At 68.3% G+C, this 56,802-nt stretch carries 51 protein-coding genes and 1 pseudogene (2 of these 52 only partly in view); 25 read left to right on the top strand and 27 right to left on the bottom strand.

The features are described 5' to 3' along the window. Window positions 1-441, bottom strand: partial view of an acyl-CoA carboxylase subunit beta gene (locus HWV07_RS06555; RefSeq protein WP_178333533.1) — the beginning only. Its footprint begins 1,125 nt before the window's first position; only the first 441 of its 1,566 coding nucleotides appear in the window; its start codon is at window positions 439-441; its stop codon lies off the left edge, out of view. Between the two features lie 203 nt (window positions 442-644). Here HWV07_RS06555 and purH point away from each other — a divergent pair. Then, a pseudogene (gene purH, locus HWV07_RS06550) lies at window positions 645-2,218 on the top strand (bifunctional phosphoribosylaminoimidazolecarboxamide formyltransferase/IMP cyclohydrolase). Window positions 2,219-2,382: 164 nt separating this feature from the next. Here the strand turns inward: purH and HWV07_RS06545 are convergent. Beyond that, a complete protein-coding gene (locus HWV07_RS06545; protein WP_178333532.1) occupies window positions 2,383-2,688 on the bottom strand; it encodes a MazG nucleotide pyrophosphohydrolase domain-containing protein in 306 nt (101 codons plus the stop codon). A gap of 54 nt (window positions 2,689-2,742) precedes the next feature. Between HWV07_RS06545 and HWV07_RS06540 the strand changes: the two genes are divergently transcribed. Then, window positions 2,743-3,447, top strand: coding sequence for an acyl-CoA synthetase family protein (locus tag HWV07_RS06540; RefSeq protein ID WP_178333531.1), 705 nt, complete (start codon window positions 2,743-2,745; stop codon window positions 3,445-3,447). A gap of 353 nt (window positions 3,448-3,800) precedes the next feature. Here the strand turns inward: HWV07_RS06540 and HWV07_RS06535 are convergent, their stop codons facing one another. The 6 genes from HWV07_RS06535 to HWV07_RS06510 form a co-directional block, all read right to left on the bottom strand. Beyond that, a complete protein-coding gene (locus HWV07_RS06535; protein WP_178333530.1) occupies window positions 3,801-3,989 on the bottom strand; it encodes a hypothetical protein in 189 nt (62 codons plus the stop codon). A 501-nt stretch (window positions 3,990-4,490) separates the two neighbouring features. Further along, window positions 4,491-4,769, bottom strand: a complete 279-nt coding sequence (locus tag HWV07_RS06530) for a winged helix-turn-helix domain-containing protein (RefSeq protein ID WP_178333529.1) — start codon at window positions 4,767-4,769, stop codon at window positions 4,491-4,493. A gap of 523 nt (window positions 4,770-5,292) precedes the next feature. Continuing rightward, window positions 5,293-6,246 (bottom strand): glycosyltransferase family 2 protein, encoded by a 954-nt coding sequence (locus HWV07_RS06525; protein WP_178333528.1) that lies wholly within the window; start codon window positions 6,244-6,246, stop codon window positions 5,293-5,295. A 386-nt stretch (window positions 6,247-6,632) separates the two neighbouring features. Further along, window positions 6,633-6,812 (bottom strand): DUF7511 domain-containing protein, encoded by a 180-nt coding sequence (locus HWV07_RS06520; protein ID WP_246279844.1) that lies wholly within the window; start codon window positions 6,810-6,812, stop codon window positions 6,633-6,635. 366 nt (window positions 6,813-7,178) lie between these two features. Next, complete coding sequence (locus HWV07_RS06515; protein WP_178333526.1) at window positions 7,179-7,457, bottom strand: winged helix-turn-helix domain-containing protein; 279 nt, start codon at window positions 7,455-7,457, stop codon at window positions 7,179-7,181. A gap of 43 nt (window positions 7,458-7,500) precedes the next feature. After that, a complete protein-coding gene (locus HWV07_RS06510; protein ID WP_178333525.1) occupies window positions 7,501-8,019 on the bottom strand; it encodes a DUF7344 domain-containing protein in 519 nt (172 codons plus the stop codon). Between the two features lie 410 nt (window positions 8,020-8,429). Here HWV07_RS06510 and HWV07_RS06505 point away from each other — a divergent pair, with 410 nt between their 5' ends. The 3 genes from HWV07_RS06505 to HWV07_RS06495 all read left to right on the top strand — a co-directional run bounded on the left by HWV07_RS06505 (window position 8,430) and on the right by HWV07_RS06495 (window position 11,192). After that, entirely contained in the window at window positions 8,430-8,999 is a 570-nt protein-coding gene (locus HWV07_RS06505; protein WP_178333524.1) for a metal-dependent hydrolase, read from the top strand. A 148-nt stretch (window positions 9,000-9,147) separates the two neighbouring features. Then, entirely contained in the window at window positions 9,148-10,245 is a 1,098-nt protein-coding gene (locus HWV07_RS06500) for a DegT/DnrJ/EryC1/StrS family aminotransferase (RefSeq protein WP_178333523.1), read from the top strand. Window positions 10,246-10,274: 29 nt separating this feature from the next. After that, the gene (locus HWV07_RS06495; RefSeq protein WP_178336004.1) at window positions 10,275-11,192 is read left to right on the top strand and encodes a Gfo/Idh/MocA family protein; all 918 of its coding nucleotides are present in this window, start codon (window positions 10,275-10,277) and stop codon (window positions 11,190-11,192) included. A 93-nt stretch (window positions 11,193-11,285) separates the two neighbouring features. On the opposite strand, the gene HWV07_RS06490 is transcribed toward HWV07_RS06495, so the two are convergent. The 5 genes from HWV07_RS06490 to HWV07_RS06470 all read right to left on the bottom strand — a co-directional run bounded on the left by HWV07_RS06490 (window position 11,286) and on the right by HWV07_RS06470 (window position 17,779). Beyond that, window positions 11,286-11,507, bottom strand: coding sequence for a hypothetical protein (locus HWV07_RS06490; protein ID WP_178333522.1), 222 nt, complete (start codon window positions 11,505-11,507; stop codon window positions 11,286-11,288). Window positions 11,508-11,580: 73 nt separating this feature from the next. After that, on the bottom strand, window positions 11,581-12,774 hold the full coding sequence (locus HWV07_RS06485) for a carboxylate--amine ligase (RefSeq protein WP_178333521.1): 1,194 nt from the start codon (window positions 12,772-12,774) through the stop codon (window positions 11,581-11,583). Between the two features lie 103 nt (window positions 12,775-12,877). Next, window positions 12,878-14,776 (bottom strand): PKD domain-containing protein, encoded by a 1,899-nt coding sequence (locus HWV07_RS06480; RefSeq protein ID WP_178333520.1) that lies wholly within the window; start codon window positions 14,774-14,776, stop codon window positions 12,878-12,880. Window positions 14,777-15,158: 382 nt separating this feature from the next. After that, window positions 15,159-16,157: a GNAT family N-acetyltransferase gene (locus tag HWV07_RS06475; protein WP_178333519.1), complete on the bottom strand. Its 999-nt coding sequence runs from the start codon at window positions 16,155-16,157 to the stop codon at window positions 15,159-15,161. Then, window positions 16,154-17,779, bottom strand: a complete 1,626-nt coding sequence (locus tag HWV07_RS06470; protein ID WP_246279842.1) for an alkaline phosphatase family protein — start codon at window positions 17,777-17,779, stop codon at window positions 16,154-16,156. Before HWV07_RS06470 ends, HWV07_RS06475 begins: the two co-directional genes overlap by 4 nt. Before the next feature lie 417 nt (window positions 17,780-18,196). Here HWV07_RS06470 and HWV07_RS06465 point away from each other — a divergent pair, with 417 nt between their 5' ends. The 11 genes from HWV07_RS06465 to HWV07_RS06415 all read left to right on the top strand — a co-directional run bounded on the left by HWV07_RS06465 (window position 18,197) and on the right by HWV07_RS06415 (window position 29,635). Then, window positions 18,197-18,781 carry an N-acetyltransferase gene (locus HWV07_RS06465; RefSeq protein WP_178333518.1) on the top strand — a complete coding sequence of 195 codons (585 nt, stop codon included), beginning with the start codon at window positions 18,197-18,199 and terminating at the stop codon, window positions 18,779-18,781. After that, entirely contained in the window at window positions 18,778-20,142 is a 1,365-nt protein-coding gene (locus HWV07_RS06460; RefSeq protein WP_178333517.1) for a nucleotide sugar dehydrogenase, read from the top strand. The genes HWV07_RS06465 and HWV07_RS06460 overlap by 4 nt, the downstream gene beginning before the upstream one ends. After that, window positions 20,135-20,989 (top strand): hypothetical protein, encoded by an 855-nt coding sequence (locus tag HWV07_RS06455; protein ID WP_178333516.1) that lies wholly within the window; start codon window positions 20,135-20,137, stop codon window positions 20,987-20,989. The genes HWV07_RS06460 and HWV07_RS06455 overlap by 8 nt, the downstream gene beginning before the upstream one ends. Window positions 20,990-20,992: 3 nt before the next feature. After that, window positions 20,993-22,030, top strand: a complete 1,038-nt coding sequence (locus HWV07_RS06450; protein ID WP_178333515.1) for a DUF354 domain-containing protein — start codon at window positions 20,993-20,995, stop codon at window positions 22,028-22,030. Beyond that, the gene (locus HWV07_RS06445; RefSeq protein WP_178333514.1) at window positions 22,023-22,961 is read left to right on the top strand and encodes a polysaccharide deacetylase family protein; all 939 of its coding nucleotides are present in this window, start codon (window positions 22,023-22,025) and stop codon (window positions 22,959-22,961) included. Before HWV07_RS06450 ends, HWV07_RS06445 begins: the two co-directional genes overlap by 8 nt. Before the next feature lie 10 nt (window positions 22,962-22,971). Next, a complete protein-coding gene (locus HWV07_RS06440) occupies window positions 22,972-24,090 on the top strand; it encodes a GNAT family N-acetyltransferase (RefSeq protein ID WP_178333513.1) in 1,119 nt (372 codons plus the stop codon). 72 nt (window positions 24,091-24,162) lie between these two features. Then, entirely contained in the window at window positions 24,163-25,179 is a 1,017-nt protein-coding gene (locus HWV07_RS06435; RefSeq protein ID WP_178333512.1) for a GNAT family N-acetyltransferase, read from the top strand. Window positions 25,180-25,184: 5 nt separating this feature from the next. Continuing rightward, window positions 25,185-26,123 (top strand): glycosyltransferase, encoded by a 939-nt coding sequence (locus tag HWV07_RS06430; RefSeq protein ID WP_178333511.1) that lies wholly within the window; start codon window positions 25,185-25,187, stop codon window positions 26,121-26,123. Between the two features lie 37 nt (window positions 26,124-26,160). Continuing rightward, window positions 26,161-26,901: a hypothetical protein gene (locus HWV07_RS06425; RefSeq protein WP_178333510.1), complete on the top strand. Its 741-nt coding sequence runs from the start codon at window positions 26,161-26,163 to the stop codon at window positions 26,899-26,901. A 70-nt stretch (window positions 26,902-26,971) separates the two neighbouring features. After that, window positions 26,972-27,919 (top strand): NAD-dependent epimerase/dehydratase family protein, encoded by a 948-nt coding sequence (locus tag HWV07_RS06420; RefSeq protein ID WP_178333509.1) that lies wholly within the window; start codon window positions 26,972-26,974, stop codon window positions 27,917-27,919. A 216-nt stretch (window positions 27,920-28,135) separates the two neighbouring features. Beyond that, complete coding sequence (locus HWV07_RS06415; protein ID WP_246279869.1) at window positions 28,136-29,635, top strand: oligosaccharide flippase family protein; 1,500 nt, start codon at window positions 28,136-28,138, stop codon at window positions 29,633-29,635. 18 nt (window positions 29,636-29,653) lie between these two features. Here the strand turns inward: HWV07_RS06415 and HWV07_RS06410 are convergent, their stop codons facing one another. From HWV07_RS06410 to HWV07_RS06400, 3 genes are all read right to left on the bottom strand, one after another. Then, a complete protein-coding gene (locus tag HWV07_RS06410; protein ID WP_178333507.1) occupies window positions 29,654-30,697 on the bottom strand; it encodes a glycosyltransferase family 2 protein in 1,044 nt (347 codons plus the stop codon). Window positions 30,698-30,820: 123 nt separating this feature from the next. After that, entirely contained in the window at window positions 30,821-33,337 is a 2,517-nt protein-coding gene (locus HWV07_RS06405) for a right-handed parallel beta-helix repeat-containing protein (protein WP_178333506.1), read from the bottom strand. Between the two features lie 437 nt (window positions 33,338-33,774). Continuing rightward, entirely contained in the window at window positions 33,775-34,833 is a 1,059-nt protein-coding gene (locus HWV07_RS06400) for a right-handed parallel beta-helix repeat-containing protein (protein WP_178333505.1), read from the bottom strand. A gap of 679 nt (window positions 34,834-35,512) precedes the next feature. Between HWV07_RS06400 and HWV07_RS06395 the strand changes: the two genes are divergently transcribed. The 4 genes from HWV07_RS06395 (at window position 35,513) to glmS (ending at window position 41,762) form a co-directional block, all read left to right on the top strand. Next, window positions 35,513-37,486: an ArnT family glycosyltransferase gene (locus HWV07_RS06395; RefSeq protein WP_178333504.1), complete on the top strand. Its 1,974-nt coding sequence runs from the start codon at window positions 35,513-35,515 to the stop codon at window positions 37,484-37,486. Then, a complete protein-coding gene (locus HWV07_RS06390) occupies window positions 37,483-38,451 on the top strand; it encodes a DUF1616 domain-containing protein (protein ID WP_178333503.1) in 969 nt (322 codons plus the stop codon). Before HWV07_RS06395 ends, HWV07_RS06390 begins: the two co-directional genes overlap by 4 nt. A 706-nt stretch (window positions 38,452-39,157) precedes the next feature. Next, window positions 39,158-39,730 carry a DUF7344 domain-containing protein gene (locus tag HWV07_RS06385; protein WP_178333502.1) on the top strand — a complete coding sequence of 191 codons (573 nt, stop codon included), beginning with the start codon at window positions 39,158-39,160 and terminating at the stop codon, window positions 39,728-39,730. Between the two features lie 220 nt (window positions 39,731-39,950). Then, window positions 39,951-41,762: a glutamine--fructose-6-phosphate transaminase (isomerizing) gene (glmS, locus tag HWV07_RS06380; protein ID WP_178333501.1), complete on the top strand. Its 1,812-nt coding sequence runs from the start codon at window positions 39,951-39,953 to the stop codon at window positions 41,760-41,762. Between the two features lie 21 nt (window positions 41,763-41,783). Here the strand turns inward: glmS and HWV07_RS06375 are convergent, their stop codons facing one another. Beyond that, window positions 41,784-42,149: a DUF5658 family protein gene (locus HWV07_RS06375; protein ID WP_178333500.1), complete on the bottom strand. Its 366-nt coding sequence runs from the start codon at window positions 42,147-42,149 to the stop codon at window positions 41,784-41,786. 138 nt (window positions 42,150-42,287) lie between these two features. On the opposite strand from HWV07_RS06375, the gene HWV07_RS06370 reads away from it, so the two are divergent. After that, on the top strand, window positions 42,288-42,470 hold the full coding sequence (locus tag HWV07_RS06370; protein WP_178333499.1) for a DUF7563 family protein: 183 nt from the start codon (window positions 42,288-42,290) through the stop codon (window positions 42,468-42,470). Between the two features lie 473 nt (window positions 42,471-42,943). After that, a complete protein-coding gene (locus HWV07_RS06365) occupies window positions 42,944-44,026 on the top strand; it encodes a DUF4397 domain-containing protein (protein ID WP_178333498.1) in 1,083 nt (360 codons plus the stop codon). 134 nt (window positions 44,027-44,160) lie between these two features. Here HWV07_RS06365 and HWV07_RS06360 read toward each other — a convergent pair whose 3' ends face one another. Further along, window positions 44,161-44,625 (bottom strand): HTH domain-containing protein, encoded by a 465-nt coding sequence (locus tag HWV07_RS06360; protein ID WP_178333497.1) that lies wholly within the window; start codon window positions 44,623-44,625, stop codon window positions 44,161-44,163. Window positions 44,626-44,851: 226 nt separating this feature from the next. After that, entirely contained in the window at window positions 44,852-45,646 is a 795-nt protein-coding gene (locus HWV07_RS06355; protein ID WP_178333496.1) for a sensor histidine kinase, read from the bottom strand. A gap of 332 nt (window positions 45,647-45,978) precedes the next feature. On the opposite strand from HWV07_RS06355, the gene HWV07_RS06350 reads away from it, so the two are divergent. Beyond that, the gene (locus tag HWV07_RS06350) at window positions 45,979-46,158 is read left to right on the top strand and encodes a hypothetical protein (protein WP_178333495.1); all 180 of its coding nucleotides are present in this window, start codon (window positions 45,979-45,981) and stop codon (window positions 46,156-46,158) included. A 24-nt stretch (window positions 46,159-46,182) separates the two neighbouring features. On the opposite strand, the gene HWV07_RS06345 is transcribed toward HWV07_RS06350, so the two are convergent. Beyond that, window positions 46,183-47,865, bottom strand: coding sequence for a Coenzyme F420 hydrogenase/dehydrogenase, beta subunit C-terminal domain (locus HWV07_RS06345; RefSeq protein ID WP_178333494.1), 1,683 nt, complete (start codon window positions 47,863-47,865; stop codon window positions 46,183-46,185). After that, entirely contained in the window at window positions 47,855-49,561 is a 1,707-nt protein-coding gene (locus tag HWV07_RS06340; protein ID WP_178333493.1) for a nitrite/sulfite reductase, read from the bottom strand. Before HWV07_RS06340 ends, HWV07_RS06345 begins: the two co-directional genes overlap by 11 nt. 592 nt (window positions 49,562-50,153) lie before the next feature. Here HWV07_RS06340 and HWV07_RS06335 point away from each other — a divergent pair. Next, window positions 50,154-51,107 (top strand): patatin-like phospholipase family protein, encoded by a 954-nt coding sequence (locus HWV07_RS06335; protein WP_178333492.1) that lies wholly within the window; start codon window positions 50,154-50,156, stop codon window positions 51,105-51,107. A gap of 12 nt (window positions 51,108-51,119) precedes the next feature. Here the strand turns inward: HWV07_RS06335 and HWV07_RS06330 are convergent, their stop codons facing one another. The 3 genes from HWV07_RS06330 to HWV07_RS06320 all read right to left on the bottom strand — a co-directional run bounded on the left by HWV07_RS06330 (window position 51,120) and on the right by HWV07_RS06320 (window position 53,639). Continuing rightward, window positions 51,120-52,304 (bottom strand): cystathionine gamma-synthase, encoded by a 1,185-nt coding sequence (locus HWV07_RS06330; RefSeq protein WP_178333491.1) that lies wholly within the window; start codon window positions 52,302-52,304, stop codon window positions 51,120-51,122. Then, a complete protein-coding gene (locus HWV07_RS06325; protein WP_178333490.1) occupies window positions 52,301-53,275 on the bottom strand; it encodes a PLP-dependent cysteine synthase family protein in 975 nt (324 codons plus the stop codon). Before HWV07_RS06325 ends, HWV07_RS06330 begins: the two co-directional genes overlap by 4 nt. Window positions 53,276-53,429: 154 nt before the next feature. After that, on the bottom strand, window positions 53,430-53,639 hold the full coding sequence (locus HWV07_RS06320; protein WP_178333489.1) for a TRAM domain-containing protein: 210 nt from the start codon (window positions 53,637-53,639) through the stop codon (window positions 53,430-53,432). Between the two features lie 147 nt (window positions 53,640-53,786). Between HWV07_RS06320 and HWV07_RS06315 the strand changes: the two genes are divergently transcribed. Continuing rightward, complete coding sequence (locus HWV07_RS06315) at window positions 53,787-54,200, top strand: Rieske (2Fe-2S) protein (protein WP_178333488.1); 414 nt, start codon at window positions 53,787-53,789, stop codon at window positions 54,198-54,200. Between the two features lie 17 nt (window positions 54,201-54,217). On the opposite strand, the gene HWV07_RS06310 is transcribed toward HWV07_RS06315, so the two are convergent. The 3 genes in view from HWV07_RS06310 to pabB are tightly spaced (each overlapping or abutting the next) and all read right to left on the bottom strand, a layout consistent with a single transcriptional unit that may run on beyond the window. Continuing rightward, window positions 54,218-55,087 (bottom strand): aminotransferase class IV, encoded by an 870-nt coding sequence (locus HWV07_RS06310; RefSeq protein WP_178333487.1) that lies wholly within the window; start codon window positions 55,085-55,087, stop codon window positions 54,218-54,220. Beyond that, window positions 55,072-55,650, bottom strand: coding sequence for an anthranilate synthase component II (locus tag HWV07_RS06305; RefSeq protein ID WP_178333486.1), 579 nt, complete (start codon window positions 55,648-55,650; stop codon window positions 55,072-55,074). The genes HWV07_RS06310 and HWV07_RS06305 overlap by 16 nt, the downstream gene beginning before the upstream one ends. After that, on the bottom strand, window positions 55,650-56,802 hold the 3' portion of the coding sequence (gene pabB / locus HWV07_RS06300) for an aminodeoxychorismate synthase, component I (RefSeq protein WP_178333485.1). 395 nt of this gene lie beyond the right edge of the window; 1,153 of the gene's 1,548 nt are visible here — the last part of the coding sequence; its start codon lies off the right edge, out of view; its stop codon occupies window positions 55,650-55,652. Before pabB ends, HWV07_RS06305 begins: the two co-directional genes overlap by 1 nt.

Genomic DNA, 56,802 nt, shown 5'->3' with positions numbered 1-56,802 from the left:
CGCGGTCGGGCGGGCGTCGAGGCCTTCCTGGATGCGGTGGCCGCCGCCGTCGTGCAGCAGGACGAGCGGGAAGCCGCGCTGGAGCGCCAGCTCCATGACGCGCTTCAGCTTCTGGCCGCCGGTGTGACCGATGGAGCCGCCCTTGACGGTGAAGTCCGTCGCCGCGACGGCGACCGGCCTGCCGTCGACGTCTCCCACGCCGGCCACGACGCCGTCGGCCGGTGCGTCATCCCGGTCCCAGTCGGCCGTCTCGGGGGTAGTCGGCGCCGGCGCCGCGAGCTGTCCGATCTCGTCGAAGTCCGTACAGAGGTGGTCGACCCGCTCGCGCGCGGTGAGCTTCCCCTGTTCGTGCTGCTTCTCGACCGCCTCGGAGCGGCCCTCGTCGGAGACCGACCGCTTGGCTTCCCTGACCTCCTCCACGAGGTCGTCGATATCCGTCATGTGCCACCACTCGTCCCGATAGTTGTTAACATTGTTCGTCAGGAATCGGATACGGCCTGGGTTCGTTAACTGGCGTAGAATAAACAGAAACGTGTATAGAATATCGGATTAGGATTCCTGTACTGAGGGATGTAGGCACATTCGTGCACATATACGGTCTCGCAACCGCAACTACTTTGCCGGCGCGGCGGCGCACCTCGCGTATGAACATCGCCGGTATGGCCTCGAACCGCGGCCGGAACCTGCTGCACCTCGCCGACGTCCAACCGGGCGGCGCGGAGTTCGCCGTCGTGCTCGCGAACGAGGAGGGCGCGCCGGTCCTCGAGGGCGCCGCCGAGCGCGGCATCCCGACCGAGGTCGTCCCCAAGGCCGACGACGAGACGCGCGAGGAACACGAACGCCGCGTCCTCCAGCGACTCGAGGGCTACGACGTCGACCTCGTCTGCCTAGACGGGTACATGCGCATCCTCTCACCGAGACGTTCCTGGGCGAGGCGCCGACGACGATCAACGTCCACCCGTCGCTCCTCCCCTCGTTCCCCGGGATGGACGCCCACGAACAGGTCCTCGAGGCGGGGGTCTCGGTCACGGGCTGTACCGTCCACGTCGTCGACGAGACCGTCGACGGCGGCCCCATCGTCACCCAGGAGCCGGTCCCGGTCTACGACGGCGACGACGCCACGGATCTCAAGGAGCGGGTCCTCTACGAGGCCGAGTTCGCGGCCTATCCGCGGGCGGTGAAGTGGTTCGCCGAGGACCGTGTCTCCGTCGAGGGCGGCGACGTCGCCGTCGACGGCGACGACGGTGGCCAGTTCCCAGCCCGCCGCCTCGCCTCTGACGACCGCGGCCGGGAGCTCCGCTACGGCGAGAACCCCCACCAGGACGCCGCGGTCTACCTCGACGGCGCCTGCGAGGAGGCCAGCGTCGTCCACACCGACCAGCTGAACGAGGGGGCGAAGGCGCTCTCCTACAACAACTACAACGACGCCGACGGCGCGCTGAACCTGATTAAGGAGTTCGACGAACCCGCGGCGGCGGTCATCAAGCACACCAACCCCGCGGGGTGTGCGACGGCCGACGACCTCGTCGACGCGTACGACCGCGCGCTCGCGACGGACCCGATGAGCGCCTTCGGCGGCATCGTCGCGCTCAACCGCGAGTGCGACGCCGCCACCGCCGAGGCCATCACCGACTCGTTCAAGGAGGTCGTCGTCGCGCCGGGCTACACCGACGCCGCCCTCGACGTCCTCTTCGAGAAGGACAACCTCCGCGTACTGGACGTGGGCGAACTCGACGACCCCTCCGAACCGCTCACCGAGTCGCACCTCGTCGGCGGCCGACTCGTCCAGGAGCGGGACCTCCAGGCGCTGACCGCCGACGACCTCGAGTTCCCCACGGAGCGCGAGCCCACCGACGAGCAGGTCGAGACGATGCTGTTCGCCTGGCAGACCATCAAGCACGTCAAGTCCAACGCCATCCTCTTCGCGAAGGGCACCGAGACCGTCGGCGTCGGGATGGGCCAGGTCTCACGCGTCGACGCGGTCAGACTCGCCGCGATGAAGGCCGACGAGCACGCGGAGGGGAAGGACGCCGACGGTGCCGTCATGGCCTCCGACGCCTTCTTCCCGTTCCCCGACGGCATCGAGGAGGCCGCCGACGCCGGCGTCGAGGCCGTCATCCAACCAGGGGGCTCGGTCAACGACGAGGACGTCGTCGAGGCCGCCGACGAACATGGCATCGCGATGGCGTTCACCGGACAGCGCGCCTTCAAGCACTGACGGCCGGGCGAGACCTTTTATCCGAAGACGCGGCCAGGCGGCCCGTGTTCTGGCCGGTCGCCGGTCGGCGCCTCGCGGGTGCGCGGTGCAGCGCCGACCGGGAACGTTCGCCCCGCCTGTTCGCCACAGGTCCGATCGCCGTCCACGACACTCGTACCGTCGGTCTACTCGCCGCTTCCGGCCTGGCCGGTCTCACCCAGCCGGTCCTCGTACTTCGCCAGAGATGTCAGCAAGGCCGCCTCGGCGTCGACGTCCAGTTCCTCACAGAGCGCCAGCAGCGCGAACAGCGCGTCGCCCAGTTCGTCCTCGGCGACCGCGACCGAGCCGGGGTCGTCGCCGTATCCTGTCGAGGTGCAGACCTCCTTGGCCACCTCGCCGAGTTCGGAGACCGCGTCCAGCAGTCGGTAGGCTGCCGGCGCCTCCAGGTCATTCGTTCGCACGAAGTCCGCGACGGTCGATTGTTCGTCCATGTCGGCCAGCGCGAGCCGCACCCCTATAAGCGTCCGTCGTGTGAAAGGCCGTCCATGGAGGTACTGGGGGACGTGATTGCCCGCGACCGCCGTTCCGACGCGCCGGCACTCGACGTGCTCTCGGCCGGTCGGTGCTACGACTACCGGCGGTTCTGTACGAGCGCCTGGAAGGTCGGGAACTTCCTCCGGCACCTCGGCGTCCGCGGCGGCGCGGGCGTCGACGTCGCCGACGATCCGCTCCCCGAACCGGTGCTGGCGTTCTACGGCGCCGCCCTCCTGGGCGGTGTCGTCCGGTTCGAACCCGGGTCCCCGGTGGCGGACGACGTTCGCGCTCTCGTTGTTCCCCAGGCCGAACTGGACAGTCACGACGTCGGGCCATCGACGAAGCGAGTCGTCTACGGCGAGGCGCCGGAGGACCCGTCCGTCTCGTACTTCGAACGCGACGTCTGGAGCGAGAACCCCACGGAGCCCCCGGACCTCGTTTCACCCGACGATCCGTTGCTCCGGACGGCGGAATCGACGTACAGTCACGGCGAGGTGCTCGATGCAGCGGCTGGAGCCGTCGACTTCCTGTCGCTAGCGGAGGGGACCCGAGTTGCGGTCGAGGGCTCGTTCACGGACCCTGACACCGTGGCGGCCGGCCTCGTTGCCCCGTTGCTCGCGAAGGGTACCGTGCAACTCGGCACTGGTGAGGATACGGAGCTGGTAGTCGGCGGTCCTCGAAGTGCACTCGAAGACGAGTGTCTACTGCGTGCGTGATCGGAATCTGCGGCCGAAACGACGCCGGTAGGGTCATCCTACCGGCGGATTTCGACTATCTCGACCGATGTTGGGCCAGTATAGCCAACCGACGGTAGGGGAGAATCGGATACCTGGAACACGACAAGACGGAGTGCGCCAGCGATGACTGGCCTCGAAACACTGACTCTGAAAATCTCGACGTGATCAGGGCGATCGTCTGGAGAGGGGAATTCGAAGGCAGGTCGCTCGAATGCTCCCGCACTAGATGCGGGGCTATCGGGTCGGGTGCAGCAGGAGAGACGCCGGTCGCGTTGCCTCGTGTGGCCGGGCTACTTACCGCGTCGAGTGTCGCCGACTGTGCGACAGCGGTGTCACCGTTCGTCGAGGAGGTCGCAGACGAGGTCGGCCTCGGAGACGATGAAGGTGGCTCGATCCTTGTCCTCGTCGCGGTTCGAGAGGAAGACGACGTGCTCGGCGCCGCAGCGGTTCGTTGTCACGACCTCCCACTCGTCGATGTCCTCGTGCGGTTCGTCGAGCCACTCCGGCGGGGTGCTGTCCATGATACTACACCACCCCGGTTGCGGCGTCGACGGTCCGTCCGACCGTCGTGGTCGTTAGTGATTGTGCTGTTGCGGGCATCCCCACTTCCCCGCTGGGTCGACGACCGACCCGCATCCGCGCCTGCCTATCGTGATGGCGTCTTGCCATAGCCGGATTAAGGACATATTACACACAAGAGTGTAATGGCTGATTACAGATATTCACGTGAGAATGGATATTTTTACATTCTATTTGGATGGGGATGGGTGTGGGATGGATGTGCCTAGTAGCGAGTCGCATCCCAGCTAGGTGCCGGAACGGTAGGTGCGCCATACCGAATCTAGCACTCAATATCCAAACGAAAGTGCTTCATCGGGACTGAAACCGACCGTTCCAGCGTGCCGTAACGCTGCCCGAGTCACGGTAAGGTCACCTTACAGGCGGATTTTAGGACGTGACTGAGGAAGAGATGCTATCGGCAGGTCGTGGGAGAAAGGTCGATCGACGGTCGCCGCAGGCGATCAGGTCGTCAGGTCCTGCGAGACGATCTCCTCCCAGACCATCTCGCCTTTCTCGGTGAGGGCGTAGAGTCGCCCCTTCTGCTGGTCCTCGGGGACGATGAGCTCGATGATTTCGCGATCCTCGAGGCGGCGGAGTGCACGGGAGATGTGCGTGATTCCGAGGCCCGATTCGTCGGCGATGGTCGTCGGCGTCGCCGGACCCGACGAGAGGTTCCGGAGGACCGCGACCCGGTATTTGGAGCTGATAACGTAGCCGATAGCATCCCAGTCTGTTGACATAGTGCGATTTGGTTGGAGTTGCGTCGTTTGCTCGATCGGTGCTAGCTGGTCGATGAATCCGCTCGTGGCCTGAACGAGCCGTCGCGTCGGTTCGAGGGGTGGGGAGCTGCCGCACTCCAGGGGACTGAACCGGGAAGCGATGCACTCATCCTGCGGCTGTAATTCCCGCTGGTCGACAGGTGAGTGTTCTGTCCCGTTGACTGCGCTTTGTTGGTCGTTTGGTTCATCATCCTGGGTCCCTCCAGTGGTTCGACCGACCATCGACCGTGGCGGATTCGTTCGATTGATGTCGTCGCGTCGCCTCGTTTCGTGTCCTAACCGACGACGGGAAGGGAGTTAAGAAGCCAGTGAGTAACTGGTGATGAGCGGGTTATAACCTGATTCCTGGCTAGCAGGGCTGTAATAGCTGAAATCAACGGAATAAGGGCCGAAAGAACCCACCTAAGTCCGCCATAATCGCCCAATTTCACCTTCTATCGCGACCATCGGAGGTCGGCAGGATTCGAGCGACTCTCGTACCCCCTCACTCGTCGCGGCCGTTCTTCTCCCGGTTGGTCACGGCGTCGGTCGCCATCCCGCCGAGGAGCCCCACGACGCCGAGAAGCGCGATACGGAGCCGTTCGGGCCGTCGACCCGCGGCGGCTCCCACGAAGCCGGCGACGGTTGCGACGGCGCCGCCCAGGAAGAGACCCGAGCGGAGCTGCTCGCCCGCGGTGTCGCGCTTGACGGCCAGCCGCCAGACGAACATCCTGAGCAGCATCGAGGAGACCCGCGGGATGTACTCGGGGTAGCTGATGGAGCTCTCCTCGTCGCCGTAGGTGAGCCGCATGGGGACGTCGAGGATCCGCATGTCGTTGGCGCTCAGGCGGACGATGAGGTCGTTGCAGTAGCCGTAGAACTCGTACATCTCATCGATATCGACGGCCTCGAGCGCCTCGTGGGAGATGGCGGTGTACCCGCTCTGGGGGTCGCTGACTGTCCAGTACCCGCTGGCGATCTTCGTCAGGAGGGTGAGGAGGTGGTTGCCGACGTAGCGGAACCGCGGCATCTCCTGGTGGTGTTCCTCACGGATGAGCCGGTTGCTCTTCGAGTAGTCGGCTCGGCCCTCGACGACCGGGTCGAGGATCCGATCCAGGTCGTCGGGGTCCATCTGGCCGTCGCCGCCCATCACGGCGGTGACGTCGATGCCGTCGTCGCGCGCCCGGAGGTAGCCGGTCTTGATGGCGCCGCCGACGCCGCGGTTCTCCTCGTGTTGGATGGGGACGACGAACTCCCCTTCGGCGCCGCCGTCGGTGACCGCTGCCTCCTGGGTTCGCTCCTTGGCTTCCTGGATCTCCTCCCAGGTGCCGTCGGTCGAGCAGTCGTCGACGACGTAGACGCGGTCGACGAACGACGGCATGGTCTCGATGACCTCCCCCACGAACCCCTCCTCGTTGTATGCGGGCACTACGACACCGATTGTGTTGCCTTCGTACATGGTGGACAGTCGAGCCGGAACGGTGGCCCGTTGGCTCAGGCCACCCACCTCGAGGGCATTGTTATTCGCTGGCTTCGTGGTCCCTCGCGAAACTCGGGGACGCCGGCGCGAATGACAGTCGGTAGCGGTCGACGAGTCCACGCTCGATCGACCGTTCGGTGGTTATCGGGACCGCCTCGTCGGCTCCAACAGGGATTCGTGATCAGAATGGGCTATCGGCGGACACAGCCCGTTTTACATCGGAGACGTACCCGCGCTCGCGATGGACGAATCGCGTCTCGTATCCGGTCACGTACGCGCGTAACGACGCTCTGAGGAGATAGCTCGTAGGAATCAGTTGCAAGTGGGCGAGTCGGTGCGTATCGAGGTTCTCCGACCCTTGGCCGTCAGATGACCGTCTCCAGGTCGACGAACGACCCCTCCTTCGCGGAGATCCAGGTCGTCATCCGTTCCGCCCCGGAGACGCCGTTCGGATAGATCGTGCACTCGTCGGGCCCGTCCTCGTACTCCACGACGGTCGCCCGCAAGTGCATCGTCGCCCCCCGCACACCGTGGTTGCCTGTCACACGCATCGTTCCAGGTTAGCAGGGGACAGATACCAGGATAGTTATTACCCCTATACCTCTGTCGAATAAACTCGCAAGCGGCGGAAAGAGGCGTTTACCGGTGGTCGAGAGGGTTCGGTCCGACGGCGGGTGATGCTGTTCGATACTATCCAGAACGAACCGATTCGGTGATAGTGGCTCTCTGGTGATTCCCCCTGACTCGCTCGACTGACGTCCCGGAGTTGCTGTGAACGTGCCGATGGACGTCTCGAAGACTGACCGACGGCGACCGCGGCCGTATCGAGCAGTGCGCCGAACGACCCGCTTACGGGCGGCCGGAGCTACGGCTGTCGAGCGAGGTGGACGCCGACGAGACGGGACGTCCCCTCAATCCACGAGCTCCCGGTTCCTGATCTCGTTCCAGAGCTGTTCGCCCCGTTCGGTGATCCCGTAGACGCGGCCCTTCCGACGGTCCTCGTCGACGAGCAGCTCGACGAGCGAGCGCTCTCGGAGCTGACTGAGGGCGTGGGACACCGACGCGATGCTGATGTCCTCGTCCTCGGATATCTTCGACGGCGTCGCGGGGCTCTCCACGAGCCGCCGCATCACCGCCACGCGGTACTTCGAGCTGATTATGAATCCGATCTCGTCCCAGTCGTCACTCATCGAATCCCTCCCGGATTGCCGGTTGTGCATGATTTCGGTTCATTCAGATTCCTATGGGTATCGACCCGTTACCTCGTGCTGACCAGTAGTGCAGTACGCTTACGACCACGAACAGCAGGATCACGACGATCCCGACGAGCAGGCTGTCCACTGCGTCGACGAACAGCGCCGCGACGTAGCCGAGCAGCCCGACGGCGGACAGCGCCAGGTAGTACCTGGGCCAGTCCTCGTCCGGCTGTGACGGCGACAGGTACGACGTGATCATCCGGGCGTCGCCGTTCAGCTCGACGATGCCCTCCTCGGAGTCGTAGTCGACGGCACCTGCCTTCGCGAGCTTCGGCACGTGCGTCTGGTACAGCGACACGTACGTCCGCTTGCGCTGCTGGGAGTCGACATCGTCGACCGGGATGTCGTTCTCCATGGCGGCGACGTGCGTCGCGAGTTCGCCGATGCTGACCGGCCCGGTGGCCTCCTGTAGGTACTGGAGGGCGAGCCTTCGGCGGGCGTTACTTAGCAGGTCGAATGCTGTGTCCTGCGAGAGCGTGCTTGAATTGTTCGACATTCGGTGTGTCCCGTCATCTCGTTTCCGACAGCCGTGCTACCAGAATCGACCACATGACTGTACTTTGTTACAAAGGCGTTATCGGGAGCCGGAGGGTTCCTATTGGGTTGCTTACGCTCAAGTAGTGGCGCGTAACTAGTGAGTGGTCCCCTGGCTGTTTCACGGGCGAGTACGGTGGTCGTTCGAGATTTAGGACGGTTATAACGAACGAATTGTCGGATGAGAAAGAACACGATGCGATCGTCATCGCCGCCGCCGTCATCCAGATTCGAGACGGGTACCGAGATGGAATCTCCGGTTGCTGACGGACCAAGCGGACTCTCCGGTGGAGGCGGTGGTCGCCGGTCCGTGCCCGGTGCCAGCGGGGTCTGCCGACAGCCTTACGCGTCGGACGACCTTCTCTTCGACTGATGCTTCCCTGGGAACACGCGGCCGTCGGGTACCTGCTGTACTCGCTGCTGGTCCACTTCGGCTGGCAACGGCGGCCCTCGGGGCTTCCGGTGATCGTCCTCGGAATCGCGACGGTGCTCCCGGACCTGATCGACAAACCGCTCGGCTGGTGGCTCGGCTGGTTGCCGAGCATCGGGCTCGGCCACTCACTGTTCTTCGCCGTGCCCGCGGTACTGTTGGTGTGGGCGCTCGCGGGCGGTCGGTACGCCCTGCCGCTCGGCGTCGGCCTCGGAACCCACCTGCTCGGCGACGTCTTCTACAAGGCCGTGGTCGCCGGCCGCTTCGAGTACGAGTTCATGTTCTGGCCCCTGGTCGATCAGCCGGCCTCCGAGCCGGCGGGGCTGTTCTCCCAGATCGAGTACTGGATCGCGGAGTACGCCCGCTTCCTCGCGAGTCCGGAAGGGATGACCTATCTCGGCTTCGAACTGGCGCTGCTCGGCGCCGCCCTGGTGGTCTGGATATACGACGGATTCCCGGGTCTCGCGCCCGGCTCCTTCCGGCGCGGCCCTCGTACAACGGGTGATTACTGACCGAAATCGGTCGGTACTCCACACAAGCGCTACATAACAAAGCCGCAAACCAGCCTCCACCCGACAACGATGCCGTGCCGACGGCACACGATATTATGACTCGAGCATACGAACTTGCACGAACCGGAGTGAGTGGGGGGCTCCACCGATGACCCGGATTTCCATCGCGGACCCCGACGTCGGGGCCGCCGAGATCGACCGCGTGGCCGACGTGATGGAGGAGGGCCCCATCGCCGACGGGCCGGCGGTCCGGGACTTCGAGTCCGAGTTCGCCGACTACTGCGGTGCCGACGAGGCCGTCGCGACGTCCAACGGGACGACCGCCCTCCACGCGGCCCTCGTCGCAGCCGGGATCGAACCCGGGGACCGGGTCCTGACGACGCCGTTCACCTTCATCGCCAGCGCGAACTCCATCCGGCTGGCCGGCGCCGAACCGGTCTTCGCCGACATCGACCCCGTCACCTACAACCTCGACCCCGCGGCAGTCGAGGAGCGACTCAGAGCGGACGCCGACGTCGACGCCATCCTGGCGGTTCACCTCTACGGGCTCCCGGCGCCGATGTCGGAGCTGGCCGACCTGGCCGAGACCCACGACGTCACGCTAATCGAGGACGCCGCCCAGGCCCACGGGGCGACCATCGACGACCGGCACGTGGGCACCTTCGGCGACGCGGCGACGTTCTCCTTCTACCCGACGAAGAACATGACCACCGCGGAGGGCGGCATGGTCACGACGAACGACGGGGAACTCGCCGACCGCGTCCGGTCGTTCATCAACCACGGGCGGACCCAGGAGGGTGGCACCTCCTACGCGCACGCCCGCGTGGGGCACAACTTCCGGATGACGAGCATCGCGGCCGCCATCGGGTCGGTCCAGCTCGAGAAGCTCCCCGACTACGTCGAGGCGCGGCGCCGGAACGCCGAACGGCTGACCGCGGCCGTCGAGGACGTTCCCGCCATCGACCCGCCGGTCGAACCCGAGGGCTACCGCCACAGCTACCACCAGTACACCGTCCGCTGTGAGGACCGCAGCGCCCTCGAGGCCCACCTCGACGACGCCGGCGTCGACACCGCCGTCTACTACCCGACGCCGGTCCACGAGCAGCCGCCGTACTCGGACCTCGAGGGGTCGTACCCCCACGCCGAGCGCGCGAGCGAGGAGGTCCTCTCCCTGCCCGTCCACCCCCAGCTCGAGGACTCGGAGGTCGACCGGATCGTCGAGGCGCTCGAGGTGTTCGAGCAGTGATAAACGCCGGCGTCATCGGCGTCGGGAGCATGGGCCAACACCACGCCCGCGTCTACCGCGAACTCCCAGGGGTCGACCTCGTCGGCGTCTACGACGTCGACCACGACCAGGCGATGGCGGTCGCGGAGGAACACGGGACGAAACCCCTCTCGCTGGACGGGCTCGTCGAGACCGCCGACGTGGTCTCCATCGTCGTCCCGACTGCCTTCCACAAGGAGATGGCCGAGCGGGCCATCGAGTCGGGGACCGACATCCTGATCGAGAAGCCGCTGGCCCCGACGTCGGAGGCCGCCCGCGAGATCGTCGACGCCGCCGACGAAGCCGACGTGACCTTACAGGTCGGCCACATCGAGCGGTTCAACCCGGCGGTCCAGGCCGTCTCGGAGTTCGCCGACGAACTCGACCCGATCGCCCTCGAGGCCCAGCGGCAGGGCCCGCCGGTGGACCGCGACGGCGACGACGACGTCGTGATGGACCTGATGGTCCACGACATCGACGTCGCCTGCGCGCTGCTCGACGGCGAGGTCACGGCCATCGAGGCGACCGGCACCGCCGGCGGCGACTACGTCACGGCGTCGCTGACGTTCGACGACCACGTCGTCGCGACGATGACCGCCAGCCGCGTCACCGCCAAGAAGCTGCGGAACATGGCGGTGACGGCCGACGACTGCCGCGTCGACGTCGACTACACCTCCCAGGACGTGACGATCACCCGCCGGACGGAACCCGAGTACGTCGCCGCCGACGACGGCCTCCGCTTCCGCAGCGAGACGCTCGTCGAGCAGCCCACCGTCAACAACGGCGAACCGCTGAAGGAAGAGCTCTCCTCGTTCGTCGAGAGCGTCCGGGAGGACACCGAGCCCGAAGTCACCGGCGAGGACGGCCGACGTGTCATCGAACTCGCCGAGCGGGTCCGACGCGAGCTCGACAACGAACTCGTCCACTGATCGGCTCTCCCGCTCGTCGTCCTACTGCGCTCCCACTCGCCAGGTCCGGGCTCGTCCAGTTTCTTCTGTCCGGTCGAGACGTCGGTCGGGTGGTTAGGGTCCGGTCGAGTCCCGGTTTCGGCTCCGACTCTGCTTGCGAGAGTAGATCCCCGCCCCGAATGAGGCTGCGCCGACCGCCCCGCCGAGGAGTCCGGTCAGCCAAACGCCGACCAGTTCCGCGAGGGCGAGGATGTACCCGATACCTATCAGGAGCAACACGAGGTACTGCCGCTGCTCGATCCGGCGGAGCCGGCGGTGGAGGGCTGGCTCGCCCATAGCAGATCCCACCGGCCGACGGTCTGGAAAATCATTCGCCACGACGAGGTCTCACGTCGTCGCAGTCGCGCCCTCACGTCCGCTTCCTGACGAAGTGCCCGATGCCCTGCAGGAACGGCATGGGGTCGTCGAACTTGAGGACGTCGAAGTTGGGGGTCTGCAGGCAGGAGGAGGCGATGGTGCCGACCGTCCCCGCGACCGACGGCCGGTCGACGATGGGCGAGTCGTCGGAGACGACGCTCAGCAGGTGCTGGAACTCGCCGTACAGCAGGTGGGAGCCGACGCCGGTCTCGTAGCCGTCCTCGATCAGCTCGGCCTGGTCGGTCGCCAGGTACCAGTAGTCGAGGGGGAAGTCGGCGCCGGCCTCGACCGCCAGCGGCAGCGACTGCCAGAGCCGCGGGTTGATCTCCGTCAGGACGTACTCGCCCGTCTCGGCGTCCTTCATGTACTCGATGCAGGCGAGCCCGTGGTAGTCCATGTGGTCGAGCAGCTTGCGTCCGACCGCCTCGAGCTCCGGGTCGTCGATGGACTCGCGGTAGACGCCGCCGCCGCCTCGGTAGGAGTCGCCGCGGACCTGACGGTGCTGGAACGTCGTGAGCGCCTCCCCGTGGTCGTACAGCGCCCCGAAGAGGTACTCGTCTGAGGAGTCGACGAACTCCTGGACGATGGGGTCGTGCTGCATCGACTCCTGGATGGCCTCGACGTCGGGGCGGTCGCCGGCTTCGACGTGCTCGATCGACTTGACCGTCAGGACGTCCCGCGGCGACAGCGACGGCAGGTACTCGTCGACGAGCAGGTTGTACCGCGACTTGACGATCCGCTGTTCGCCCCAGTCGTCGACCTCCGAGAGGAGGCGCGTCTCCGGGGCGGGGACGCCCGCCGCCTCGGCGGTCTCGACGAGCTTCAGGCGGTCCTGGACCGTCCGGAGCGTCTCCATCGGCGGCGTGACGAGCGAGACGTAGGGCTCGAACTCGTCGGCGTACTTCGCGAACACGTAGGGATCCTGCGGGCGCAGCGGGAGGACGGTCTTCACGTCGGGCCGCGCCGCGATCCCGAGCAACGCGTCCCGGTAGGCCACCAGGTCTTCGTGCGGCGACGGGATGCGGACGAACTCCTCGCAGAACCGCGAGGCGGCGGCCGGTACGTCGGTGTACTCCGAGGCGACGACCGGATTTACCCCCTCGGCCGCCAGCGAGCGGACGCTCGTGTAACTCCCCGCGTCGAACCCCGTCGGTATCAGTGCGGACTGCTCCTCGGCATCGTCCATAGGTCGTGGTCTCAATCTCGACGGATTAGTATTCCCGGGCTACCGCGCGGAACCGTCGGAAGGGACCGGGATGGCCGGCCCTATCTCGGTGTTGGCGGTCTCGTCACTCGCTCCGGCGTCGGACCAGCAGGACGGCACCCGCGGCCGCGAGCAGCGCCGTCACGGGCCCGAACCCGGCGCCGTCCCCGACGACGCCCGGGTCGTCGTCGGTCTCGCTCGTCTCGCTATCGGTCTCGTTCGCGCCGGTGTCGGTCCCGTTCGCGGTTTCGGAGGGGGTGTCGGTCTCGGTGGCCGACCGCTCCGGGTCGCCGTCGGTCCCCTCCGGAGTTCCGACCGAGACAGCCGGTTCGTCGGTCGTCTGGTCGGTGTCTCCGTCGCTCCCCTTCGAGTCCTCGTCGGACGTCCCGGAGTCGCTTCCGGATCCGTCCGAATCGTCCGACTCCTGGGAGTCGTCCGAGGTTCCGGAGTCACCGCCGCCGGGGTCTCCCGCTCCCCGGTCTTGCTCGGGTTCCTCGACGATCACGGTGACCGTCTCGGACGCCGTCCCACCGTCTGCGCCGTCGACGGTGAGCGTGACCTCGTATTCGCCGGGCGAGTCGAAGGTGTGGGTCTCGGTGGGGCTTCCGTCCTCGACGGTGGTGCCGTCGCCGAAGTCCCAACCGTAGCTGTCGACGTCGCCCTCGGAGTCGCTGGCGTCGAAGGTGACCTCGTCCCCGGGTTCGACTGTCTGCTCGCTCGCTGTGACCGACGCCTCGAGGGGGGCGTCACCGTCACCGCCCGAGTCAGCCACCACTTCGATGGTCGTCGTGGCTTCGTCCTGACCGTACTCGTCGGTCACCGTGACCCCGAGTTCGTAGGTCCCCGGCTCCTCGAAGACGATTTCGCGGGTCGCCTCCTCGGTGGTGCCCTCGTGGGAACCTTCGACGGTCCAGCCGTACTCGGGACTTCCGTTCGACGCCGAGTCGCTGGCGTCCAGTGTCACCGAGTCGCCCGTGGCGGCGGTGTCCGGGGCGCTGAGCCAGGCGGTCGGCCCTGCAGGCCCCGGATCGGTCACGTTGACCGTCCGGGTGGCCTGGCTGTACCCGCCGGAGCTATCGTAGGCGGTGACCTGGACCTCGTAGTTGCGGGGCGTGTCGTACGTGTGGGTCTCGGTGGGGCTTCCGTCCTCGATCGTGGTGCCGTCGCCGAAGTCCCACTCGTAGCGGTCGACGTCGCCCTCGGAGTCGCTGGCGTCGAAGGTGATCTCGTCACCGGTAGTGGCGTTCTCCGGTGCGCTCAGAGAGGCGTTGGGTTTCGCGGGGTCGTCGGGGCCACAGGTGCCCGCGCGGATCGTCACCTGTTGCTCCATGCTTCCGAGCGCTTCCTTGTCGGTCGGGTCCGCCGAGCGGACGACCTTCCAGTCGTGGACCCAGCCAGAGTACTCCGGGCTGCCGCCGTACCGTTCGTTGGCCCGGTCGTTGAACGCCGGCTCTATCCGGACTGGCGCGTCGTCGGCGAGGCCGCGGTAGGCGCCGCCGTCGGTCCGGCCCTGGCCCCACAGCCAGGTGATCTCGCTGGAATTCTCGCTGTGGACGTATTCGTCGTCCTGATCCGCGTACTCGTCGTAGTCGTCGTCCTCGACGGCCCAGCTGTCGCCGGGGTCGATGCCGGTGACCGTGAACGTCGCGGAGCTCCCGCGGGTGTCCCTCTCGTCGCCGTCCTGCGTCAGGCGTTCGTGGACGACGACGAGGCTCGTCCCCTCGGCGCCCTCGTAGATCATGAGCACGCTGGTGTTGTGCTCCTGGTACTCGATGGTGCCGTGGGAGCTGTAGTCGTTCGCGGTCGGTTCGGTGTACGGGCTCCGGTAGTCGTAGAACTCCTCGACGGTCTGGTCGCGGTTCGTGATCGGGTCGACCTCGACGCACTGGTCGCCCTGTTCGACGACGTACGTGTCACTCTCCTGGGCCGCGGCCGTCGGCGCGAAGGCCACCAGCCCAACGGACAGAAGGGACAGTACGACCACGCACGCAACCACGCGCGGGCGAGGGGTTGTAACTGTCATCTCTCGGCCCCCCGCCTGGGCGGCGCTGTCGAGGGCACTGCGGACCACCGTCTCGCGTCACCGCTGGTGCGAGACGTCAGGGCGGATCGGTTGGAAGGCATCACCCGTTGCACGTCGACAGATACACTTTGTTATAGGTACGGCTACCAGACGCCGCGACAGTGAAAACGCCGAAAACGGCGCAAATACATCTGAAAGGACGTTTCCGACCGGTATCGTCTCGATAGCACGAGCTCTGTGGCGGGGTAGTAGTACTCTACTAGTCGATAGGGGGAGTTGATTCTAGATGTTTACCAGATGGGGGATGTGGGCGGTTATCGCTACCACCTCGGCAGGCCGCCGCTCATCGGAGGCGCTTGTAGACGTGCTTCAGCGTGTCCGTCGCCACCGACCCCTGTTCGAGTGTGTAGTGGGTCCGGACCCGGGGATTGAACTTCGCCTTGTAGCCGCAGAGCCGCTTGTCGTTCGCCCCGACGAGGTCCACCCGTTCGAGGCCGCGGTCCTTCGCCCGCTTGATGACCTCCCAGTCGATCAGGTCGGTCGCGGGCAGGTCGTCGTCGAGGTCGGCGACCGTCTGCCAGCCGTACAGCGTCTCGTCGTCCTCCAGGGTGATCTTCCCGCCGACGAAGCGCCCGTCGCGCTCGCAGACGTACGCCCGAGCTGTCCCGTCCGGGAGCGACCGGTAGAGGTCGCGGGCGAAGGCCTTCGTCACGTTGTAGGAGACGTCCTGCTCCTCGTGGCGGTGCTGGACACGGCTGACGATCTGCTCGACGTCCGCGGCGTCGCCCTCGTAGAGGTCGTACTCGAAGTCCTCGGACTTCCGGACGTTCTTCCGGACGTCGCTGCTGAACGACATGAACAGGTCGTCCTGGTCGGGAGAGAGGTCCACCTCGTAGGTGTACCGCGGCGTCGGGTCGAAGCCGTTCCAGATGAACGGCCGCGGGTCCTCGTAGCCGGTGCCGGACCGGACGTGGGAGTAGTGGGGTTCGATCTCGGACTCGACCTCCTCGACGACCGACTCGACGAACCGCCTGTGGCGTCGCTCGGCCTTCCGCTGCTTGGGGCTCGACCCGTTCAGTTGCGCGGGCCCGAGGTACGACACCTCCAGGTCCGGCGGCGGCGAGAACGCGACCCGCAGCGGCCACCGCTCCATCGCGTACACGGGGAACAGACCGACCGGTTCCTGGCCCTTGTACCCGACGTAGGGGTACAGCGTCGTCCCCGAGTGGTCGGCGATGACCTCCAGTGCCTCGTAGCGATGGAACGGCGTCGTCTGGTCGGAGCGGTCGACCAGCCGGTTCCACTCCTCGGAATCCAGCATCAGGGACGCGTCGATACTCATCGCTCCAGGTACCCCAGGTCCTCCAGCCGGTCCTCGACGGCTTCGTCCTCGGTCGTGACGTCGTCGCCCTCGTACTCGGGGTACGGCTCGGAGCCGACGTCGTCGACGACGGGCAACACCAGCCCGTCCATCCGGTCGGCCGCCGGAAGCCCGAAGGTTGCGAGGACGGTCGGTGCGACGTCGAAGATGTGTGCGCCCGCGAGGCTGGCGTCGTCGTCGACGTCCCCGGCGGCCGCGACGACGCCGTCGAGCTTGTGGTTCCACGGCTCGGACGGCGGGCCGAACTGCTCGTCGCGCAGCGACGCCGAGAGGTACTGGTCGAACTCGGACGGGACGACGACGATGTCGGGGGCTTCCTCGAGGTACGGTCCGTCGAAGACGTCCTCGCGACGGACGACGGACTCGAAGACGGGCTCGCCGTCGGGCGTGCGGACGGCCGACAGCGCGTCGACGAGTTCGGCGCGCACCGACTCGTACTCCGATTCGGGGACGACGCCCGCGGGCTCGCGGCCCTCGAGGTTGATGCGGACGCCCAGTTCGATCCTGTCGCGGACGTACGCGCGCGACTCCGCGAAGTCGACCTGTTCGCTGGCCGCGCGGATGGCGTCGGTCGGCGCGACCCGCACCGCGAGGTCCTCGAGGCCGAGGGCCTTCACGACCGTCTCGATGCGCTGGCTCGTGACGCCGACCTTCGCGGCCATCGACATCGTCCGCTCCAGCGCCGACGGGTCGGGCTGGCCGCCCTCCTCGCCGTCCTGCAGCCGGTTGCGAGCGATGCTCGACCACGAGGGCATGCCGCCCTCGCCGGCCGTCGTCGCGACGTCGCCGCGGTCACGCAGGAAGCTGTTCGCGCGGAACTCGTGGCCGTCGTAGGGGCCGATGCCGTGGTCGCTGACCAGCAGGACGACGTCGGGGTCGCAGGCCTCGAGGGTCGCCGCGATCTCCCGGTCGGCCGCCGCGTAGACCGCGTCGACGACCGCGTCGTTCTCCGGGTGCTCGTGGAAGGCGGTGTCGGTCTGCTGGAACTGGAGGAAGCCGAAGTCGGGGTCGAACTCGTCGGCGAGGTAGCGGAAGGCCTCGCCGCGCATCTCGACGAGCTCCTCGTAACCCTCGGCGATCTCCTCGTCGGTGTTCCGGTCGTCCGCGTCGTCGTAGACGCGGTACTCGCCGATCTCCGCCTCCAGTTCGTCGAGGAGCCCCTCGGGGTGGCAGGCCGGCTCCTCGGGGGCGACGTACCCGGGGACCAGCGCGCCGTCGAACTCCGAGGGCGGGTGGGTCACGGGCGTGTTGACGACCACGCTCGTGTAGCCGTGGTCGCTCAGGAGTTCCCAGACGGTGTGCTCTCTGACGTCGGTGTAGTTGACGACGTCCCAGTCGTAGCCTTCGAACCGGAGGAAGCCGAAGACGCCGTGCTTACCGGGATTGACGCCGGTGTAGATCGACGGCCAGGCGCTGGGGGTCCAGGGCGGGATCTGCGACTCGAGGTCCCCCGACACCCCCGAATGCAGGAGGTCCGTGATGGCGGGGACGACGTCCTCGCCGCGGTCGGCGAGCACGTCGAGCGACGCTCCGTCGATCCCGACGACGAGCGTCCGCATCCCCTCGAAATCTGTGGCGGGCATGTAGCGGACGGTCGGTGGTTCTACCCTTTGTTATGATTAACATTTTCGCCGGCCCTACTGTTTCATACTACCGGCGGTGCGAGGGAATGCAATTCGTAGGAGGACGATAACCGACGAATCCCCACCGGTACGGTGAGCCCACCGATCGGAGTCGGCGAGGGCCGTACCCGGTCAGTCCCCGGACGACCGACGAACGGCCCTCGAGGTGTCCTCCCCGCGTGTACCGGTAGGGGGTTCCAAACCCGACTTTGCGGGCGGTCAAGCCTCGTCTCCGTGTCACACACCGGGACGGCTACGAGCGACGAAGGCGCGAGTAAAGAGTTGCATAACAAAGCCGGGCCGACGGGAGTGCCCGCACATGAGAGAGATTTCGAACCGACTCCAGCCGCCCACGGGCCGGGGCCAGGGGTGGTCGCCGTGAGCAGTCGGGCGGACCTCGGCGACGACTGCACGATCCACGAGGGGGCGGTGGTCTCCCCGCCGGAGGTCTCCGGCGAACCGCCCCGGATCGGCGACGGCGCGACCGTCCGTTCCGGGACCATCATCTACCCGGACGTCACCGTGGGCGAGGGGCTGACCACGGGCCACGACGCGCTCGTCCGCGAGCAGACCGAGATCGGCGACGACTGCATCGTCGGGACCAAGACGGTCATCGACGGCCACACCGTCGTGGGCGACCGCGTCAGCATGCAGACCGGGGTCTACGTCCCCTCCTACACCGAGATCGGCAGCGACGTCTTCCTCGGACCGAACGCCGTCCTGACGAACGACCCCTACCCGGTCCGGACCGACGAGGACCTCGAGGGCCCCACCATCGAGGACCACGTCTCCGTCGGCGCCAACGCGACGATCAACCCGGGCGTCACGATCGGCGAGGGCTCGTTCGTCGCCGCCGGTGCGGTCGTCACCGACGACGTCCCGCCCGGACGCCTCGCCGTCGGCGTCCCGGCCGAGTCGCGACCGCTTCCCGACCAACTCGACGGGGAGAACGATATCCGATGAGCGAGACAGTCGAGAGCGGCGGGCTCTACGGGACGGCCGACGACGCCGACGAGATCGGCGAGCGGTTCGCGAGCGGGGACGTCCCAGTCGCGGTCTACGGCCTCGGGAAGATGGGCCTGCCCATCGCGTCGGTGTTCGCCGACGTCTCCGGCAACGTCACGGGCGCGGACATCGACCCCGACGTCGTCGAGTCAGTCAACGCCGGCGAGAGCCACGTCGAGGGCGAACCCGGACTCCCGGAACTCGTCTCCGAGACCGTCGAATCCGGTGCCTTCGAGGCGGTGACCGACCCGCGGGCGGCGGCCGCCGACGCGACCCTCCACGTCATCATCGTCCCGACGCTGCTGACCGACGAGAACAACCCGGACCTCGCGGTGGTCCGGGCCGTCGTCGACGACATCGCCGCCGGCCTCGACCGCGGCGACCTCGTGGTCGTGGAGTCGACGGTCCCGCCGGGGACCTGCCGCGACGTCGTCGAACCGCGGCTGGCCGAGGAGAGCGGCCTCGAGGCCGACGAGTTCGGCCTCGCCTTCTGTCCGGAACGCACCTCGAGCGGCCGGGCCCTCCAGGACATCCGCGGTGCGTACCCGAAGATCGTCGGCGGCATCGACCGGGAGAGCGGCCGCGTCGCCGCCGCCATCTACGACCGGGTGACCGACAACGACGTCATCACCGTCTCGGACGCCACCACGGCGGAGGCCACGAAGGTCTTCGGCGGCGTCTACCGCGACGTCAACATCGGGCTCGCCAACGAGTTCGCGAACTACGCCGACGGCCTCGACATCGACGTCCGAGAGGCCATCGACGCATCCAACACGAACCCCCACAGCAACATCCTCCGGCCGGGGCCGGGCGTCGGCGGCCACTGCATCCCCGTCTACCCGTACTTCCTGCTGAACCGCTTCGACGTCCACAGTCCCATCATCCAGGCGGCGCGGGCGGTCAACGACGGGATGCCGACCCACGTCGTCGGCAAGCTCGAGGGCGCCCTCGAACAGCACGGGACGGCGCTGCGGGACGCGACCGTCCTCGTACTGGGGGTCACCTACCGCGCCGGCGTCGAGGAGACCCGCAACAGCCCCGCCGTCGCCATCCTCCAGCAGCTCTCGAACGCGGGCGCGGAGACGGTCGCCGTCGACCCGATGCTCGACGACGTCGACGGCGTCGCGGAGCTGGTCTCCCAGGACGCCGCCGCCGACCGGGACCTCGACGCGGTCGTCCTCGTGACGGCCCACGAGGCGTTCGACGACTACGACTGGGACGCCCACGACGACCTCGTCGTCGTCGACACCCGCGCCGCGCTGGACGACGTCCAGTTCGACCACGACCGACGCGTGGTCGGGAGGGCCGACGGTGATTGACCTCGAGTCCGTCCTGGACATGCGCAGCGACTTCACCTACCAGGCGTACGCGGACCTGCTCGACGCCGCACTCGACGCCGGCTACGAGTTCGTCACCGTCCGGGAGTACCTCGGCGGCGGGTCGCTGCCCGAGCAGTTCATCGTGCTCCGCCACGACGTCGACCGGAAACCGTGGAACGCCCTGCAGATGGCCCAGATCGAGTCGGTCCGGGACGTCCCGTCGACGTACTACGTCCGCGCCATCGACAAGACGTTCAAGCCGGACCTGCTGACGGAACTGGAGGCGCTCGGCCACGAGGTCGGCTACCACTACGAGTCGATGGACGTCGCCGACGGCGACGTCGAGGCGGCCCACGAGAACTTCGAGCGGAACCTCCAGCGCTTCCGGCGGCTCGCCGATATCGACACCGTCTGCATGCACGGGAACCCCCTGTCGGCCCACGACAACCGCGACATGTGGGTCGAGGGCGCCCCCGACTGTGAGGACTACGACCTCGAGGGCGAGGCCTACCTCTCGATGGACTTCGAGGACGTCACGTACTTCTCCGACACCGGGCGCACCTGGCGGGACGGCGCGCTCAAGGTCAAGGACCACACGATGGGGGAGGGCGACAAGACGATCCAGGTCGACAGCACCTGGGAGCTCATCGGCCTCCTCCGCGACGGCGAGATCGACCGCGCCTGCCTGCTCACCCACCCGAACCGGTGGGCGGGGTCGGCCGCCGAACTCACCGCCGAGCGGGCCAAGGACGGCGCCATCAACGCGTTCAAGTACGGTCTCCACTACGCGCCGATCGACCTGGCGGACGACGCCGGGGACGACTCGGCCGAACCGAACGTCGGCTGAACCATGCGGGTCCAGTTCGACATCGCACACCCGGCCCACGTCCACCTGTTCAGAAACGCCGTCACGTCGCTGGCAGCCGACGGCCACACGGTGGCGGTCACCTCACGGGAGAAGGAGATGACGACGGACCTGCTGGACGCCTACGACATCGAACACACCGTCCTCTCGACGCGCCGGACCGGGACGCTCGGGACCGTCGGCGAGTGGGGAGCCCGGGAGGTCCGGACGATCCGGTTCGCCCGGCGGTTCGACCCCGACGTCGTCGTGAGCCGCCTCGTCCCGACCGCCGTCCACGCCGCGAAGGCGGCCGGCGCCGCCAGCGTCGTCTTCGCCGACACCGAGAACGTCGAGACGGTCGCGCGGGTCACCACGCCGCTCGTCGACTACTTCTGCACGCCGGAGAGCTACCAGAAGGACTACGGGCGAGTCCACCGCCGCCACCCGGGCGTCCAGGAACTCGCCTACCTCCACCCCGACCGGTTCACGCCGGACCGGGACCTGCTCCGCGACCACGGCGTCGACCCCGACGAGCCGTACTTCGTCCTCCGCTTCGTCGCCCAGGACGCCCACCACGACGGCGAGCGGGCGGGACTGCGCGCGGGGACGAAGCGCGACCTCGTCGACGCCCTCTCGGAGCTCGGGACCGTCTACGTCTCCTCCGAGGGAGACCTCCCGCCCGGACTGGACGGCCACGAGATCCCGGTCCCGCCGGCGGACATCCACCACCTGCTTGCGGAGGCGGACGTCCTGGCGACCGACTCCGGGACGATGGCCATCGAGGCCGGGCTCCTCGGAACGCCCGCCGTCAGGTACGAGTCGCCGGCCAACGAGGGCGTCCTCGGCGCGCTCGTCGAGGTCCAGTCGCGGGGGCTGGTCGATCTCGCCACCGAGGACGCGGCACTGCGGGACCGCACCCTCGAACTCGCCGAGTCCGGCGACGCCGGAGCGGAGTGGACCGAGAAGCGCGACGCCTATCTCGAGGACGCGATAGACGTGACCCAGTACATGCTCGACGTGGTCGAGGAGGCCGCCCATGAGTGACGACGCCCACCTCCGGCCCGACGTCCTGGACGACCACAGCTTCGCGCTGTGTCTCTCCCACGACGTCGACCGGCCGTACAAGACCCACCAGGCGCTGTACTACGCCGTCCGGGACCGCGACCCCTGGCACCTCACGTCGCTGCTGCCCGGCCGGAACCCCTACTGGACCTACGAGGACGTGATGGACCTTGAGGACGACCTCGGCGTCCGGTCGGCCTTCTACTTCCTCGACGAGCAGCGGTTCTTCGACCGGCCGGTCCGGGAGTGGTTCAGCCCGGAGACGGTCCAGCTGTACGCCGGCCGGTACTCGCTGCGGGACCCGGCCGTCGTCGACCTGATCCACGAACTCGACGGCGGCGGGTGGGAGATTGGCCTCCACGGTTCCTACGAGTCCTACCGGGACGGCGACCGACTCGCCGCCGAGAAGCGCCGCCTCGAGGGGGTCCTGGGCCGCGAGGTCGTCGGCACCCGCCAGCACTACCTCAACCTCGACGTCCCGGAGACCTGGTACCTCCAGCGCGAGGCGGGCCTGGAGTACGACGCCTCGCTCGGCACCGCGACCGACCCCGGCTTCGAGCACGGCTACACCGTCCAGCGCCCCTTCGACGACGAGTTCGTCGTCTTCCCCGTGAACCTGATGGACGTCGCGCTCCCGAGCGAGGGGGACCTGGCGGGCGCCTGGGAGACCTGCGAGGCCCTCCTGGAGGAGGCCCGCGAGAACGACGCCGTGATGTCCGTCGACTGGCACCCGCGGTCGTTCAGCGAGCGGGACTTCCCGAACTACCGGACGCTGTACTGCCGGCTCGTGGAGCGCGCCCTCGAGATGGGCGCCTGGGTCGGCCCGCCCGGCGAACTGTACGAGACGCTCGACCACCCCGCGACCGACGATCCGACGGTCGAGGCTGGGGCGGTCGACGGCGGACGGGGGTGAGGGATCGACCATGGCTACCGAGACGACCGACCCGGACGACGACGAACTGCTCGCCCTCCTGAACCGCGCGTTCGACGGCTGGGGGTCCGCGGCGTACTTCGACTGGAAGTACGGCGACTTCCCGGGGTACGACCCGGCGACCGACAACTTCGTCGTCACGAACGACGACGGCGAGGTCGTGGCCGCCCGCCGAGTCTTCCAGCGGGAGCTCCGGACGCCATCGGGGACGGCGACGGTCCACGTCCACGGCGGCACCGCCGTCGACGAACCCTACCGCGGCCGCGGCCACTACTCGGAGCTGCTCGAGCGGTCGATGGCCCACAGCCGCGAGCACGCCGACCACGTCGTCACGTTCAACCGGGCCGGCAAGATCACGACGGAGCACCACGAGAAGAACGGCTGGCGGAAGGTGACGCTGCCAGTCCACACGCGGGTGCTCTCGCCGTCGCGCGTCCTCGCCCACTACGTGCTGGACCGCGACCTCGCGAGGACGGCCGCGGACTACGTCGCCCCGCTGGACCGGCGGTTGACCCGGTCGGACGCCGTCTCGAAGCTCATGGCGAGGGCGGCCGACGTCGTGTACGGCAGCGGTGACGTGGATCAACCCGGCGGTGACGAGAGTACCGCCGGAGCCTCGACGCCGGGGTCCGAAGGACGGTTCGAAGTCTCGGTCGTCGACGGGCGCAGCCTCCCCGACGACCTCGTCGAGGAGCTCGCGGCACACCTGCGGGACGATATCGACGTGCCGTACCACTTCCGGCGGTCGGCCGAGACCATCCGCCACGCCGGGCGCTACCCGGACGCCAGCGTCTACGTCGCCCGCGACGCCGACGGCGACCTCCGGGACTTCCTCGTGGCGGGCGCCCTCCGGAAGGACGGCTTCACGGAGTACCGGGTCGTCGAGCAGACGTGGTCGGACCCGGCGGCGGCGACACGCCTCTTCGAACGACTCGAGACCGACGCTCGCCGGGCCGGCGCCGACGTGATCGTCGCCTGCTCGGAGCGCCGCCCCGGTTCGAACTGGGTCAGCCTCGGCACCGAGTACATGATGTGGCCGCCCGACTTCGCCGACCGCGACCTCCCGGAATCGCCGGCGAGCTGGCGGTTAACCGCCTACGACGTCCTCTAATCGACCCCTAACGGCCGGTGCGGTTCCGCAGGAGGGAGATAACGAATAGGACAGGTCGACTCCGACCGCCAGATGCAACTCGAACGACTGTCGCTCTCCGAGTGGGGGGATTCCCTCCCGGATCGGGGTTTCGAGCCGTTCCACGCGCCGGAGGCCCTCGACGTCCTCGACGACCACGTCGCCGGCGATCTCCTCTTGCTGGGCGCCTTCAAGGGCGACCGGCCGGTCGCGCTCCTGCCGATCTTCGAGCAGACGAAGTCCGTCGGCCGGGCGCTCGTCTCGCCGCCGCCCGGGCGGTCGGTCTCGCGGCTCGGCCCGGTCCTGATGCCGGCGAGCCCCAAGCGGAGCAAACACGAGAAGCTCAACCGCGAGTTCGCGGAGCTCGTCCTCGAGGAACTGGACGCAGAGGACTCGACGACGCTGCTGCGGATGACCGGCAACACCGAGTTCAGCGACCCGCGGCCCTACGTCTGGGCGGACTACGACGTCGAGACGCTGTGGACCTACCGCCTCGACGTCGGCGACCAGTCGCCCGACTCGCTGCTGAAGGACGCCAGCAAGAGCCTGCGGCGGGAGATCGGCGACGCCCGGGACCTCGACGTCACCGTCCAGCGGGAGGAAGACGACCTCGACGGCGCCCGCAGCGTCTACGAGGAGACCCGGAAGCGCTACGCCGAACAGGGCCGCACGCTCTCGCTCTCCTGGGACTACGTGAGCGACATGGTCGAGGCGATGCTCGAGAACGACCGGGCCCGGGTCTACGTCGCCCGCGACGCCGAGGGCCGGTTCCTCACCGGCATCACCGCCATGTACTCCAACGACGCCGCCTACTTCTGGCAGGGTGGCGTCCGCAGCATCCACGAGGGCGTCGCCATCAACAGCCTCGTCCACTGGAACATCGTCGAGGACATCGCCGAGGACCCGCCGCGTGACTCGGTGGACACCTACGACCTGCTGGGCGCCAACACCGAGCGGCTCTGCAAGTACAAGGCCAAGTTCGGCTCCGAGCTGACGCCGTACTACCGCGTCGAGACCGGGGGCGTCAAGATGGCCGCGGCGAAGAAGGCCTACGAACTGGTCGCAAGGTGAGATCCATGCGGGTACTCAGCATCGTGACGAACGGCGAGGCGCGGTTCTACAAGCAGCAGGTCCGCGGCCTCCGCGAACGCGGCGTCGAGGTCGACTCCGTGGAGATCCCCGGGAACCGCCCGGAGCACACCGACAACCCCGAGCGGCGCTCGCCGGCGAACTACGTCCGGTTCTACGCCGACGTGTTCCGCCGGTCGTTCGACGACTACGACCTCCTCCACGCCAGCTACGGGCTGACGGCGCCGCCGGCGGTCCTCCAGCCGAACCTCCCGGTCGTGCTGACGCTGTGGGGCAGCGACATGCTGGGCCACATCGCGCCCCTGAGCTGGCTCTGTGCGCGCGGCGCCGACGAGGTGATCGTCCAGTCGACGGAGATGGCCGAGAAGCTCGGCCGGTCATGTACGATCCTCCCGCACGGCATCGACACCGAACGGTTCGAGCCGATGGACCGAACGGAGTCCCGCGAGGCGATAGGCTGGGACCAGGACCGCTACCAGGTCCTGTTCCCCTACTCGCCCGACCGCGACGTCAAGGACTACCCGCGCGCCGAACGGATCGTCGAGGCGGCCGACGAGCGCCTCGAGAGGCCGGTCGAACTCCAGACGATCACCGGCGTGCCCCACGAACGGATGCCGCTGTACATGAACGCGGCCGACGCGCTCCTGCTGACGTCGAAGCGGGAGGGCGGCCCCAACGCGGTCCAGGAGGCCATGGCCTGCAACCTGCCGGTGGTGGCCACCGACGTGGGCAACGCGGAGATGCACCTCCGGGACGTCGAGCCCTCGGTCGTCTCCGACCACGACGAGGAACTCGTGGACGGGCTCGTCGACGTGCTCTCGGGCGGCGAGCGATCCAACGGACGACGCATCATCGAGCAGTACGACCTGGAGTCGCAGGTCGACGAACTCCACCGGATCTACCAGCGGGCGGTGGACGATAGTTAATCTATAACGAAGTCCGCCGACGGACTCGAAGACCGGCATGGAGGGGTCACCGTCCGACGCTTCGTCAGCGGTCGACGCAGACAGGGCAGTCCGGTTCGACACGTCGAGCTACGAGCGGCTGCTCCGGCGGGTGCGGGACGCTGGACGGGGGTTCGTCACCTTCGACGACCGGGAGCAGGGGGTCACGCTCCACCACGACGTGGTGCTCTCCCTGGATCGCGCCCTCGCGATGGCACGGCTCGAGGCGACGCTCCGCATCGAGGCGACGTACTGCGTCCCCCTGGACGCGCCGGTCCACACCACGGCCTCGGTGACGTTCGCCCAGACTGTCCGGACGCTCTCGCAGCTCGGCCACGACGTCGGCCTGCAGTTCCAGCCGCACCTCCACTGGGACGATCTCCCGGGCGACGCGGCCATCCGCCGACGGATCCACGACCGCAGGGAGGTCCTGTCTCGGTTGCTGGACCGGCCGGTCGAGGTCGTCTCCTTCCAGCAGCCGACAGAGCGGCTCCGGACCCTCGAGCTCGACGGGGCGGTCAACGCCGCCTCCCCGCCCGAGGGGGTCTCCGAGTACCGCTGCGTCACCGATCGCGACTGGAAGGAACGCGACCCGTTCCGCGAGGGCGTCCCGGAGCGGTTCCGTCTGCTGGTTCGGCCCGGGCTGTGGCACCCGGTCGAGCGGAGCGAATCCGAGATACGATCCGACTACCGCCAGGCCGCCTACGAGCGGGTCGACGAGTACTTCGAGTCGGTCGCCTCGTCGCCGTCGGTCGATTAATCGGGGGTTTTTGGAGACGGTAAGTGGTAGGAATGCTATTACAAAGGCTCCAATCACGCTCTTTTGGGGTATGGAGATCGACACCGATCGGATGCCGACGGACCGGACGGTACTCGTCACCGGCGGTGCGGGATTCGTCGGCAGCCGACTCGCCGAAGCACTCACCTCGCGGAACGAGGTGCGCGTCCTCGACAACTTCTCGACCGGCTCGCGGGCCAACGTGCCGCCGGACGCCGACGTCCTCGAGGGGAACGTCCGCGACGGGTCGACCGTCGTCGACGCGATGGACGGCGTCGACCTCGTCTACCACCTGGCCGGCCTCGTCGGGGTCCCGGGGTCCCTCGGGTCGCCGGGCGCGAGCAGCGACGTCAACGTCGGCGGCACCGTCCAGGTCCTGGAGGCCGCCCGACGGTACGACGTCCGGGTCGTCACGGCCTCGAGCGCCGCGATCTACGGCGACGCGACCGACGAGGCGATATCGGAGGACGCGGAGAAGGAGCCGACGTCGCCCTTCGGGGCCGACAAGCTCGCGGCCGACAACTACGCCCGGATCTACGCCGACGCCTACGACCTGCAGGTGGTCCCCCTCCGGTACTTCAACGTCTACGGCTCCGGGCAGAACCCCGAGTACAGCGGCGTCGTCGACGCCTTCCTGAGCCGGGCCATGGCGGACGAACCGCTCGTCGTCCACGGCGACGGCGAGCAGACGCGGGACTTCGTCCACGTCGACGACGTCGTCCGTGCGAACCTCGCGGCCGGAACGACCGACCACACCGGCGTCGCCTACAACGTCGGCTCGGGCCGGAGCGTGAGCGTCCGGGAGCTGGCGGAGGTGGTGGTCGACCTCGTCGACGCGGACGCGCCCATCGAGCACGGGCCCGCCCGACCCGGGGACATCCGCCACAGCGAGGCCCGGATCGACCGCGCGAAGCGGCACCTCGGGTTCGAACCCCGGATCGACCTCCGGGAGGGACTCGAGACGATGGTCGCCGACCGCGTCCCCGTCCCCCGGGCCTAAGGGACCACTAACTACGTCCGCCAGCGCGTACGTCCCACCCGTGTCACGGTCCTGCCGTCCGGGGTTCGATGCGGCCGGGGGTGCCGCGTGGTTCGGTGACGTGCGTCCAGCCGAGGCGAGGCGACGTCGGTCGCCGCACCGATCGGCCGGTCAGGAGCCTCTGCTGCCGTCGGCGTTCGAACGTCCACTACGCGGCGGGTGGTCGGCGTGAGCGGCATGGACAACGTCTTCCAGCGGTTCTTCTCCATCTTCGGCGCGAAGGTGATAACGACGATCACGGCCATCGTCTCCACGCCGCTCATCGTCCGGTTCCTGGGCGCCGAGGACTACGGGAACTACGCGGTCCTCCTCTCGATCTTCAGCCTCTACATGATCCCCGTCAGCTCCGGGGTCACGGAGGGGATCCAGAAGTTCGTCGCGGAGCAGCGGGAGACGGAGAACTGGCGAGGGGGCGTCATCCGGTTCTACCTCGGGTTCGCCACCGCCATCGGACTCGTCGGAGTTGGGGTCCTGCTCGTGGTCAACGCCCTGGGGATCCCCCGCCGGATCTTCGGCGAGGGGTTCACGCTGTACTTCAATCTGCTGGCGACGATGGTGCTGGTGACGCAGTTCAGTTCGATGTCGATGCGCACCGTCCTCGGGTTCGGCCTCGAGCCGATCTCCGAGTCCCTGAAGGTCACGAAGAAGCTCGTCCTCGTCGGGCTCGGGCTCGGCCTCGTCGCCGCCGGCTTCGGCGTGACGGGGATGCTCCTCGGCCACATCGTCTCGAGCCTGCTCGTCGCCGTCGCCGCCGGCATCGTGGTCGTCCGGAAGGTGTCGCTGTCGGCGATCCTGAAGGGGACGCCGTCCTCGTTCCCCTACCGCGAGGTCCTCTCGTTCAACGGCCTCAACATCGTCCTCGTGACGCTGGTGATGTCGCTGTTCCACGTCGACGTCATCATGCTCCGGACGCTCGTCGACAGCGAGACGACCGGCTACTACAAGGCGGCCCTGCAGCTGGCGGAGTACGTCTGGTTCGTCCCCATCGTCCTCCAGACGCTGCTGCTCCACTCGACGTCGAACCTCTGGAGCGAGGACCGGACCGAGCAGATCACCGAGATCGCGACCCGGGTGACGCGGTACACGCTGTTGCTGGTGGCGGTGATGGCCATCGGCCTCGCCGCGCTCGCCGACTCGTTCGTCCCGCTGTACTACGGCGACGAGTTCTCCGTGTCGGTCGTCCCCCTGCTCCTGCTGCTCCCGGGTACCGTCGGCTTCGCCATCGCGCGCCCGCTCCAGGCGATCAGCCAGGGCTCCGGACAGCTCCGGACGCTCATCGTCGCCACCGCCGTTGCGGCCGGGTCGAACCTGGTCCTGAACGGACTGCTCATCCCGCTGTTCGGCATGCGAGGGGCGGCCGCCGCGACCAGCGCGAGCTACGGGTCGATGTTCCTGCTGTTCGTCTGGGCGGCCTGGCGCATCGGCTACGACCCGCTGGCCGACTTCCGGGCGCCGCGGATCGTCGCGACGGTGGCCGTCTCCGCGCCGGTCATCTTCGCTGCCGATCACCTCATCGCCGGCGACATCGTCTCGCTGGCCGTGGTCCCGATCCTCGGCGGGGTCACCTACCTGGGGGTCGCGCTGGCCACCGGGGCACTGAGCTACGACGAGACGATCGACCTGCTGTCCAAGGTCCCCGGCCCCGTGGGCCGGGTCGCCCGGGCGCGACGGTCGTAGCGAGGCTCGGCCGCAGGTTCAGAACTGCAGGTCCGACGGAATCCCCTGGTGGACGCCGGCCTCCCTCACCCGCTCGACACGCTCCAGAGGGAACTGTTCCGGGGACGTCGGCCGCTCCAGCAGCCCGAGGACCAGCCCGACCAGCAACGTGAGCTTGTAGAGGACGTAGCCGGCGGCGTCGACGACGCCGTCGCGCTCCGAGGCGATCTTCCGGAACCCGAGCGCCGAGCCGAGGAGCCACGGCAGCACGCCGACGCCGGTCGCCAGCGAGAGGACGCCGAGACCCAGCCAGCCGCCGATGACGAGCCGGAAGCGCATCCGGTAGACGTGTTTGGCCACCAGCTGCGGCGAGGAGAGCGACCGCCTGATGGCCTGGCCGTTGCCGCGGGAGTAGCCGTTCCGCCAGCGGCGGAGCGTCTCCGTGATGACGTCGGAGCCCGGGTGGCGGGCGGAGACCGTCGGAACCCGCAGCAGACGGTAGCCCGCGGCGTTCAGCTCGAGACCGAGCTGGACGTCCTCGAGGGACTCGAGGTACGGGTCGAAGCCGCCGACGGCCGCGAGCGCGTCGGCGTCGTAGAGGGCGACGCCCCGGACCGACTCGCGCTCCACCAGGGTGGCGTTCTCGGGCACCTCGTCGAGGTGGCCGTCGACGGCGGCGACGTCCTCCTCGCGGAGGTGGGCGACCGCCTCCGGGAGCCAGTCGGCGGCGACCTCCATGTCGCCGTCGACGAAGAGGAGCGCGTCGCCGTCGGCGTGGTGGGTCCCCACGTATCGGCCAGCGGCGGGCGTACACAGGTCCTCATCGGGGATCTGCAGCACCGTGACAGGGTAGTCGGCCGCCAGTTCGACCGTCGCGTCCGTGGAGTTCGAGTCGACCAGGATCACCTCGTAGGTCCCGACCGCGTCCGTCGACGCGCACGCCCGGAAGACGGACTCCAGGCACGCTTCGACGTGGTCTTCCTCGTTGTAGGTCGGGACGACGACCGAGAGCGACACCTCGTCGGCATCGCGATCCGTGGCCGCGTCCCCCTGCGTGAGCGGCGCTCCGGATGTACGCTCCATCTATCGGGACCGGGTGGCCTGCAGTGATTGTTATGTCCGTCCTATGACCGCCTGCCCGCGAGGTGTTGCGAAGAAGAGTTCGGGGCGATACCCGAGTGTGACCGGGACTGCTCCGGTGTCGCGTTACCGGGGGCAGCCGATGTCGCTGGCCGGCTCGCTGCTACCGAGGTGGTTGTTCGACCACTCCATGTTCTGCCAGTCGTCGACGTACGCCTGGACGATCGCCTCGTCGGTGAAGTTCGCGGGGTCGTCCCGCGGCGGGTTCGGGTTGTAGAACCAGTTGTCCTCGATGAGCGCGACGTCGCTCGGGACGCCGCGGATCACGACCGCGGGGAACTCCTTGGACCCGCCGTTGACGTGGCCGACGGCCTCGACCGTGTTCCGGTAGATGTGGATGCGGTCGCCGCCCGGCCGGTGCATGTCGAAGATGTGGCCGATCGTGTCCGGTCCGACGTGGTTGTAGCGGGCGGTGTACCCGCCGCCGCCCGAGCCGGCGATGGCGTGGCGGTTGTAGTTGAAGTAGTTCCACTCGATGACGGGGTGTCCGCCGCTCATCACGACGCCGTAGCCGAGGCCGGCCCGGGGCGTGTGGTGGATGTGGTTGTGGTGGATGTGCGGGGTGTTCGAGCTGGCGTTCACGCCGGCGTAGGCGAAGCCCCAGATCTCGCAGTTGTCCACCTCGACGTCGCTGCCGGTGACCCTGACGCCCGTGCCGGTGGGGTAGGAGTCGTCGCCGCGCGGGTCGAAGTAGCTGTAGTACTTGCCCTGGATGCGGAGGCCGGTCACCCGACCGCCCCGGCGGACGTTGATCATCTTGGTCTCCCGGTCGGTCCGGATGAGGCCGCCCGGCGCGTCGTCGATACCGCGGTTGGAGGCCAGCGTCACGCCGCTGGGCACCGTGAACGTCGACCCTCCGATGTCGATGGTGGCGTTGCCGGCGACGTAGACGATGTCACCGCTGGAGGCCGAGGACAGCGCGTTGCCGAGCTCGGACTTGGTGTCGACGACGTAGTCCGCCTGGCTCCGGCCGACGAGCGAGTCGTACCCTCGACCGCCGCCGACGGGACCGCCCTCGACGATGTCGCGGGTCTGCGGTTCGTCCTCGCCGACGAGCTCCCAGGCCGTGACCTGCTCGTCGTCGAGGTAGAGCGCGAACTCGCCCTCCTGGGGCCAGAACTCCTCGACGCCGCCCTTGAAGTCGAAGGCGTCGCCGTAGTCGTTGCCCGTGAGCCCGTCGACGGTGCAGCTACCGTCGTGGTTCTCGCTGATGGCGTCGTAGTTCGGTTCCGCGGAGTTGTCGCCGTTGTCGGTGACGGGCTCGACGGTGTCGGTCGTCTTGAAGGTGTAGTCGATCTCGGCGTTCTCCGGCGCGTAGATCTCGAGTCGTCGGGTCGGCTTCTCGCCCTGGAGGACGTCCTCCAGGCCGGTGTCGGAGCCGTTCCAGGTGAGCCGGAAGTCCGTCTCGGGGACGTAGTGGTCGCCGGTGTCGACGGCGTTCCACTCGACGAGCTTGCCGGCGACCGTGTAGGAGTCGGCGCCCTTGGGGCCGACCTGTCCTTTGACGCGGTAGAGGTCGCCGTCCTGGGTGATGTTGTCGTGGTCTTCGACGCTGTCGTGGGGGGTGACCTCGCCCTCGACGGCGAACTCGTAGTACATCGCCGGAGTCTCCTCGGTGGAGTGGACGCCGAGGACGTACGTCTTGCCGCCGATCAGCACGTCGTCGAGGCCCACCGCCTCACCGTCCCAGTAGAGGTCGAAGCGGGACTCCGAGACGTAGTCGTCGTTCGCGTCGACGGCGTTCCACTCGACGAGCTTCCCCGGGACCTCGTAGGAGTCGGTCCCCTTGGGGCCGACCTGTCCTTTGACGCGGTAGAGGTCGCCGTCCTGGGTGATGTTGTCGTGGTCTTCGACGCTGTCGTGGGGGATGACCTCACCCTCGACGGCGAACTCGTAGTACATCGCCGGGGTGTCGGCGTTCGACGCGATCTGGAAGACGCTGGGTTCGACCTGCTGTGGGGGTTCCTGCCCGGTCAGCTCCGTCAGCGTGACCTCCTCGCCGTTGAGGAACAGCGTGTACTCGCCCTCGACGGGCTGGAACTCCAGGGGCTCCCCCCAGAAGTCGTAGGCGTCGCCGTAGCCGTTCCCCGTGTAGCCCGACGCGGTCCAGCTACCGTCGTCGTTCTCGACGACGGAGTCGTTGTACGCCTCCGCGGCGTTGTCGCCGTCGCCGGTGACCTTCTCGACGCGGTCGGAGGCGGTGAAGGAGTACTCGACCTCGCTGGCGGAGACGATCTCGAGGCGGTCGGCCGCGACGTCGCCCTCGTCGCCGTACTCGATCGAGACCCCGGCGTCGCCCTTGACGTCGAGGTAGGTGAGGCTGCCGGCGAAGTGGTAGACGTCCGCGTCGCGGTGGACGGACCCTCTGACGCGGCCGTCGGTGACCGAGTCGTTCCGCTCCTGCGTGGCCGCTCCCTGTTCGGGGTCGACGCCCCCGGAGACCTCGAACTCGTAGGTGGACTTCCCGTTCGAGACGGTCCCGTCGAAGGTGATCTTGTTCGGGTAGTCCCCGGTTGCGGCCGCCCCACCGGCCGCGCCGGCACCTGCGCCGGCGACGATCCCTGCTCCCGTAAGCTGGATCATCCGACGCCTGCTCAGACGCCCCCCGTCACCAGCTGCTTGTTCCTCGCTCCCGTTATTGTTACCATTCCGTTCTGGCATGGCGCGGTATCGAGGACTTACCTTTAAACCGATTTTTACGGAATAACGAGATATTAGTAGATACACGTGTGGCGAAGATTGATATGTGTATTACTTACTTCTAGTTGATGTCATTTACGTGTGATTGGCTAGAGAGCAGCCGCCCGCGCGATATCGCCGATTTCGCCCGGGTTAAGGACTCATTACCGGGCGTATAGCGCGAGCAAGTGGTCTCGATAGGTGGTCATCTGACCCGGTGCGCGGGGGGACGCGCCCGTCGGTCGACGATGGAGTGTGCCGACGGTGTGGTGACCGAACGTGACGGCGAGAACGACAGAGTGGCTGTCGGACCGAAGCGAGAAGGGAGCCCGCTCGACCCCTCAGATAACGTAGCCCGGGATGACGTCGTCGGCTTCGACGGCGGCGTCCTCGCCGTAGAAGTTGTCCCGGAACGAGACGTTCCGCCACGCCGTCTCGGTCGGCTGGATGATCGCCTCCGCGGTCCAGGAGCCGGCGGGACTGCTGTGCGGCTCGTTCGGGTTGAAGAACCAGTTCTCGCGGACGTCGTAGGACTCGTCCGGGACGCCGCGGACCTGGATGGCCTGCAGCGGGCCGTGACGACCCCGGATGTCGTCGACCGCCTCGACGATGTTGTTGTGGACCGTCGAGCGGACGCCGCCGGGTCTGTGGACGTCGATGGCGATGCCGGCGGCGCCGCTGCCGAAGTGGTTGTACCGGACGGTGTAGCCGTGGTGGTCGCCCGACGAGGCCACCGAGTGACGGTTGTACTCGAAGTAGTTCCACTCGATGATCGGGTGGCCGTCCACGGTGACCACGCCGTACCCGAGTCCGTCGCGCGCGTTGTGGTGGACGTGATTGTGGTGGACGTGGGCGTCGCCGCGCGCGTAGATGGCCGCGTAGGCGAACCCCCAGACCTCGCAGTTGTCGATCACGACGTCCTCTCCGAGGGCGCGGAGGCCAGATCCCCGTGCGTACCAGCTGGGATCGAAGAACTCGTCGAAGGGACCCTCCAGTCGGAGGCCGGTCACCCGAGCGTCGTCCTCGACGTCGACGACGTCCGTCTCGGAATCGGTGTGCAGGTGGCCGCCGGCCGCGCCGTCGATGCCACGGTCCGAAGCCAGGGTGACGCCGTCGGGGACCGTGAAGGTGTGGTCGGCGAGGTCGATGCTCGCGTCGCCATCGACGTACACGACGTCGCCGCTGGTCGCCGACGCCAGTGCCTGGTCCAGTTCCTCACGGGTGTCGACCACGACGTCGGCCGCCTCCGGGGGAACGACCGCGTCGTAGCCGTCGCCGCCCCCGAGCGGCCCGCCGTCCGCCGTCGCCTCTTCAGCACTGTCCCCGGCGTGGTCGTCCGCCGAGGCGGTGCCGGAGGCAACTGCGCCGGCCGCGAGGGCCGTCCCCGAGAGCTGCAGCATCCGCCTCCGGCTGAACCGGCCGGCTGCCCCTTCGTTTACGGTCGCCGTTACGTCCTTACTGGTATCCTGCCGTACTGGCATGGGGCGGTATCTATACCTTACTCATAAACCGGTTTTCACGGCATGGGTGCCGATAGTGAGGGAAACCGACCGGGTAGCTCACTTTCCGTCGGGTTACGTGGTGGTTACTGTCGCGTTTTGCCGGGTGGCACTATCGTCCCCTTCGACGGCTGTACCGGCGTTTACCGCCGAGTAAGAACATCTTACCGGCGGAATCGGGAGCGAATCGTCAACCAGATGACTTCCCAGCCTGATCGCGCGCGGCCGCCGAACCCCATGCTGAGCCCGAGTGCTGGCCGCCCTCGTGCTCGGGCCCGACTCCCGCGCGGACGGAGTCCAGCATTGGCCGATCCGGAACCGAACAGGGAACTCCCCCGTTCGCGGGTGTGTCAACGCCTGACTCGGTAATCCGTCGGTTGCCGTCGCCAGGTGGACTTCCACTCCGGCCCCGGCCGGAAATAGGTCGGATATAACAATCACCGCCTTGGCTCTACGTCGGGGAAAGACAGTGGTGAGAATGTACGATGCTATCTGACGAACGTCCCCACGCTACTCTCGGGGCCCGCTCTGTATCCGCTCCTCCGACGAACCGTCTCGCGCTCGGACGGGGGCGCCCGCGATGAGCACCCAGAGCCGCCTCCAGCGGTTCCTCAGTACGGACAACATCGACCTCACGCTCGCGAAGCTCGGGATCGTCTTCTGTCTCCTGCTGTTGGGCCTCCGCCTGTTCGCCTCCCAGGTACTGCTCCTCGTCATCCCCCTGGCCGCGGGGACCGCGTGTACGATCTACGTCGCCACCCGCCGTCGGCGATCGAGGGCGCTGGCCTTCCCGGCCTTACCCGGCGGGGTCATCGGGTACTTCCCAGCGTTCGTCTTCCTCGGCCTGGCCGTGATCGTCGCCGGGATTCGGATCGCGGGCCACCGGACGGGGGTCGTCTACCTCCTGACCGGCCTCGTCGGCGCGCTCATCCTGGTACAGATACTGCTCGCCGAGGACGGCCGGATCGCCCCCGGGCAGGTGCTGTTCCAGATCCTCGTCGCGGCCGTCGTCATCCGGATGTCGGTGCTGTTCATGACGCCCGGCTACATCGGCGTCGACGGCTGGACGCACATCCCCAACCTCGTCGCGAGTATCGCCGAGTCCGGCACCATCGCCTCGATGGAGGGAACCAAGTACATCCTCGCCCCGTTCTACCACGCCATCGGCGCCGTCGGCGCGACGGTATTCGGGACCCCGCGGGCCGGAACCTACCTGACGGTCGGACTCCTGATCCCGCTCTCGTCGATGCTCGTCTACGGGACGGCGAAGCTGCTGATTCCCGCGCGGTGGGCGCTGCTCGCGACCGCCCTCTACGCGTTCTCCGACCAGTTCATCCGCTGGGGCATCCACGTCATCCCGACCGGCCTCGGGCTGGTCTTCTTCCTCGGGACGCTGTACTGTGTCACGAAGGTGTTCTTCACCGACGACCGCCGGATCGTCGCCCTCATGCTGCTGTTCAGCCTGGCGACGATCTTCACCCACCAGGTCTCGACGGCCATCGTCCTCGTGTTGCTGGGCATCGCGGCGTTCGTCTCCGCGTCCCTGAGCGTGACGGGCAACCGGCCCGCCGACGCCACCGCGAACAGCACCCCCGCGCTCGTGGGTACCTTCGGTATCAGCGTGGTCGTCACGCTCGTCACGTGGGCCGTCACGCCGTGGTCCGGCGGGAGCATCTTCCTGTGGCGGATGCTCGACTTCCTGTGGATGACGCTGACCGAGTCGGCCGGCTTCCTCAACCTCGCCGGGGGCTCCGGGGGCACACCGGAGGCCGGTCGGGCCGGCCAGACGACCGGGCTCATCGCGGAGCTCATCCCCTACATCGAGGAGTTCGGCTTCGCGCTGCTGCTGCTGATCACCGTCCTCGGCGGGCTGGTGATGCTCCGGAAGGACGAACCGACCGACATCGCGATGACCTACATCCTCACCGCGGGCGTGATGTTCGTCATCGTCTTCGGCCTCACCCTGTTCGGCATCCGGACGCTGCTGCCCGGCCGCTGGAACGCCTTCATGTACGCCCCGATGGCCATCATCGGCGCCGTCGGCCTCTACTACATCTCCCAGAACGCGTCCCGGAAGGTCATCCTGGCCGTCTTCGTCTTGCTGGCGTTCGGCTATCCGACGACGATGGTCATCACCGAGAAGGCCACGCTCGACAGTCCGGCCTTCGACGACGAGTACCCGCGGCTCTCCTACAGCGAAGCCGAGATCGCGGCCGTCGAGACGGCGGCGGTCATCCACCCGCCCGGGACGACCGAGGAGATACGGACCGACCACCCCTACCAGACGATATACGATCGCTACGGCGGGTTCAACTCCGAGCCGGCCGTGCTGAACGAGCAGGGGCCGATCAACGACGCCCCGACCGTCTACCGCGACTACCAGCGGACGGCACCCGCGGTAGTCCAGGAGGAGGGCGACCCGCCGACCAACAGGCGGACGAACTCGTTCTCCGGACCGTCGCAGATCTGCCCGGAGACCCGGAACCACGTCTACGGGAACAGCGACGTCAAGATATGCACCGCCTCGCCGGTGACCGGAGGTGGTGACGCATGAGGGGACGGTCCTCGCGCGGTCGCCGCGCCAGCAACGCCGGCTGGGCGCGGGACCTCGGGCTGGTCGTCGCGCTCGTCGCGATGACGAACCTGGTGCTGTTCGGCGTGGACGCGCCCGAGCCGGTCGTCTGGCTGCTAGGCGTCCCGTTCCTGCTGGTGCTGCCGGGGTACGCCATCGTCTCGGCGGTGTTCCCGGTCGACACCGGTCGGGTCCGCCGCTCCGAGGTGGCCCAGCCGTGGCACGAACCGGACCACCTCGTCCGGATCGCGCTCTCGCTGGTGGTGAGCGCGGTGGTGCTCGCTCTGGTCGGCGTCGTCCTGAGCATCGGGTCGGCCATCAGGCTCGGGCCCTCCGTCGTGGCCATCAGCGCGGTCACGCTGTTCGGCGTGGCGATCGCGGCCGTCAGGCGGCTCCGCGCCGACCCGGCGGAGCGGGCGATGCCGTTCGGCGACGAGAGCCGGTTCTGGGGGCGTCTCTCCAGCGGGTCGAACTTCCAGAACGGCGTCGCGATCTTCGCGCTGCTCCTGCTCGTCGCCACGCTCGCGGTCACGGCCGCGGCGCCCCCGCAGGGGGACTCCTACACCGAGTTCTACGTCCTCTCGGAGGACGGGAACGGTACCCTGACCGCACAGGAGTACCCCCAGACGTTCGTCTCCGGCGAGGGACAGACCCTCTACGTCGGCCTCGAGAACCGGGAGCACGAGCCGACGTCCTACGAGGTGGTAATGCAGGCGCAGGCCATCGGCGACGACGGGTCGGTGGTCATGCAACAGCAGGTCGACCGCTTCGAGGCCGACCTGGCGCACGGAGAGAACACCACCGTCGAACGGGAGGTCGCGCCGACGCTGGTCGGAGAGCGGATCCGACTGCAGCTCCTCCTGTACAAGGGGGGCGCCCCTAACGACCCGAGTTCGGGGACCGCCGACCAGACGCTCCAGATCTGGATCAACGTAGTCGAGGGGTGACCGGAGTACCACCCCTCGCTGCACTCGCGTAGGAAGCGTATTCTATCGCTTACGATTCCCCGACGTCGGTCGCCGTTCGTCCGTCGTTCAGCCCCCGGCGGGCGGGCTCCTTCTAGGTGAGACTTGCGAGCGGTGTTGAGACGGGCTGTCGACCGCGCCCTCCCGGGAGGCGGGGCGGAACGACGTCCGAGAACCACATATAAACCCTCTTCTGGCGAATCCGCGCGCGACGGATCGGTCCCCGGCCGAGGAATCGTTCGTGCGACCGTCGTAAGGGATGGCTTCGACCCCGAAAACCGCCAGCAGGCTAGCGAATCGACCCCCTGGACCCCCGCCTGCTTAACAGCGAAATAATGGGGCTAAGCAGCGTTCTATACGCGCGCCGAAACCGACTGTCCGGATAGCTGGTTCTGCTTGGCCGAGAAGACCGCTGGAGGTATCTGGACGGCTGATACGTGGTGCTTACCTGGATGGACGGACGAGGATTTTAATATACGAGGTAGGATACGTTCTCCCCACTCAACACGAGCCATGACCCGATTGAACAAACCCACGGTGGCGCCTGAATTTTCGGCGACCCGGCGGTCGGGGGCCACGTCGTGGACGGTGGGGCAGCGGTGGGTCGCTCAGGGAGACCGTAATCCCGCGGCTGCTCGCGAGTGTACCGCGTCGCAGGAATCACAGGTTCGGTAGGAACGAAGTAAACATGACATCAGTCCCAACACAGCAGCAGTCGACCCCGGAGGCGTCGCCCGACGCCGCCGACGAAGAGCCGCCGGCCGAGGAGGCGCCGCCGCAGTCGGTCCCCCTCGACGTCGTCTTCGGTATCCTGAAGAACGAACGACGGCGGCTCGTCCTCAAGTTCATGGCGGAGACGGACTCGGGGACGTCGCTCAGCGATCTCGCCGAACACATCGCCTCGATCGAGAACGACAAGCCCGCGAACGAGCTCGGCTCCCAGGAGCGCAAGCGCGTCTACGTCGGCCTCTACCAGTGTCACCTCCCCCGGATGGCCGACAGCGGCGCCATCGACTTCGACAAGAACCGCGGGACGGTCGAACCCGGACAGAACATCGACCAGTTCTACGAGTACCTCGAACAGTCGGAACCGAACCCCCGACCCTGGAGTACGTACTACCTCACCTTCTCTGCTGTCAGTATCGCGGCCATCGCGGCGTCACTGCTGTTCGTCTCGCAGTTGACGACCGCGCTCTTCGGGCTGTCTATCGTCGGATTCGCGGCGTTAGCGCTCGTCCACACCGTCCAGTCGGAGGACTGACCGGACCCGGTCCTAGGCCAGCCGATACCTGTCTTCTCCTCGACTGTTGTCAGACCTTCGGCTCGAATACCGGGGCATAACAAAGCCGTCAGAAGCGTCGACACCGGTATCAGCCGCCGACCACTCGGCGGGTTGGTGACACCATGAACCGACGCCACACACGCCGCACGATTCGCGTGGGACGGACAGCTACAGGGGCGCTCTGGGGGGAGCACTGACGATGTGCGGCATCACCGCACGCGTCGGCACCGACGACGCGCTCGAGGAACTCCTGACCAGCCTCTCGAACCTCGAGTACCGTGGGTACGACTCGGCGGGGGTCGCGCTGCTCGACGGCGACCTCGACGTCTGCAAGTGCGAGGGCGAGACCGACGACCTCCGGGCCGCGGTCGAATCGCGGCGGCCGTCGGGTCCGATCGGCCTGGGCCACACCCGCTGGAGCACCCACGGCCCGCCGACCGACGAGAACGCCCACCCTCACACGGGTTGCTCCGACCGCGTGGCCGTCGTCCACAACGGCATCATCGAGAACTACGAGTCCCTCCGGACCGAACTGCGGTCGCGCGGCCACGAGTTCACGAGCGACACCGACACCGAGGTCGTCCCGCACCTGATCGAGGAGCGACTGGACGCCGGGCGGGACCCGGAGGCGGCGTTCCGCGAGGTCGTCGACGTCCTGGAGGGGAGCTACGCGGTCGCCCTCGCCGTCGAGGACGACGACGTCGTGTACGCGACCCGAAACGGGTCGCCGCTCGTCGTCGGCATCGGCCAGGAGGCCAACTACCTCGCCAGCGACATCCCGGCGTTCCTGGAGTTCACCGACCGGGTCGTCTACCTCGAGGACGACGAGGTCGCCGTGGTCGGCCCCGACGACGTCCGGTTCACCGACGTCGACGGCCGCCCGATCGTCCGCGAGCCCCAGACGGTCGACTGGGCGGCCGGCGACGCCGAGAAGAGCGGCTACAACCACTACATGCTCAAGGAGATCAACGAGCAGCCCGTCGCACTCCGCCAGGCGGTCGAGGGGCGGACCGACCCCGGCGCCAGGGAGATCGACCTCGAGGACCTCCCGCCGGGGACCTTCGACGACGTCGAGCGGGTCCTGTTCGTAGCCTGCGGGACGTCCTACCACGCTGCGATGTACGCGACGTCGCTGTTACAGCGCCGCGGCGTGGCCGCCTCGACGTCGCTGGCCAGCGAGTTCGCCAACGAGCCGATGCCCCTCGACGAGTCGACGCTCGTCGTCGCCGTCACCCAGAGCGGCGAGACGGCCGACACCCTGGCCGCGCTCCGCGAGGCCGACCGGGCCGGCGCCCGCACGCTCGCGGTCACCAACGTCGTCGGGTCGACGGCGGCCCGCGAGGTCGACGACGTCTGCTACATCCGGGCCGGCCCCGAGATCGGCGTCGCCGCGACGAAGACGTTCTCCTCGCAGGTGGCGACGCTCGGCGTCCTGGCCGAGCGCCTCCGCGGCGACGTCGGCGACGGCGAGCCGCCGGACGAGGCGTTCCTCCGCGGGCTCGAACGGCTCCCGGACGCGGTCGACAGCATCCTCGAGGCCAATCGTACGGAGCGGATCGCCGACAGCTACGCCGGGATGGACTCGTACTTCTTCATCGGCCGGGGCATCGGCTATCCGGTCGCCCTGGAGGGGGCGCTGAAGTTCAAGGAGATCACCTACGAGCACGCTGAAGGGTTCGCCGCCGGCGAGCTGAAACACGGGCCGCTCGCCCTGGTCACCACCGAGACCGTGGTCGTCGCCGTGTTCACCGGCGAGAACGACGAGAAGACGCTCCACAACGTCCGGGAGGTCCAGAGCCGCGGCGCGCCCGTCGTGGCGGTCGCCCCGGAGTCGGCGACGGAGGTCCACCGCGCCGTCGACGACGTCGTGGAGATCCCCGACGCGCCAGAGGAGCTGTCCGGGCTGCTCTCGAACGTCGTCCTGCAGCTCCTGTCGTACCACGCGGCGGACCTCCGGGACCGCCCGATCGACAAGCCGCGGAACCTCGCGAAGAGCGTCACGGTCGAGTGACGGACCACGGGCCGTCGCGTCTCAGACGGCGCCGGCGACGATGAGGTTGTGCAGCGCCGCAACGGCCGAGATGAGGACGTGCGGCGCGTAGCCGAGCCAGCGGACCCGGTTCGACGGGAGCCACGCGCCGCCGAAGCGGCTGGTGGTCGTCTCGGTGACCGCGACCGCGGCGAGCACCGTGAGAGACGCCAGACAGAGGAGTCCGGGGAGCCGGCCGAGGCTGGCCATCGCGGTGGCAGCGACGGGATTCAGCTCCACCAAGCCAGCGGACCGCAGCCCGTAGAGGGTCGTCGCGACGTCGAGCCCCTGGGCGGCGACCAGCGCCGCGATGGCGACGAACTGCTGGTCGTTCTGGGGCCGCGGGAGGACGCGACTGCGGGCCGACATCACGACCGCACCTCGGAGACCCGACTGTTTGGTTAATCGGGTCGTAGCGGCGCGCCCGATCGAATCGCTCCCGATGTGGGGTGCGTTACCGTGCATTTGCGGCTCATTACAAAGTACGAGGCAGCTTCCCTGCAAACTATGGACGGTCGCAAGGCGGCGGGGCAACGGACGAACTGGGAGTGCGAACGCTGCGGCGCGTCGGTGTCGCCCCGGTTCGTCCGGGTGTTCGGCAAGGGGCGGTCGGTGTACGGCTGCATCGACTGCCTCTCCTCGAAGCAGCTGTTCGACGGGGAGGCCTCCGAACCGGACCGGGAGGTCTGAACCCGGTCGTCTGGGACGTCAGCCGGACGGTTCGTCGATCGAGCCTGGATACGGAGAGTACCCGCCGTGGCCCGCTACGACTCCGGTGGCCCGAGTCCTCGCGGCGGCCTGCGGACCGTTTCAGCGTTCCGAATCCGATAACCGCCGTATACCAGCCGCAACGGACGAATAACTAACCTCCCGACGACGATAGCGACACGTGCGGAAGCCGAACCGGCTTCCGCCTGCCCCCACCCACCCCACCCTGCGTTGGCCGTTCCGGCCTGCGCACACCCCCACCCACCACGTTCGTCCGGGCGTGGCGACCCGCGGACACAACCCGTGTCCCGGTTCGTCGCTCTCCGGGATTTTTCGGCACCTGCTGGGAACCATCGTCGAGCCGACGTCGAGCGGACAACCAATGATACTCAACCGTAGATAGTAGCACCTACGTGGTGGATACCGGTTTGTGGCCGCTGGCCGGTCGTGGAAACATGGTATCCGACCGCGTCACGCGACGCACGTTCGTGGGGAGTCTGACAGCCGCAGGCGGCATCGGGCTCGCCGGCTGCGGCGGTCTCGGTGGCAACGGGAACGGCGGGAACGGGAACGGCGGGAACGGGAACGGCGGGAACGGGAACGGCGACGGGGGCTCGCCGACCGACGGTGGGGAGTCCGACGGCGGGGAGACGTCCCCGACCGAGGAGGGGACGGAGGAGCCCGTCGACGAGAACGCCCTGCAGGTCAGGGCGGTCCACGCCCTCGTCGGCGCCCCCGACGTGGACGTCTACGTCGACGACGAACCCGCCTTCGAGGGGGTCTCGTACACGGACGTCACCAGCTACGAACCCATCGATTCCGGGACCGCGCAGGTGCGGGTCACCGCCGCCGGCGACGACCGGGCGCTCTTCGAGAACGAACTCGACGTCGAGGACGGGGGGAGCTACAGCGTCGTCGCCTTCGGGGAATACGGGTCCGGGACCTCGGCCGAAGATTCGACCCCGACCGAGAACACGCAGACGAACGCGACGGCCACCCAGGAGAACGATACCGGCTCCGGAGGGGGCGAGCCCGCGACACCCGCTGGCGGTTCCTCGGCCGGCGGCCTGCAGGTCGTCTCCCTCGACGACGAGGTCGCGTCGGGCGAGGACACGCAGGTCCGGGCGTTCCACGCCTCTCCCGACGCGGACGCGGTGGACGTCTCCCTGGCGGACGCCGACGAACCGCTCGTCACCGATCTGGCGTACGGTGAACTCTCGGATTACGGCGCTGTCGAGGCCGGCGTCCAGACCGTCGAGGTCCGGGCGGCCGGGGAGGACGAGGCCCTGACCGACGTCGACGCCGACTTCCAGGAGGGGCGCGCTCACACCGCCTACGCGATGGGGTACGCGGGAGCCGCCGACTCCAGCGACGAGGCGCTGCAGCTGGTCGCGGCTGTCGACGGGACCGAGGAGGGGTCCGGCGGGGCGTCGTCGGGCGGCACCGGCAACGAGACCGCCGGTAACGAGTCGTCGATGGACGACGACTGGACCAACGAGTCGTCGATGGGCGACGAGACGGAGACGTCCTCGGCCTGACCGGGTCGGGTCTCGACGGACGATCGGCCCGCAGGCGGCCGGCTACCGTTCGATCTTTTTTCGCCCAGTCGAGCACGTTCGAAGAAGACGGTCTCAGACCGGCCGTGGAGGGCAGTGCCGGTCGACCGCAGCGATCAGTTGGTCTGCGTCTGCATCGCCGCCCCGGGGTCCATCGACCGGCCGTCGTTCTGGAGGGCTTCGAGGCGGTCCTCGATGGTGAACATCGACTCGCCGTCCGAGCAGGGCGCGACGAACGAGAGTTCCCCGTCGACGTACTCCGCGAGGGTGGCCGTCGGGAGCGTCGTCACGGTGTACTCCTCGTCGGTGATGACGGATTCGACGGGCTCCTCCTCGAAGAACGAGCCCAGAGAGTGGTCGGTCTCGCAGGCCCACTCGGAGAAGGCCTCGACGCGCTCGGTGACGAACTGGCCGAAATCCGTCCGCGCGGCGGCCGAGGTGCGGTCGATGCGCGAGCCCCACACGTGCACCTCGAACGCCTGGATGTGTCCCCGGGTCTCGAGCGACTCGAGGTGCTCTATCAGTTCCTCGAGGCGCCCGCGCGTCGCCCGCGGCGTCAGCGACCTCACGAAGAGTTCCACCGTCCGATTTCCCCCATCGATGTGCGCTTCTGGTGACTTCGGCATCGCCGGAGGTTGATCCCTCCCCCGCTTTGTTATTTTAATGTTAGCGTCGAGGTAAGCCGCTCGTTCTCGCGGTAATGTCGCCCGGATTTCAGGAAACGGTATGGACAGGTTTCCGGTTCTAGGGGTCAGCTAGGCCCTGAACGAGCGGTAGCGTCGAAATCGTGCCTCGTCTACAGAGCCCCTACTCGAACTGGTAGGCGTCGACGGGCGTCACCGTCCGGTCGACGCCGCCGATCTCGAACCTGGCCCCGCCGGCCGACCCCTCCGTGGCCCGGACCGTCCAGTCGTGGCCGGCGGCGACGTCGGAGACGATGGCGAGACCCAGACCGGTGCCGTCCTCGGCGGTCGTGAACCCCTCGTCGAAGACCCGTTCGCGATTCGATGGGAGGCCACGGCCGTCGTCCTCGACGTAGAACCCGGTCTCGTCGGCGAGCCGCCCGACGGTGACCGTCAGCGGCAACTGTGGGTGTATCGTTCCGTGTTCGACGGCGTTGCGGAACAGGTTCTCGAGGAGCTGGACGAGGCGGCCTCGGTCGGCGCGGAACTCCAGGTCCGACCCGACTTCCAGGTCGGCGTTCTCGTCCTCGACGGTCTCCCAGGCTCGTCGAGCGCAGGTTTCCAGCGACACCGGTTCGCCGTCGCGGACGGCGAACCCATCGTCCCTGGCGCCGAGGAGGTCCTCGAGGAGCTCCTCCATGCGTTCGTGCGAGCGGGCGACGCTGGCGAGGTCCTCGTCGTCCCGGCCCTCCCGCGCCAGTTCGAGCCGGCCCTTCGCCACCGCGAGGTGGTTCCGGAGGTCGTGGCCCAGGACGTCGAGGAGCTCCGAGAGCCGTTCGTTCTCGCGTTCGAGTTCCCGTATCCGCCCGTCGATGGTGCGGTCGCGATCCGCCCCGCTCGCCGACGTGTCGCAATCGGACGCATCCGCGTCTTCTGGATGGAACCCCCCGCCGGTCTCGTGGCCCCCCGTCACGGTCACGTTCCCCCCGATTCAGGACCGGCTGTTCGCGTCACGGTGCGGGTCGGAGTCTCTCGGCCCGTCGGAATCGCGCGGCGAGCAGGGGACGGACGTGGCGGTGTCATCGGAGACGAAACACGGTCGTTCGGCGTAGTTATGTCCCTGCTAAGCGCCCGCACGCGTACCGGGCCGCTCCAAGAGCGGTTCCGGCGGTAGGCACGGACGACCTCGGGACGACCTCCCGGGCCGTAGTCCTTACCGGGGATCGACCCGGAGGCGGGCGAACTTACTGGTCAGCGCGCCGTTCGAACGTCCAAGAAGTTTATAAACACCCGTCGACAACCCCGAGACTCATGGGAACTGAAACCGCCGCCCCCACGGGGGATCGCCCTCCGACCGACGCCGCCGACGCCGCGCTGCAGCGCTACGCGGACGTCACGACCCACGAGGGGGAACTGCTCGTCTACGACGTCGACGAGGAGGACGCGTGGATCCAGGCCGACCTCTACTACAGCCGCGACGCCCTCGTCTGATCTCGACGGACTCCGACGGCGCGATCAGTGGTCGCTGTCGTGTGGATTCAGCGTCGTCCCGTAGTTCTCCGCGTGGTCGGTGTAGTCGACGAACCGCGGTGCGTCGGGGTCGAACGGCCGTTCGAGCGACTCGAAGGCGTTCTTCTTGTCCCAGCCCTGGAGCTTGCCGACCGCGCTGCGGTCCTCCAGGTCGTGGTAGTCGAGCTCCGGTTCGACCAGTTCCCACGCGTTCAGACCCCGCTCGGTCCGGACGATGACGCTGGAGTACTCGTCGCTGGAGCCGACCGAGCCGACCGTCAGGTCCGCACAGTAGCCCGTGAAGTCGGCGCACTCGTTGCAGCCCTTCAGCGCCGCGTCGTGGAAGTTCTCGACGTTCTCGTCGACGAGCATGTCGCCGTCGTGGTCGTAGACCATCATCCGCCCGTCGAGGACGTCCATCTTGCCGATCTCGTCCGGCGAGACGCCGCGCTTCGCCTCCAGTTGCTCGCCGATGAGCCGGTAGTAGTTGAAGTTCTTCGTGCACATCAGCGCGACCGTGTAGTCGATGGCGCAGACGCCCGCCTCCTGACTGCCGTACTCCCACTCGAAGTCCTGCAGCGCGCGGATGCCCTCGATCTCGCAGGGCGTGCCGACCAGGGCCAGGGAGGCCTCCTCCACTGGCCCGTCGAGCTTGTGCTCCCACTGCTGGAGGTCGAGGTTGCCGAGCGCCATCGTCTGGTTGTAGAAGCTCCCGGCGTTGGCGACCAGCTCCCCGTGCGTCGTCGCGAGGAACGACTCCGCCTTCCAGGGCTCCTCGTCGCTCTCGGTGGCGATCAGGGCGCCGTCGATCTCGCCCTCCTCGAGGAGCTTCGAGAGCACCGCCGTCACGACGCCGCCGTCCTGGGCGTTCCGCTGCCAGGCCTCGCCGACCTTCGCGGAGAACTCCGTAATCGGGTCGCCGGCGCCCTTCACGTTGTCGTCGCCGCCGGTGATCTTCCACTGCCGTTCGTAGCGGAGCCCGCCGCGCGGGCAGAAGTCCCAGCACAGCGAGCAGCCGGTGCACATCTTCACCAGTTCGGGCAGGCCGTCGTCGCCGATGCCGATGGAGTCCGACGGGCAGGACGCGACGCAGGTCCCACACTGGATGCACCGGCCGTCGTCGATGACGGCCTCGTCGAGTTCCATGAACCAGGTCTTCTCGTCCGGCGTCTCGATGTCGTTCATCTCCTCGCGGATCGAGTACCCCGGCGTGTCGAGGTCGACGCCCTCCGGCGGGTCGACGCGCTCGTCCGGCGCGCCGCTGTCGACGTCCTGGCTGACGTCCGCTTGCGGTTCCGTGAACTCCACGTCCCCGAGGCTGCCGTCGCTGTCGACGTTCGCGGGAGTCGTCCCTCCGTCGGGCGACGCCCGACGTACTGAAGGACGTGGTCCGTCGCCGCCGGCAGCAGCCGGCTTCGGCGCAGCGGTGCCCTCCCCTCCACACGTGCAGCCGCCGTCGCAGCAGTCGTCGTTTTCGTCGCCGCCGTCGGCCGGCCGCTGGACGTACCGGATGGGCTTGCCCGGGTCCGGGTCGTGGCCCGGCGACTGGCCGCTGACCGGCGGGACGCCGACGCCGTCGTGCTTGCCGACGTCCGGGACGCCGGGGAGCGGGTCCTCGTCGTCCTCTAGGTCCTCGTGCAATTCCGGCGCGGCGTCGGCCGGCACGTCGGTATTTTTCTCAGTCGTCATTGGCCACCTCCGCCGCGACGCCGCCGGCGACGTTCGCTTCCGCCCGCTGCATCACGTCCCGCAGTCGGGCGTCGTCGACCCGTCGGCACCACTCGTAGAACCGTTCGCCGTCCTCGCGCTCGTCGGCGTACGCCTCGAACAGTTGCTCCATCGCGGGGATGACCGACTCCGCGGGGACCGCCGCCTCGACCCAGTTGAGGAACTCGTTGTCGGCGCCGAGCGAGCCGCCGAGCCCGAAGTCCATCCCCTCGACGATGTCGTCGTCCGCGTTGTCCTCGGTTTCGACTTTGACTGTCTCGCCGCGGAAGCCGATATCTGCGATCTGGGGCTGCGCGCAGGAGGCCGAACAGCCCGACATGTGCATCCGGACGACCTCGAGGTCGTCGGGCGTGTCGATGCGCTCGTCGAGTTCCTTCGCCCACCGGCGGACGCGGTTCTTCGTCTCGATGATGCCGTAGTTGCAGAACTCCGAGCCGGTACAGCCGACGGCGCCCCGGGAGAACGGTCCGGGGTCGGGCTGATAGTCCCGCGCCCACGGCTCGGCGAGCAGGTCGTCGACGTTCTCCTCGGGGACGTGCGTGACGAGGAAGTTCTGGTCGGTGGCGAGTCGGACCGTCGACGCCTCGGTGCCGTGCTCGCGAGCGGCGCGGGCCGCCTGTGCGAACTCCTCGCCGCCCATCCGGCCGCCGATGACGTTGAACCCGACGTACTGCAGTCCGTCCTCGCGCTGGTCGTGGACGCCGACGTGGTCGCCGGCGTACCCCTCGGTGAGGTCGACGCCCCGCTCCCGGAGGTCGACGGCACAGCGGTCCCGGACCGCCGCCTCGAACTTCTCGGGGCCCATCTGCTCGACGAGGTAGCGCATCCGACAGACGCCGCGGTTGTGCCGGTCGCCGAGTTCCTTGAACGTCTGGGCGATGGCGCGGCAGAACTCCACGGCGTCCTCCGGCCGGACGAAGACGTCCAGCGTCGAGGCCATCCGCGGCCCGTCCGAGAGGCCGCCGCCGACGCGGGCGTGGAAGCCGTAGTAATCGTCGTCGCCGATCGACTTGCGGGCCGGCACGAGCCCGACGTCGTTGATCTGGGACTGCGCGCAGTCCTGCCGGCAGCCGGTGACGGTCATCTTGAACTTCCGCGGCAGGTTGGCGTACTCCCGGTTCTCGGTGAAGAACTCCGAGACGGCGTCGACGACCGGTTGGGCGTCGAAGCACTCGTGGTCGTCCAACCCCGCCGCGGGACAACCGAGGACGTTCCGCGCCGAGTCGCCGCACCCCTGGATCGTGGTCAGGCCGACCTCGTCGTAGCGGTCCCAGATCTCCGGGACGTCCTCGACCTCGATCCAGTGCATCTGGACGTCCTGTCGCGTGGTGACGTCGAGGAAGGCGTCGCCCCAGATCGGGTTCTGCTCGCTGCCGCCGAACTCCTCGGGGGCGGTGGCGTACTCGTCGGCCACCTCGCCGACGACCTCGGCCTGCTCGGGCGTCAGGCGACCGCCGGGGACCTTCGTCCGCACCATGAAGTAGTCGTCGTGGTTGCCGTGGGCGTACATCCCGGCCCACTTGAGCCGCTCCCACTCGCCGTGGCCGGCCTCCGCCTCGATCTCCTCGAAGGTCATCTCCTCGTCGGCGTACCGCCGGACGTCTTCGACGACGTCGAGGGGATGCTTCTCCTGTTTCCACCGCTCGACCGTATTCATGGGAGCCACCTCCTTCGACGAACACCTGCTCGAAGCTGCAGGGCTGCTTCGGCGTTCACGACGACCACCGCCCGGCAGGGCAGCTCCGACGGTGTAGCGGTCCTCCTGGTCTGAGCGAGTGATTGACTAACACAGTCATATAGATAGTCTAGGCACGCGTCTCCATGGACCTGCTCTTCACGGTGATATCCGACGAGGCTACCACGAACCGGTCAAGATTGCTGGTAAGTGTGACGGGTGATGGCGCGGAACACGGAACACATCGACGCGGAGCGCTGGTATCCGGCGCAGAGAGTCGGCCTCACGGTTGCCGTGGAGATCTCGCCCGTCGTGAGTGACTTCGAGATGGAAACCGGCTAACGGCGACAGGAACGAGGTGGTAGCGCTCGGAAAAGAACAGGAGTTTATTGCTGGTAGAGTGTTCGCATCTGTCGGCTCATCTCGGACGGCGACAGAAGGGCTTCCCGTCCGGAGTGCGTCCACTCACCCGATGACTGGAGGAACCACCGAGGTACGTGTCCGGCGGGTCGAGCGAACGTCGCGGCGAGGGTATCGTGACGCCCAACCGCGGTCGGCTCCGCGCGGAGTCGACATGAGCAACGTCGCCATCGCCTGCCAGGGCGGCGGCAGCCACACCGCGTTCACCGCCGGCGTCCTGCAGCACGCCCTCGAGAACTGGGACGAGGACGACGAACTGGTCGGGCTCTCCGGCACCTCCGGCGGCGCGCTCAACGCCGTCGTCGCGTGGTACGGGCTGGTGACCGAGGGCCGGGAGCGGGCCGTCGAACTGCTGGACGACGTCTGGGACGACGTCGCCGCCGGAGGCCCGGCAGACCGGATGGCCAACGCCGCGTTCGTCTGGACGAGACGGGTCGAGGCTAGCGGCTTCCCGGTCCCCCAGGTCAGCCCCTACTTCCGGCCGACGTCGCCGTGGCGGGAGCGAGAGTTCCGCGCGCTCGTCGAACGGCACGTCGACTTCGAGGCGATCCGTGCGCTGGCCGACGACCCCGAGCGCCCGGAACTGGTCGTCGGCACCGTGGACGTCAACGCCGGCGAGTTCGAGACGTTCACGAACCGCGAGGTGACCGCCGACGCGGTGCTGGCCTCTGCGGCGGTGCCGACGCTGTTCCGCGCCGTCGAGATCGACGGCCACTACCACTGGGACGGCCTCTTCAGCCAGAACCCGCCCGTCCACGACCTCGTGACCGCGCCCGAGGAGCGGCAGCCGGACGAGCTGTGGGTCGTCCAGATCGAGCCGCAGGCCCGCGAGGAGGAGCCGACGTCCCTCGAGGAGATCACCGACCGCCGCAACGAGCTGTCCGGTAACATCTCGCTGAACCAGGAGCTGGGGTTCATCGAGCGCGTCAACCGGTGGATCGACGAGGGCCACCTCTCCGAGGAGCGGTTCAGCCGGACCGAGATCCACCGCGTCCAGCTACGTGACAACCTCGAACACTCCTCGAAGGTCGACCGCTCGCCGGCCTTCGTCGAGGACCTGATGGACCGGGGGCGGGCCCGCGCCGCCGAGTTCCTGGCGTCGCGCTAGGCGCGACCGTCCTCACTCGAGGGCGGTGTCGAAGGCCGACTCGAGGTCCGTCCGCAGGTCGTCGACGTGCTCCAGTCCGACGCTGACGCGGACGAGGCCGTCGGTGAGGCCGGCCTCGCGGCGCCGTTCGGCCGGGATGGCCGCGTGGGTCATCGTCGCCGGCTGTTCGATGAGGCTCTCGACGCCCCCGAGGCTCTCCGCGAGCGTGAACACGTCCGTCGAGGAGACGACCTCGGCGGCCTCCTCCAGGGAGGCGTCGAGTTCGAAGCTCAGCATGCCGCCGAAGTCGGCCATCTGCTCGGCCGCGAGGTCGTGCTGGGGGTGGGACTCGAGGCCGGGGTAGTAGACGTCCGAGACGTCGGGGTGGTCGTCGAGCCACCGGGCGAGCGCCCGCGCGTTCTCGCAGTGGCGGTCCATCCGGACGGGGAGCGTCTTGGTCCCCCGGAGGACCAGGAAGCAGTCGAACGGGCCGGGCGTCGCCCCAACCGAGTTCTGGTAGAAGCCGAACCGCTCGTCGAGGTCGGGGTCGTCCGTGACGAGCGCGCCGGCGACGAGGTCCGAGTGGCCGCCGAGGTACTTCGTCAGCGAGTGGGAGACGACGTCGGCGCCGAGGTCCAGCGGCTGCTGGAGGTACGGCGTCGCGAAGGTGTTGTCGACCGCACAGAGCGCGTCGTGCTCGTGGGCGAGGTCGGCGAGCGCCGCGATATCGTTGACCCGCAGCAGGGGGTTCGTCGGCGTCTCGACCCACACCAGCTCGGTGTTCGGCCGGACGGCGGCCTCGACCGCCTCGAGGTCGGTCGTGTCGACGAAGGAGAACTCGAGGTCGTAGTCCTCGTAGACCTGCTCGAACAGTCGGTGGGTGCCGCCGTAGACGTCCTCGCCGGCCAGCACGTGGTCGCCGGACTCCAGTAGGTTCAGGACGGTGTTGATGCCGGCCATCCCGCTGGCGAAGGCGCGGCCGTACTCGCCGCCCTCCAGGTCCGCGAGGTTGGCCTCGAGGGCGGACCGCGTCGGGTTGCCCGTCCGGGAGTACTCGTAGCCGCGGTGGTCGCCGGGCCCGTCCTGGACGTACGTCGAGGAGGCGTAGATGGGCGTCATGATGGCGCCCGTCTCCTCGTCCGGGTCCTGGCCGGCGTGGATGGCTCGGGTCTCGATGCGTCCGTCGGCCGCGTCGTCGGGTGTGTCGTCGTGTGTCATGGCTGCCAATCTTCGAAGTCGCCGTAGATGTGCTTCGAGAGGTACCGCTCGCTGGAGTCCGGGAAGACCGTCGCGACCGCGTCGTGGGGGACGTCGAGGTCGCCGTCGCGGATGCGCTCCGCCACCCGCCGGGCGCCGACGCTCGCCGCGCCGGAGCTCGACGCCACGAGGTGGCCCTCCTCGCGGGCGAGCCGCTGCAGCTCGTCGTGAGCGGCCCGGTCGCCGACCTGGAGCACCTCGTCGACCACCTCGGGGTCGAACAGCTCGTTCCGCTCGAGTTCGTGGGTGCCGATGCCCTCGATGGTGTACTCGTCCTCGTCGACATCCGCGCCGAGCGCCCGCGCGAACACCGATCCCTCGGGCTCGACGGCGACGACGTGGACGTCCGGTTCGCGCTCGAGGACGTACCGCGCGACGCCGACGAGGGTGCCGCAGGTGCCGCAGCCGACGACGACCGCGCCGACCTCGCCGTCCAGCGCGTCGTAGATCTCGGGGCCTGTCGTCCGCTCGTGGGCCTCGACGTTCAGCGGGTTCGCGAACTGCTGGGGGACGACCGCGTCCTCCCGGCCGTCGGCGATCTCGCGGGCGCGCTCGATGGCGCCGCCCATCGCGTCCTCTGTCGGCGTGTTGACCACCTCGGCGCCGAGGGCGCGCATGAGCGTCTGCTTCTCGACGCTGAACCGCTCCGGGACGACGAAGACCGCCTCGAGGTCCAGCTGGTTGGCCGCGATGGCCAGCCCGATGCCGGTGTTCCCGGCCGTCGGCTCGACGATGGTGCCGCCTTCTTCGAGCTCGCCCCGCTCGATCAGCTGCTCGCAGATGTACGCGCCGATGCGGTCCTTGACGCTCGCGCCGGGGTTGAACGACTCGAGCTTGGCGTAGACCGGCACCTCCTCGGGGGCGGCTTCGACCCGGACGAGCGGCGTGTTCCCGACCGTCTCCAGGACCGACTCGACCGGTCCCCGCGTCATCCGCGCTCCCCTCTCCTGGGATTCATGCTCCCGTGTGCTAACGGACGACGACGTGAAGAATCCCCGGGCCGGGTGTCGGCCGGCGGGACTCGGAGGCCCGCTGTGCGGCCACGGAGCTGCCGAACCGCGGGTCGGCGTCGCGGGCGGACGGCGGTCACTCGTGGCGCTCGACGACCTCGCCGACCGCGAACGAGTCGCGGACCGATTCGATCTCGACGTCCACGGCCTCCGTCAGCTCGGTGTCGGGGACGAAGACCACGAACCCCTCGACGTACGCGATGCCGTCGCCCTCCTCGCCGAGCTCCTCGATCTCGACGTGGTGCGTCTCGCCGCTCTCGACCGGCGCTGTAGAAGTGGAACCCATCTGATGTCACCAGTCCGTACGCCTGTTGGTAACGGTCCACGGGGACTTCAAACGTAGTGGCGAGGTGGCTGTGGCCGGCGTGGGACGCCGGCACAAGGCGGGCCGCAACGTACAAGGCTAAACGGCGCCGGCCGGTAGCGACCGGTGATGGATCCCGACCGCCGAATCGTCGACGTCGAGGAGGTCCCCGACGACTCGACGCTGCTGTTCACCGTCCGCGAGGGGTTCGACGAGAAGGAGGTCCTGCTCGTCCGTCTCGCCGACGGCATCGCCGCCTGGCGGAACTACTGCCCCCACTGGACCGACGTCCGCCTGGACAAGGGCAGCGGCGCGGAGTTCCGGGGCGGCGAACTCGTCTGCACGCGCCACGCGGCGACCTTCGAACCCGGGACGGGCGAGTGCTCCCACGGCCCCTGCGAGGGCGCCTACCTGGAGGAGGTCGACGTCGCCGTCGAGGACGGCGCGGTCTACCTCACCGACGACGACTACGAGTTCGACCACGTCGGCCCGAAGTCCGACCGCGACCTCTCTTCCGGTCGGATCGGCTTCAGCGGCAACTAACCAGCGCTCCGTCGGCCTCAGTAGCAGCGTTCTTCGACCCGCCGCGAGTAGAGCCGTCCCAGCAGCTCCGTCATCGGGCCGCCGCCGACCGCGATGCCGTCGACGCTCTCGACCGGCCGGACCTCCCAGGTCGTGTTCGTCAGGAACGCCTCGTCGGCCGTCCGGAGGTCGTCGACCGCGTAGCGGCCCTCCTCGACCGGGAACTCCTCCGCCTCGGCGATCTCCATCACGACCTCCCGGGTGATGCCGGGCAGCAGCGACCCCTCGGCGGGCGTCTTCAGCACGCCGTCGTCGACGAAGAAGAGGTTGCTCGTCGCCCCCTCGGCGAGGTTCCCGTCGGTGTCGCGCATGAGCGCCTCGTCCGGCCGGTAGCCCTCGTTGGTCGCCCGCCGGAGTTCGAGGCGCGCCAGGATCCCGTTGAGGTAGTTGTGCGTCTTCGCGTCCGCCGGCAGCGCCGCGTCCGGCACCCGCCGGGTCTTCACCGACTGCACGACGGCGGGGTCCTCCCAGACCGCCTTCCCGTCGACGCCGCCCCGGGGCAGCGGCTTCGCGTAGACCACGACGGTGGGGTCGACCTCGGACTGCGGCGTCAGCTTCCCGGGCTGGACGCCCCGGGAGATGGAGACCCGGACGTACGCGTCCTCGAGGTCGTTCGCCGCGAGCGTCTCGTCGACGCGGTCGGCGATGTCCTCTGGCACAACGCCCTCCATCCCGAGGGTCGCGCAGGTTCGCTCCAGGCGCTCGAGGTGCCGATCCCACGCGAACACCTCGCCGCCGTAGGCGCGGCAGGTCTCGAAGGCGGCGTCGCCGTAGCGGAACCCCCGGTCGTCGACGCTCACCGTGGCATTCTCGCGGTCGACCAGCTCGCCGTCTACGTGGTACTGCATCTGTCACAGAAGGTCTCGATCATGCGCTCACCGGTGTCGGTGAGGATGCTCTCCGGGTGGAACTGGACGCCCTCGTGGGGCTTCCCGCGGTGGCGGACGCCCATCACGACGCCCCGGTCGTCGTCCGTGCGGGCCGTCCGCTCCAGCGTCTCGGGCAGCGTCTCCGGGTCGACGGCCAGCGAGTGGTACCGGCCGACCTCGAAGCGCTCGGGGAGACCCGCGAAGACCCCCTCGCCGTCGTGGGTTATCGCTGAAGGCTTGCCGTGGACGACGTCGGGCGCGTGACCGACCGTCGCGCCGTTGGCCGCGCACAGCGCCTGGTGGCCGAGGCAGACGCCCAGCGTCGGGTAGTCGAGTTCCTCGAAGACGGGGACGGAGACGCCGGCCTCCTGCGGGGTTCCCGGCCCGGGCGAGACGACGATGCCGTCCGGGTCCAGTTCGCGGATCTCGTCGACGGTGACGGCGTCGTTCCGGCGGACCTCGACGTCGGCGTGCGTGCCGACGTACTGGACGAGGTTGTAGACGAACGAGTCGTAGTTGTCGACGACGAGCATCCGGACCATCAGTCGGCCTCCAGGGCGAACGTCTCCCGGTCGAGGGCGGCGTCGATGGCGTTGACCAGCGCGCGGCCCTTGTCCAGGGTCTCGTCGTACTCGCTGTCCGGGTCCGAGTCGTGGACGATGCCGGCGCCGACCCGCAGGTCGTACCGTTCGCCGGTGCGGACGAGCGTCCGGATGACGATGTTCAGCGTCGCCCGGTCGTCGAAGCCGAAGACGCCGACGGCGCCGGTGTAGGGTCCCCGGCGGGTCCGCTCGACCGCGTCGATTATCGCCATCGTCCGCGGCTTCGGCGCGCCGGTGATGGTGCCGCCGGGGAAGACCGCGGCCACGGCGCCGGCCACCGAGCAGCCCTCGCGGCGGCGCCCCTCGACGAGGCTCACGAGGTGCATGACCTCCGAGTAGCGGTCGACGCGGCGGTACTCGCGGACGTCGACGGAGCCGTACTCGCTGACCTTCCCGAGGTCGTTGCGCTCGAGGTCGACCAGCATCGCGTGCTCGGCCCGTTCCTTCTCGTCGGAGCGCAGGTCGGCCGCCAGCGCCTCGTCCTCCTCGCGCGTCTCCCCGCGCGGGCGCGTCCCCGCGATGGGTTCGGTCAGCAGCCGGTCGCCGTCGACGTCGAGCAGCAGTTCCGGGCTCGCGCTCACCAGGTCGACGCCGGGGAACTCCAGCAGCGCCGAGTACGGCGCCGGGTTCACCCGTCGGAGCGCGGCGTAGGCGTCGACGGGGTGGACTGCGGCGGGCGCAGAGAGCCGCTGGGAGACGTTCGCCTGGAAGGTGTCGCCGTCGCGGATGGCGGCCTTGACGCGCCGGACGCGGTCGGCGAACTCGGCGCGGGTGCAACCTGCGTCGAACGTCGCGCGCCGTGCCTCCGCGGGGGCGCGCCCGACCGACCGGTCGCCGGCGACGGCGCGGGCGACGAGGTCCCGGGCGTGGCCGACCCCACACTCGTAGGCGTCGTCGACGGCGTCGTGGTCCGAGAGCCGCGGGCAGGCGGTCACCCGGAGGGTCGCCTCGCCGGTCCAGGGTTCCGCCCACGCGGCCACGCGGTCGTACGTCGCGAGCTGCAGGCGGGGGAGCCCGCGGTCGTCAGTCGTCGTCTCGGGTATGTCCTCCAGTTCGCGGGCGACGTCGTAGGAGAGCCAGCCGAAGGCCCCG

The sequence above is a fragment of the Natronomonas salina genome (assembly GCF_013391105.1).
Taxonomy (GTDB): domain Archaea; phylum Halobacteriota; class Halobacteria; order Halobacteriales; family Haloarculaceae; genus Natronomonas; species Natronomonas salina.
Note: the sequence above shows the minus strand (reverse complement) of the source record. Positions and strands in the feature narration are given on the sequence as shown.

Excerpts from the sequence above, each read along its gene's own strand:
- HWV07_RS06545 (WP_178333532.1), bottom strand. The coding sequence starts at position 2,688 with ATGGACGAACAATCGACCGTCGCGGACTTCGTGCGAACGAATGACCTG.
- HWV07_RS06540 (WP_178333531.1), top strand. The coding sequence starts at position 2,743 with ATGGAGGTACTGGGGGACGTGATTGCCCGCGACCGCCGTTCCGACGCG.
- HWV07_RS06535 (WP_178333530.1), bottom strand. The coding sequence starts at position 3,989 with ATGGACAGCACCCCGCCGGAGTGGCTCGACGAACCGCACGAGGACATC.
- HWV07_RS06530 (WP_178333529.1), bottom strand. The coding sequence starts at position 4,769 with ATGTCAACAGACTGGGATGCTATCGGCTACGTTATCAGCTCCAAATAC.
- HWV07_RS06525 (WP_178333528.1), bottom strand. The coding sequence starts at position 6,246 with ATGTACGAAGGCAACACAATCGGTGTCGTAGTGCCCGCATACAACGAG.
- HWV07_RS06515 (WP_178333526.1), bottom strand. The coding sequence starts at position 7,457 with ATGAGTGACGACTGGGACGAGATCGGATTCATAATCAGCTCGAAGTAC.
- HWV07_RS06510 (WP_178333525.1), bottom strand. The coding sequence starts at position 8,019 with ATGTCGAACAATTCAAGCACGCTCTCGCAGGACACAGCATTCGACCTG.
- HWV07_RS06505 (WP_178333524.1), top strand. The coding sequence starts at position 8,430 with ATGCTTCCCTGGGAACACGCGGCCGTCGGGTACCTGCTGTACTCGCTG.
- HWV07_RS06500 (WP_178333523.1), top strand. The coding sequence starts at position 9,148 with ATGACCCGGATTTCCATCGCGGACCCCGACGTCGGGGCCGCCGAGATC.
- HWV07_RS06495 (WP_178336004.1), top strand. The coding sequence starts at position 10,275 with ATGGGCCAACACCACGCCCGCGTCTACCGCGAACTCCCAGGGGTCGAC.
- HWV07_RS06490 (WP_178333522.1), bottom strand. The coding sequence starts at position 11,507 with ATGGGCGAGCCAGCCCTCCACCGCCGGCTCCGCCGGATCGAGCAGCGG.
- HWV07_RS06485 (WP_178333521.1), bottom strand. The coding sequence starts at position 12,774 with ATGGACGATGCCGAGGAGCAGTCCGCACTGATACCGACGGGGTTCGAC.
- HWV07_RS06475 (WP_178333519.1), bottom strand. The coding sequence starts at position 16,157 with ATGAGTATCGACGCGTCCCTGATGCTGGATTCCGAGGAGTGGAACCGG.
- HWV07_RS06470 (WP_246279842.1), bottom strand. The coding sequence starts at position 17,779 with ATGCCCGCCACAGATTTCGAGGGGATGCGGACGCTCGTCGTCGGGATC.
- HWV07_RS06460 (WP_178333517.1), top strand. The coding sequence starts at position 18,778 with ATGAGCGAGACAGTCGAGAGCGGCGGGCTCTACGGGACGGCCGACGAC.
- HWV07_RS06450 (WP_178333515.1), top strand. The coding sequence starts at position 20,993 with ATGCGGGTCCAGTTCGACATCGCACACCCGGCCCACGTCCACCTGTTC.
- HWV07_RS06445 (WP_178333514.1), top strand. The coding sequence starts at position 22,023 with ATGAGTGACGACGCCCACCTCCGGCCCGACGTCCTGGACGACCACAGC.
- HWV07_RS06440 (WP_178333513.1), top strand. The coding sequence starts at position 22,972 with ATGGCTACCGAGACGACCGACCCGGACGACGACGAACTGCTCGCCCTC.
- HWV07_RS06435 (WP_178333512.1), top strand. The coding sequence starts at position 24,163 with ATGCAACTCGAACGACTGTCGCTCTCCGAGTGGGGGGATTCCCTCCCG.
- HWV07_RS06430 (WP_178333511.1), top strand. The coding sequence starts at position 25,185 with ATGCGGGTACTCAGCATCGTGACGAACGGCGAGGCGCGGTTCTACAAG.
- HWV07_RS06425 (WP_178333510.1), top strand. The coding sequence starts at position 26,161 with ATGGAGGGGTCACCGTCCGACGCTTCGTCAGCGGTCGACGCAGACAGG.
- HWV07_RS06420 (WP_178333509.1), top strand. The coding sequence starts at position 26,972 with ATGGAGATCGACACCGATCGGATGCCGACGGACCGGACGGTACTCGTC.
- HWV07_RS06415 (WP_246279869.1), top strand. The coding sequence starts at position 28,136 with ATGGACAACGTCTTCCAGCGGTTCTTCTCCATCTTCGGCGCGAAGGTG.
- HWV07_RS06410 (WP_178333507.1), bottom strand. The coding sequence starts at position 30,697 with ATGGAGCGTACATCCGGAGCGCCGCTCACGCAGGGGGACGCGGCCACG.
- HWV07_RS06405 (WP_178333506.1), bottom strand. The coding sequence starts at position 33,337 with ATGATCCAGCTTACGGGAGCAGGGATCGTCGCCGGCGCAGGTGCCGGC.
- HWV07_RS06400 (WP_178333505.1), bottom strand. The coding sequence starts at position 34,833 with ATGCTGCAGCTCTCGGGGACGGCCCTCGCGGCCGGCGCAGTTGCCTCC.
- HWV07_RS06395 (WP_178333504.1), top strand. The coding sequence starts at position 35,513 with ATGAGCACCCAGAGCCGCCTCCAGCGGTTCCTCAGTACGGACAACATC.
- HWV07_RS06390 (WP_178333503.1), top strand. The coding sequence starts at position 37,483 with ATGAGGGGACGGTCCTCGCGCGGTCGCCGCGCCAGCAACGCCGGCTGG.
- HWV07_RS06385 (WP_178333502.1), top strand. The coding sequence starts at position 39,158 with ATGACATCAGTCCCAACACAGCAGCAGTCGACCCCGGAGGCGTCGCCC.
- glmS (WP_178333501.1), top strand. The coding sequence starts at position 39,951 with ATGTGCGGCATCACCGCACGCGTCGGCACCGACGACGCGCTCGAGGAA.
- HWV07_RS06375 (WP_178333500.1), bottom strand. The coding sequence starts at position 42,149 with ATGTCGGCCCGCAGTCGCGTCCTCCCGCGGCCCCAGAACGACCAGCAG.
- HWV07_RS06370 (WP_178333499.1), top strand. The coding sequence starts at position 42,288 with ATGGACGGTCGCAAGGCGGCGGGGCAACGGACGAACTGGGAGTGCGAA.
- HWV07_RS06365 (WP_178333498.1), top strand. The coding sequence starts at position 42,944 with ATGGTATCCGACCGCGTCACGCGACGCACGTTCGTGGGGAGTCTGACA.
- HWV07_RS06350 (WP_178333495.1), top strand. The coding sequence starts at position 45,979 with ATGGGAACTGAAACCGCCGCCCCCACGGGGGATCGCCCTCCGACCGAC.
- HWV07_RS06345 (WP_178333494.1), bottom strand. The coding sequence starts at position 47,865 with ATGACGACTGAGAAAAATACCGACGTGCCGGCCGACGCCGCGCCGGAA.
- HWV07_RS06340 (WP_178333493.1), bottom strand. The coding sequence starts at position 49,561 with ATGAATACGGTCGAGCGGTGGAAACAGGAGAAGCATCCCCTCGACGTC.
- HWV07_RS06335 (WP_178333492.1), top strand. The coding sequence starts at position 50,154 with ATGAGCAACGTCGCCATCGCCTGCCAGGGCGGCGGCAGCCACACCGCG.
- HWV07_RS06330 (WP_178333491.1), bottom strand. The coding sequence starts at position 52,304 with ATGACACACGACGACACACCCGACGACGCGGCCGACGGACGCATCGAG.
- HWV07_RS06325 (WP_178333490.1), bottom strand. The coding sequence starts at position 53,275 with ATGACGCGGGGACCGGTCGAGTCGGTCCTGGAGACGGTCGGGAACACG.
- HWV07_RS06320 (WP_178333489.1), bottom strand. The coding sequence starts at position 53,639 with ATGGGTTCCACTTCTACAGCGCCGGTCGAGAGCGGCGAGACGCACCAC.
- HWV07_RS06315 (WP_178333488.1), top strand. The coding sequence starts at position 53,787 with ATGGATCCCGACCGCCGAATCGTCGACGTCGAGGAGGTCCCCGACGAC.
- HWV07_RS06310 (WP_178333487.1), bottom strand. The coding sequence starts at position 55,087 with ATGCAGTACCACGTAGACGGCGAGCTGGTCGACCGCGAGAATGCCACG.
- HWV07_RS06305 (WP_178333486.1), bottom strand. The coding sequence starts at position 55,650 with ATGGTCCGGATGCTCGTCGTCGACAACTACGACTCGTTCGTCTACAAC.